General features: G+C 64.2%; 61 protein-coding genes and 1 pseudogene (2 of these 62 cut by a window edge). 31 read left to right on the top strand and 31 right to left on the bottom strand.

Annotated features, from left to right (window positions below; all coding sequences use genetic code 11):
* Positions 1 to 121 carry the 5' end (the start) of a hypothetical protein gene (locus MSTE_RS02910; RefSeq protein WP_096498847.1) on the bottom strand. 638 nt of this gene lie to the left of the window's left edge, so 121 of the gene's 759 nt are visible here — the first part of the coding sequence; its start codon is at positions 119 to 121; its stop codon lies off the left edge, out of view.
* A 221-nt stretch (positions 122 to 342) separates the two neighbouring features.
* Between MSTE_RS02910 and MSTE_RS02905 the strand changes: the two genes are divergently transcribed.
* A complete protein-coding gene (locus MSTE_RS02905; RefSeq protein WP_096498845.1) occupies positions 343 to 1,041 on the top strand; it encodes an Rv3717 family N-acetylmuramoyl-L-alanine amidase in 699 nt (232 codons plus the stop codon).
* Between the two features lie 11 nt (positions 1,042 to 1,052).
* On the opposite strand, the gene MSTE_RS02900 is transcribed toward MSTE_RS02905, so the two are convergent.
* The 6 genes from MSTE_RS02900 to MSTE_RS02875 are packed head-to-tail and all read right to left on the bottom strand — an operon-like array spanning position 1,053 to position 7,095.
* Positions 1,053 to 2,207: a lipid-transfer protein gene (locus MSTE_RS02900; protein WP_193442071.1), complete on the bottom strand. Its 1,155-nt coding sequence runs from the start codon at positions 2,205 to 2,207 to the stop codon at positions 1,053 to 1,055.
* 2 nt (positions 2,208 to 2,209) lie between these two features.
* On the bottom strand, positions 2,210 to 2,629 hold the full coding sequence (locus MSTE_RS02895; RefSeq protein ID WP_162291353.1) for a MaoC family dehydratase: 420 nt from the start codon (positions 2,627 to 2,629) through the stop codon (positions 2,210 to 2,212).
* Positions 2,599 to 3,549, bottom strand: a complete 951-nt coding sequence (locus MSTE_RS02890) for a bifunctional MaoC family dehydratase N-terminal/OB-fold nucleic acid binding domain-containing protein (protein ID WP_096498839.1) — start codon at positions 3,547 to 3,549, stop codon at positions 2,599 to 2,601. The genes MSTE_RS02895 and MSTE_RS02890 overlap by 31 nt, the downstream gene beginning before the upstream one ends.
* Positions 3,550 to 3,577: 28 nt before the next feature.
* Positions 3,578 to 4,741 (bottom strand): acyl-CoA dehydrogenase FadE29, encoded by a 1,164-nt coding sequence (gene fadE29, locus MSTE_RS02885; protein WP_096498837.1) that lies wholly within the window; start codon positions 4,739 to 4,741, stop codon positions 3,578 to 3,580.
* Positions 4,742 to 4,750: 9 nt separating this feature from the next.
* Positions 4,751 to 5,812: an acyl-CoA dehydrogenase family protein gene (locus MSTE_RS02880; protein ID WP_096498835.1), complete on the bottom strand. Its 1,062-nt coding sequence runs from the start codon at positions 5,810 to 5,812 to the stop codon at positions 4,751 to 4,753.
* Between the two features lie 23 nt (positions 5,813 to 5,835).
* A complete protein-coding gene (locus tag MSTE_RS02875; RefSeq protein WP_096498833.1) occupies positions 5,836 to 7,095 on the bottom strand; it encodes a cytochrome P450 in 1,260 nt (419 codons plus the stop codon).
* A 216-nt stretch (positions 7,096 to 7,311) separates the two neighbouring features.
* On the opposite strand from MSTE_RS02875, the gene MSTE_RS02870 reads away from it, so the two are divergent.
* On the top strand, positions 7,312 to 8,472 hold the full coding sequence (locus MSTE_RS02870; protein ID WP_096498831.1) for a steroid 3-ketoacyl-CoA thiolase: 1,161 nt from the start codon (positions 7,312 to 7,314) through the stop codon (positions 8,470 to 8,472).
* Between the two features lie 47 nt (positions 8,473 to 8,519).
* Here the strand turns inward: MSTE_RS02870 and MSTE_RS02865 are convergent, their stop codons facing one another.
* Positions 8,520 to 9,764, bottom strand: a complete 1,245-nt coding sequence (locus MSTE_RS02865; protein ID WP_096498829.1) for a cytochrome P450 — start codon at positions 9,762 to 9,764, stop codon at positions 8,520 to 8,522.
* 115 nt (positions 9,765 to 9,879) lie between these two features.
* Positions 9,880 to 10,266, bottom strand: coding sequence for a hypothetical protein (locus MSTE_RS02860; RefSeq protein ID WP_096498827.1), 387 nt, complete (start codon positions 10,264 to 10,266; stop codon positions 9,880 to 9,882).
* Between the two features lie 17 nt (positions 10,267 to 10,283).
* Here MSTE_RS02860 and MSTE_RS02855 point away from each other — a divergent pair, with 17 nt between their 5' ends.
* Complete coding sequence (locus MSTE_RS02855; protein ID WP_096498825.1) at positions 10,284 to 10,784, top strand: nitroreductase family deazaflavin-dependent oxidoreductase; 501 nt, start codon at positions 10,284 to 10,286, stop codon at positions 10,782 to 10,784.
* A 33-nt stretch (positions 10,785 to 10,817) separates the two neighbouring features.
* Here the strand turns inward: MSTE_RS02855 and MSTE_RS02850 are convergent, their stop codons facing one another.
* Together MSTE_RS02850 and MSTE_RS02845 are read right to left on the bottom strand one after the other, a co-directional pair.
* Entirely contained in the window at positions 10,818 to 11,729 is a 912-nt protein-coding gene (locus MSTE_RS02850) for an SDR family oxidoreductase (protein WP_096498823.1), read from the bottom strand.
* 3 nt (positions 11,730 to 11,732) lie between these two features.
* Positions 11,733 to 12,548: an SDR family oxidoreductase gene (locus MSTE_RS02845; RefSeq protein ID WP_096498821.1), complete on the bottom strand. Its 816-nt coding sequence runs from the start codon at positions 12,546 to 12,548 to the stop codon at positions 11,733 to 11,735.
* Between the two features lie 94 nt (positions 12,549 to 12,642).
* Between MSTE_RS02845 and MSTE_RS02840 the strand changes: the two genes are divergently transcribed.
* The 4 genes from MSTE_RS02840 to ipdC are packed head-to-tail and all read left to right on the top strand — an operon-like array spanning position 12,643 to position 16,113.
* The gene (locus MSTE_RS02840) at positions 12,643 to 13,413 is read left to right on the top strand and encodes an enoyl-CoA hydratase family protein (RefSeq protein WP_096498819.1); all 771 of its coding nucleotides are present in this window, start codon (positions 12,643 to 12,645) and stop codon (positions 13,411 to 13,413) included.
* Positions 13,413 to 14,294 carry a CoA transferase subunit A gene (locus tag MSTE_RS02835; protein WP_096498817.1) on the top strand — a complete coding sequence of 294 codons (882 nt, stop codon included), beginning with the start codon at positions 13,413 to 13,415 and terminating at the stop codon, positions 14,292 to 14,294. Before MSTE_RS02840 ends, MSTE_RS02835 begins: the two co-directional genes overlap by 1 nt.
* Positions 14,291 to 15,040, top strand: coding sequence for a CoA-transferase subunit beta (locus MSTE_RS02830; RefSeq protein ID WP_096498815.1), 750 nt, complete (start codon positions 14,291 to 14,293; stop codon positions 15,038 to 15,040). The genes MSTE_RS02835 and MSTE_RS02830 overlap by 4 nt, the downstream gene beginning before the upstream one ends.
* Complete coding sequence (ipdC, locus tag MSTE_RS02825) at positions 15,037 to 16,113, top strand: (3aS,4S,5R,7aS)-5-hydroxy-7a-methyl-1-oxo-octahydro-1H-indene-4-carboxyl-CoA dehydrogenase (protein ID WP_096498813.1); 1,077 nt, start codon at positions 15,037 to 15,039, stop codon at positions 16,111 to 16,113. Before MSTE_RS02830 ends, ipdC begins: the two co-directional genes overlap by 4 nt.
* 16 nt (positions 16,114 to 16,129) lie before the next feature.
* Here the strand turns inward: ipdC and MSTE_RS02820 are convergent, their stop codons facing one another.
* The gene (locus tag MSTE_RS02820) at positions 16,130 to 17,029 is read right to left on the bottom strand and encodes an endonuclease domain-containing protein (protein WP_096498811.1); all 900 of its coding nucleotides are present in this window, start codon (positions 17,027 to 17,029) and stop codon (positions 16,130 to 16,132) included.
* A gap of 147 nt (positions 17,030 to 17,176) precedes the next feature.
* Here MSTE_RS02820 and MSTE_RS02815 point away from each other — a divergent pair, with 147 nt between their 5' ends.
* Positions 17,177 to 17,515, top strand: coding sequence for a hypothetical protein (locus tag MSTE_RS02815; protein ID WP_096498809.1), 339 nt, complete (start codon positions 17,177 to 17,179; stop codon positions 17,513 to 17,515).
* Here MSTE_RS02815 and MSTE_RS02810 read toward each other — a convergent pair.
* From MSTE_RS02810 to ipdE1, 5 genes are all read right to left on the bottom strand, one after another.
* Positions 17,512 to 17,841: a hypothetical protein gene (locus MSTE_RS02810; protein WP_408645848.1), complete on the bottom strand. Its 330-nt coding sequence runs from the start codon at positions 17,839 to 17,841 to the stop codon at positions 17,512 to 17,514. The two genes, MSTE_RS02815 and MSTE_RS02810, sit on opposite strands and share 4 nt — an antisense overlap.
* A 26-nt stretch (positions 17,842 to 17,867) precedes the next feature.
* Complete coding sequence (fadA6, locus tag MSTE_RS02805; RefSeq protein WP_046252440.1) at positions 17,868 to 19,016, bottom strand: steroid 3-ketoacyl-CoA thiolase FadA6; 1,149 nt, start codon at positions 19,014 to 19,016, stop codon at positions 17,868 to 17,870.
* A 23-nt stretch (positions 19,017 to 19,039) separates the two neighbouring features.
* On the bottom strand, positions 19,040 to 19,663 hold the full coding sequence (locus MSTE_RS02800; RefSeq protein WP_162269711.1) for a TetR/AcrR family transcriptional regulator: 624 nt from the start codon (positions 19,661 to 19,663) through the stop codon (positions 19,040 to 19,042).
* 61 nt (positions 19,664 to 19,724) lie between these two features.
* Positions 19,725 to 20,513 (bottom strand): (5R,7aS)-5-hydroxy-7a-methyl-1-oxo-2,3,5,6,7,7a-hexahydro-1H-indene-carboxyl-CoA reductase, encoded by a 789-nt coding sequence (gene ipdF / locus MSTE_RS02795; protein ID WP_096498807.1) that lies wholly within the window; start codon positions 20,511 to 20,513, stop codon positions 19,725 to 19,727.
* Positions 20,514 to 21,656, bottom strand: coding sequence for an acyl-CoA dehydrogenase IpdE1 (gene ipdE1 / locus MSTE_RS02790; protein ID WP_096505357.1), 1,143 nt, complete (start codon positions 21,654 to 21,656; stop codon positions 20,514 to 20,516).
* Positions 21,657 to 21,755: 99 nt separating this feature from the next.
* On the opposite strand from ipdE1, the gene MSTE_RS02785 reads away from it, so the two are divergent.
* Genes MSTE_RS02785 through MSTE_RS02765 form a run of 5 tightly spaced genes read left to right on the top strand, consistent with a single transcriptional unit; the run spans position 21,756 to position 26,775 of the window.
* Positions 21,756 to 23,327: a FadD3 family acyl-CoA ligase gene (locus tag MSTE_RS02785; protein WP_096498805.1), complete on the top strand. Its 1,572-nt coding sequence runs from the start codon at positions 21,756 to 21,758 to the stop codon at positions 23,325 to 23,327.
* Entirely contained in the window at positions 23,327 to 24,478 is a 1,152-nt protein-coding gene (locus MSTE_RS02780) for an acyl-CoA dehydrogenase family protein (RefSeq protein WP_096498803.1), read from the top strand. Before MSTE_RS02785 ends, MSTE_RS02780 begins: the two co-directional genes overlap by 1 nt.
* Positions 24,475 to 25,428 carry an acyl-CoA dehydrogenase family protein gene (locus MSTE_RS02775; protein WP_096498801.1) on the top strand — a complete coding sequence of 318 codons (954 nt, stop codon included), beginning with the start codon at positions 24,475 to 24,477 and terminating at the stop codon, positions 25,426 to 25,428. Before MSTE_RS02780 ends, MSTE_RS02775 begins: the two co-directional genes overlap by 4 nt.
* Entirely contained in the window at positions 25,425 to 26,378 is a 954-nt protein-coding gene (gene ipdE2, locus MSTE_RS02770) for an acyl-CoA dehydrogenase IpdE2 (protein WP_096498799.1), read from the top strand. The genes MSTE_RS02775 and ipdE2 overlap by 4 nt, the downstream gene beginning before the upstream one ends.
* Positions 26,379 to 26,400: 22 nt before the next feature.
* Positions 26,401 to 26,775, top strand: coding sequence for a DoxX family protein (locus MSTE_RS02765; RefSeq protein WP_096498797.1), 375 nt, complete (start codon positions 26,401 to 26,403; stop codon positions 26,773 to 26,775).
* A gap of 27 nt (positions 26,776 to 26,802) precedes the next feature.
* Here the strand turns inward: MSTE_RS02765 and arr are convergent, their stop codons facing one another.
* Positions 26,803 to 27,228, bottom strand: coding sequence for an NAD(+)--rifampin ADP-ribosyltransferase (arr, locus tag MSTE_RS02760; protein ID WP_096498795.1), 426 nt, complete (start codon positions 27,226 to 27,228; stop codon positions 26,803 to 26,805).
* A gap of 144 nt (positions 27,229 to 27,372) precedes the next feature.
* Between arr and MSTE_RS02755 the strand changes: the two genes are divergently transcribed.
* The 3 genes from MSTE_RS02755 (at position 27,373) to MSTE_RS02745 (ending at position 30,223) form a co-directional block, all read left to right on the top strand.
* Positions 27,373 to 28,647, top strand: a complete 1,275-nt coding sequence (locus MSTE_RS02755) for a hypothetical protein (protein ID WP_096498793.1) — start codon at positions 27,373 to 27,375, stop codon at positions 28,645 to 28,647.
* A 67-nt stretch (positions 28,648 to 28,714) separates the two neighbouring features.
* On the top strand, positions 28,715 to 29,098 hold the full coding sequence (locus tag MSTE_RS02750; protein WP_096498791.1) for a hypothetical protein: 384 nt from the start codon (positions 28,715 to 28,717) through the stop codon (positions 29,096 to 29,098).
* A 12-nt stretch (positions 29,099 to 29,110) separates the two neighbouring features.
* Positions 29,111 to 30,223 carry an agmatine deiminase family protein gene (locus tag MSTE_RS02745; protein WP_096498789.1) on the top strand — a complete coding sequence of 371 codons (1,113 nt, stop codon included), beginning with the start codon at positions 29,111 to 29,113 and terminating at the stop codon, positions 30,221 to 30,223.
* Between the two features lie 7 nt (positions 30,224 to 30,230).
* Here the strand turns inward: MSTE_RS02745 and fmdA are convergent, their stop codons facing one another.
* The 5 genes from fmdA to hsaA all read right to left on the bottom strand — a co-directional run bounded on the left by fmdA (position 30,231) and on the right by hsaA (position 34,557).
* Positions 30,231 to 31,487 (bottom strand): formamidase, encoded by a 1,257-nt coding sequence (gene fmdA, locus MSTE_RS02740; protein ID WP_096498787.1) that lies wholly within the window; start codon positions 31,485 to 31,487, stop codon positions 30,231 to 30,233.
* A 14-nt stretch (positions 31,488 to 31,501) separates the two neighbouring features.
* The gene (locus tag MSTE_RS02735; RefSeq protein ID WP_096498785.1) at positions 31,502 to 31,783 is read right to left on the bottom strand and encodes a zinc ribbon domain-containing protein; all 282 of its coding nucleotides are present in this window, start codon (positions 31,781 to 31,783) and stop codon (positions 31,502 to 31,504) included.
* A gap of 85 nt (positions 31,784 to 31,868) precedes the next feature.
* A complete protein-coding gene (hsaB, locus tag MSTE_RS02730; RefSeq protein WP_096498783.1) occupies positions 31,869 to 32,435 on the bottom strand; it encodes a 3-hydroxy-9,10-secoandrosta-1,3,5(10)-triene-9,17-dione monooxygenase reductase subunit in 567 nt (188 codons plus the stop codon).
* Positions 32,432 to 33,343: an iron-dependent extradiol dioxygenase HsaC gene (hsaC, locus tag MSTE_RS02725; protein WP_030095769.1), complete on the bottom strand. Its 912-nt coding sequence runs from the start codon at positions 33,341 to 33,343 to the stop codon at positions 32,432 to 32,434. The genes hsaB and hsaC overlap by 4 nt, the downstream gene beginning before the upstream one ends.
* 26 nt (positions 33,344 to 33,369) lie before the next feature.
* Positions 33,370 to 34,557: a 3-hydroxy-9,10-secoandrosta-1,3,5(10)-triene-9,17-dione monooxygenase oxygenase subunit gene (hsaA, locus tag MSTE_RS02720; RefSeq protein WP_096498781.1), complete on the bottom strand. Its 1,188-nt coding sequence runs from the start codon at positions 34,555 to 34,557 to the stop codon at positions 33,370 to 33,372.
* Between the two features lie 301 nt (positions 34,558 to 34,858).
* Between hsaA and MSTE_RS02715 the strand changes: the two genes are divergently transcribed.
* From MSTE_RS02715 to MSTE_RS02705, 3 genes and pseudogenes are all read left to right on the top strand, one after another.
* The gene (locus MSTE_RS02715; protein WP_096498779.1) at positions 34,859 to 35,914 is read left to right on the top strand and encodes a ferredoxin--NADP reductase; all 1,056 of its coding nucleotides are present in this window, start codon (positions 34,859 to 34,861) and stop codon (positions 35,912 to 35,914) included.
* Between the two features lie 64 nt (positions 35,915 to 35,978).
* Complete coding sequence (locus MSTE_RS02710) at positions 35,979 to 36,518, top strand: hypothetical protein (RefSeq protein ID WP_231896975.1); 540 nt, start codon at positions 35,979 to 35,981, stop codon at positions 36,516 to 36,518.
* A gap of 170 nt (positions 36,519 to 36,688) precedes the next feature.
* Positions 36,689 to 36,961: pseudogene (locus tag MSTE_RS02705) on the top strand (hypothetical protein); the annotation flags it as partial.
* A gap of 3 nt (positions 36,962 to 36,964) precedes the next feature.
* On the opposite strand, the gene MSTE_RS02700 reads toward MSTE_RS02705, so the two are convergent.
* Positions 36,965 to 39,082 (bottom strand): acyl-CoA dehydrogenase, encoded by a 2,118-nt coding sequence (locus tag MSTE_RS02700; protein WP_096498777.1) that lies wholly within the window; start codon positions 39,080 to 39,082, stop codon positions 36,965 to 36,967.
* A 192-nt stretch (positions 39,083 to 39,274) separates the two neighbouring features.
* Between MSTE_RS02700 and kstR the strand changes: the two genes are divergently transcribed.
* The 9 genes from kstR (at position 39,275) to MSTE_RS02655 (ending at position 48,553) form a co-directional block, all read left to right on the top strand.
* Complete coding sequence (kstR, locus tag MSTE_RS02695; RefSeq protein WP_078322572.1) at positions 39,275 to 39,952, top strand: cholesterol catabolism transcriptional regulator KstR; 678 nt, start codon at positions 39,275 to 39,277, stop codon at positions 39,950 to 39,952.
* A gap of 60 nt (positions 39,953 to 40,012) precedes the next feature.
* The gene (gene otsB / locus MSTE_RS02690; protein WP_162291544.1) at positions 40,013 to 42,544 is read left to right on the top strand and encodes a trehalose-phosphatase; all 2,532 of its coding nucleotides are present in this window, start codon (positions 40,013 to 40,015) and stop codon (positions 42,542 to 42,544) included.
* Positions 42,545 to 42,591: 47 nt separating this feature from the next.
* Positions 42,592 to 43,596, top strand: coding sequence for an SDR family NAD(P)-dependent oxidoreductase (locus tag MSTE_RS02685; RefSeq protein WP_096498773.1), 1,005 nt, complete (start codon positions 42,592 to 42,594; stop codon positions 43,594 to 43,596).
* Complete coding sequence (locus MSTE_RS02680) at positions 43,593 to 44,387, top strand: SDR family NAD(P)-dependent oxidoreductase (protein WP_096498771.1); 795 nt, start codon at positions 43,593 to 43,595, stop codon at positions 44,385 to 44,387. The genes MSTE_RS02685 and MSTE_RS02680 overlap by 4 nt, the downstream gene beginning before the upstream one ends.
* 73 nt (positions 44,388 to 44,460) lie before the next feature.
* A complete protein-coding gene (locus tag MSTE_RS02675) occupies positions 44,461 to 45,342 on the top strand; it encodes a metal ABC transporter solute-binding protein, Zn/Mn family (protein ID WP_096498769.1) in 882 nt (293 codons plus the stop codon).
* A gap of 4 nt (positions 45,343 to 45,346) precedes the next feature.
* A complete protein-coding gene (locus MSTE_RS02670; protein ID WP_096498766.1) occupies positions 45,347 to 46,132 on the top strand; it encodes a metal ABC transporter ATP-binding protein in 786 nt (261 codons plus the stop codon).
* Positions 46,125 to 46,955, top strand: a complete 831-nt coding sequence (locus MSTE_RS02665) for a metal ABC transporter permease (protein ID WP_096498764.1) — start codon at positions 46,125 to 46,127, stop codon at positions 46,953 to 46,955. Before MSTE_RS02670 ends, MSTE_RS02665 begins: the two co-directional genes overlap by 8 nt.
* 18 nt (positions 46,956 to 46,973) lie before the next feature.
* Complete coding sequence (locus MSTE_RS02660; RefSeq protein WP_096498762.1) at positions 46,974 to 47,690, top strand: LamB/YcsF family protein; 717 nt, start codon at positions 46,974 to 46,976, stop codon at positions 47,688 to 47,690.
* Positions 47,691 to 47,743: 53 nt separating this feature from the next.
* Entirely contained in the window at positions 47,744 to 48,553 is an 810-nt protein-coding gene (locus tag MSTE_RS02655; protein ID WP_157997615.1) for an SDR family NAD(P)-dependent oxidoreductase, read from the top strand.
* Between the two features lie 8 nt (positions 48,554 to 48,561).
* Here the strand turns inward: MSTE_RS02655 and MSTE_RS02650 are convergent, their stop codons facing one another.
* The 6 genes from MSTE_RS02650 to MSTE_RS02625 form a co-directional block, all read right to left on the bottom strand.
* Positions 48,562 to 49,560 (bottom strand): glycerophosphodiester phosphodiesterase family protein, encoded by a 999-nt coding sequence (locus tag MSTE_RS02650; protein WP_096498758.1) that lies wholly within the window; start codon positions 49,558 to 49,560, stop codon positions 48,562 to 48,564.
* Between the two features lie 92 nt (positions 49,561 to 49,652).
* Complete coding sequence (gene rlmB / locus MSTE_RS02645; RefSeq protein ID WP_096498756.1) at positions 49,653 to 50,600, bottom strand: 23S rRNA (guanosine(2251)-2'-O)-methyltransferase RlmB; 948 nt, start codon at positions 50,598 to 50,600, stop codon at positions 49,653 to 49,655.
* A 2-nt stretch (positions 50,601 to 50,602) separates the two neighbouring features.
* Entirely contained in the window at positions 50,603 to 52,012 is a 1,410-nt protein-coding gene (gene cysS / locus MSTE_RS02640; protein ID WP_096498754.1) for a cysteine--tRNA ligase, read from the bottom strand.
* A gap of 11 nt (positions 52,013 to 52,023) precedes the next feature.
* Complete coding sequence (gene ispF / locus MSTE_RS02635) at positions 52,024 to 52,500, bottom strand: 2-C-methyl-D-erythritol 2,4-cyclodiphosphate synthase (protein ID WP_096498752.1); 477 nt, start codon at positions 52,498 to 52,500, stop codon at positions 52,024 to 52,026.
* Positions 52,497 to 53,213: a 2-C-methyl-D-erythritol 4-phosphate cytidylyltransferase gene (gene ispD / locus MSTE_RS02630; protein ID WP_096498750.1), complete on the bottom strand. Its 717-nt coding sequence runs from the start codon at positions 53,211 to 53,213 to the stop codon at positions 52,497 to 52,499. Before ispD ends, ispF begins: the two co-directional genes overlap by 4 nt.
* On the bottom strand, positions 53,161 to 53,649 hold the full coding sequence (locus MSTE_RS02625; protein ID WP_005064991.1) for a CarD family transcriptional regulator: 489 nt from the start codon (positions 53,647 to 53,649) through the stop codon (positions 53,161 to 53,163). The genes ispD and MSTE_RS02625 overlap by 53 nt, the downstream gene beginning before the upstream one ends.
* A 379-nt stretch (positions 53,650 to 54,028) precedes the next feature.
* On the opposite strand from MSTE_RS02625, the gene MSTE_RS02620 reads away from it, so the two are divergent.
* The 3 genes from MSTE_RS02620 to MSTE_RS02610 all read left to right on the top strand — a co-directional run bounded on the left by MSTE_RS02620 (position 54,029) and on the right by MSTE_RS02610 (position 55,721).
* Complete coding sequence (locus MSTE_RS02620; protein WP_096505353.1) at positions 54,029 to 54,742, top strand: hypothetical protein; 714 nt, start codon at positions 54,029 to 54,031, stop codon at positions 54,740 to 54,742.
* Between the two features lie 76 nt (positions 54,743 to 54,818).
* On the top strand, positions 54,819 to 55,274 hold the full coding sequence (locus MSTE_RS02615; protein WP_096498748.1) for an MmpS family transport accessory protein: 456 nt from the start codon (positions 54,819 to 54,821) through the stop codon (positions 55,272 to 55,274).
* Between the two features lie 81 nt (positions 55,275 to 55,355).
* Positions 55,356 to 55,721 (top strand): MmpS family transport accessory protein, encoded by a 366-nt coding sequence (locus MSTE_RS02610; RefSeq protein ID WP_096498746.1) that lies wholly within the window; start codon positions 55,356 to 55,358, stop codon positions 55,719 to 55,721.
* On the opposite strand, the gene MSTE_RS02605 is transcribed toward MSTE_RS02610, so the two are convergent.
* Positions 55,718 to 55,855, bottom strand: the final stretch of a protein-coding gene (locus MSTE_RS02605) for an acyl-CoA desaturase (protein ID WP_231897059.1). It continues 954 nt past the right edge of the window; the window shows 138 of its 1,092 coding nt (coding positions 955-1,092); its start codon lies off the right edge, out of view; the stop codon is at positions 55,718 to 55,720. The two genes, MSTE_RS02610 and MSTE_RS02605, sit on opposite strands and share 4 nt — an antisense overlap.

Here is a 55,855-nt window from a genome sequence, read left to right as displayed (position 1 = left end):
CCAGGCCGAGGTTCAGACCCAATCCCTCGAGCCACCGACGCGGCGGCCGGAAGGTTTCGGCGACATCCTTGCGCAGGCGGATCAATGCGCCTGTCGCAGTGGCGGCCTTTGATTGAGTCACCGGGCAAGCATCGCCGCCGTTTCTGTCAGAAAGCTGTGACTGCGATACGGTCTCGTCTCGGTCACAGTTCAACCGAACGACATGTCGGGTTCTCAAATCCCAGGTTCGGGGCCTACCTTTCCGGCGTGCAGACCACCCCGTGCGGTCCCGCCAAGCGGTCCCGCTGCCTCTCGCGACGCGACGTCCTCAAGTACGCCTCGAGCGTGCCCGTCCTACTCAGCATGCCGGCCGTGCTGTCCACCACGGCCCTGGCCCACGCGGACTCTCCCATAGCGGGAAAGATCGTCTTCCTCGACCCCGGGCACAACGGCGCCAACGACGGCTCGATCACCCGACAGGTCAGTGACGGCCGGGGACGCACCAAGGAATGCCAGACCAGCGGCACCGCAACCGATTCAGGTTTTCCCGAACACACCTTCAACTGGAATGTGGTGTTGCACATCCGCCAGGCCCTCACCGTGGCCGGTGTTCGCACCGCGCTGTCCCGCGGCAATGACAATGCGCTCGGGCCGTGCATCGACGAGCGCGCTGCTACCGGAAACTCCTTCAGGCCCAACGCCATCGTCAGCATTCACGCCGATGGCGGCCCCCGGGATGGCCGGGGATTCCACGTCAACTACTCGAACCCGCCGATCAACGAAGCGCAAGGGGGCCCCTCGTTGCGCTTGGCCAGCACCATGCGCGATCAGCTCAAGGCCTCGGGATTCCAGCCGTCGACCTACCGTGGAAACGATGGTCTATATGGACGTTCCGACCTGGCCGGGCTGAACCTGGCCCAGTACCCGGCGATCCTCATCGAGTGCGGAAACATGAAGAACAGCGACGACGCCGCGATGCTGTCCAGCGCAGACGGCCAGGCGCGCCTGGCGGCCGCGATCGCGATCGCGATCGCGCAAGGCATCGCCAGGTTTCTGAGCTGAGTCGACTTCGACTATCCCAGGATGAGGCCGGATGTCGGCACACCGGTGCCCGCTGTGACGAGCACGTGCTCGACATTCGGCACCTGGTTCACCGACGTCCCTCGTAGCTGGCGCACGCCCTCGGCGATACCGTTCATACCGTGGATGTAGGCCTCGCCGAGCTGACCACCGTGCGTGTTGATCGGCAGCTTTCCGCCCAGCTCGATGGCGCCGTTGGCGATGAAGTCCTTGGCCTCGCCCTTACCGCAGAAGCCGAGTTCTTCGAGCTGCAGCAAGGTGTACGGCGTGAAATGGTCGTACAGGATCGCGGTCTGAATATCGTTGGGCGTCAAACCGGACTGATCCCAGAGCTGCCGACCGACGAGTCCCATCTCGGGTAGTCCCAATTCGTCCCGGTAGTACGAGTACATGGTGAACTGGTCGTCGCCGGACCCCTGCGCGGCTGCCTCGATCACCACCGGCCGGTTCTTGAGATCCTTGGCCCTCTCAGGTGTCGTCACGACAATCGCCACCCCGCCGTCGCTCTCCTGGCAACAGTCGAGCAGTCGCACCGGATCGGCGATCATCCGTGAATTCTGATGGTCCTCAATGGTGATCGGCTTGCCATAGAAGAATGCCTTCGGATTGGTGGCCGCATGCTTGCGATCCGCCACCGACACCGCACCGAAATCTGCACTTGTGGCACCGTATTCGTGCATATACCGGCGCGCGATCATCGCCACCGAGGCTGCCGGCGTACTCAGCCCGTGCGGGTACGACCAGCTGTACTCGACGCCTCGTGAGTCGGCGGTCGAACTCAGTCCCGTCATCACCTGACCGAACCTGAACTCCGAGCGCTCATTAAAGGCCCGGTACGCAACGACCACCTCTGCGACACCGGCGGCGACCGCCAATGCGGCCTGCTGCACCGTCGCCGCGGCCGCGCCGCCGCCATAACCGATCTGGCTGAAGAACTTCAGCTCGCCGATGCCTGTCGAACGCGCGACCGCGGTCTCCAGGTTCGAGTCCATGGTGAAGGTCACCAGGCCGTCGACTTCGTCGGGAGACAAACCGGCATCCGTCAACGCATCGAGCACCGCCTCGGCCGCCAACCTCAGCTCGGATCGGCCCGACTTCTTCGAGAAGTCGGTGGCACCGATACCGGCAATAGCGGCCTTACCCGACAAGCTCACGCGCTCGCTCCGATCGTCAGCTTGACCTTGGCGGTGACATGCGCACCAAGGCTGTTGTTGCCCACCACATCCACTTCCACGACACCGTCGTCGACGGCGGTCACCTCGCCGGAGAACACCGTGGTGTCGTAGGCGTACCACGGCACACCCAAACGCAGCGAAATCGATGTCACACGAGCCGAAGGTCCGGCCCAGTCGGTGACGAATCGCTCGACCAGACCGGTGTCGGACAGGATGTTGATGAAGATGTCCTTGGACCCCTTCGCCTGCGCCAGGTCACGGTCATGATGCACGTCCTGGAAGTCACGCGTGGCCAGCGCGGTCGACACGATGAACGTCGGAGTGCCTTCGAGTTTCAGCTCAGGTAGCTTCTCGCCAACGGTGGTCACTTCGCCTCCCAGGCGTACAGGGTCCATGCCGGGCTCTCTCCCTCTGCGGGGAAGTCCAGATACGTCACCTGAACCGGCAGCCCGATCTGAACATCGTCGGGCGACACCCCTCGAAGCTCGCCCAGCATCCGAACACCCTCGTCAAGCTCCACCAGCGCGATCACGAAAGGCAGTGTGCGACCAGGCACCTGAGGTGCGTGATGCACCACGTAGCTGAACACCGTGCCGCGCCCGCTGGCCACCTGATACTCGATCGGAGCGTCTTTGTCCTGCCACACAGCGGGAACGGGTGGATGCTGCAGCGCCCCGTCGGGCCGCTTCTGCAGCCGCAGCTCATGGGCCGCGACGCCCTCCCAGAAGTACGCGCTATCCCTCGACCAGGATGGACGCATCAGTTTCGAAGGATCGAGATCATCCGGCACGTCGGCCGACTTCTTGGCGCCCGGCCGGAACTTCATGATGCGCCAGTTCATTTCATTGACGAGCTCATCGCCCACATGCCATTCGGCGTGGATGTTGATGAACCAGCTCTCGCCGAGCGCGGTCTGCTTCGGCCCGAAGACCTCGGTCACCTCATTGGTGGTGGTGACCTGCTCGCCCAGCTGCAGATAGCGGTGATAGATCTGCTCGTAGTTGGTGGCGACCACCGACTGGTAACCCGCCGAATCGAGCAGCTCCATCACCCGGCCCAGCGGGTCATCTCCCGAGCGCTCGCCGTACAACCCGGCCATGGTCCACACCTGCGCCATCGCGGGTGGTGCGACGATACCGGGATGCCCGGCCGCCTTTGCCGCATCCTCGTCGACGTAGATCGGGTTGCGGTCCCCCATCGCCTCAACCCAGTTGTTGATCATGGCCTGGTTCACCGGATCCCGTGCCAGGCGGGGCGCGCTGGGGCCGGCGGCCTTGATCTCGGCGAAACCGTCCTGAATATCCACGACGCTCATGATTGTCCGTTCTTCGCGCAAGCCTTCATCACCGCGGCACCCTGGGAGTACCCAGACCAGCCGTCGCGACCATCTCGCGCATCACCTCGTTCACACCGCCACCGAAGGTAATCACCAGGTGGCGCTTGGTCTGTGCATCCAGCCATTCAAGGGTCTCGGCGGTGTTCGCGTCGGCGGGATCCCCGTAGCGGCCCACGACACCCTCGCTCAACCGGCCGAGCTTCTGAATCCATTCGGTAGCAAGGATCTTCGTTGCGGCGGCATCGGCCATGCTGATGTCATCGCCCGATGAGGCCACCTGCCAGTTGAGCAGCTCGTTGAGTCGCCACACGGCCTTCATCTCGCCCAGAACCCGGCGCACGTCCTCATGCGCCAGCGGCGCCACACCGTCGTGCCCCGGCTTGGCGGCCCACTCGTAGACGCGGTCGTACATACCCGCGATCCGCCCGGACGGGCCGAGCGAAACCCGCTCGTGGTTCAGCTGGGTGGTGATGAGCTTCCATCCCAAGTTCTCTTCGCCCACCAGCATGTCCACCGGAACCCGCACGTCCGAGTAGTAGGTCGCATTGGTGTGGTGCGCACCGTCATTGGTGATGATCGGCGTCCACGAGTAGCCCGGATCCTTGGTATCGACGATAAGAATCGAGATTCCCTTGTGTTTGGGCGCATCGGAGTCTGTCCTGCAGGCCAGCCAGATGTACTGGGCCTGGTGGGCACCGGTGGTGAAGATCTTCTGTCCGTTGACGATGTAGTGGTCGCCATCGCGTACCGCGGTGGTGCGCAACGAGGCCAAGTCGGTCCCGGCTTCCGGCTCGGTATACCCGATGGCGAAATGTATTTCACCTGCGAGGATTCCAGGCAGGAACTTCTTCTTCTGCACTTCGGTGCCGTACTTCTGCAGGGTGGGACCGACGGTCTGCAGCGTCACCAAGGGCATCGGCACGTCGGCACGTATGACCTCGTTCATGAAGATCTGCTGTTCCAGCGGGCCGAATCCGTGGCCGCCGTACTCTGTGGGCCAGCCGACACCGAGCCAGCCATCCTGCCCCATCCGCCGAACCACGGCCTCGTAGGACGAGCCGTGGCGGTCGACCATCATCTCGCGCGTCTCATCGGCGGTGACCAGATTCGAAAAGTACTGTCGCAAATCGCTTTGCAACTTCGCCTGTTCCGGCGTGAGGTCTATCAGCATCACTGGCTCCTAAACCTGCGCCGCGGCGAGAACGTCGAGGCGCTCTGAGGACCCGCCCACCAGACGACTCAGGTCCTTGATGGTCGAGTAGTAGCGGTTCATCGGGTACGTGATGTCGACGCCCAGACCACCGTGCAGGTGATGGCAGATCTGCATGACTCGCTGCGCTTCCGCGGCCATCCAGAACGCAACGACATCCAGATCCTCCGTCGCGTCACGCCCGGCGGACAGGCGCCAGACCGCAGACGTGATACCGAGATTCAGCGTGCGCGAGACCACATACACATCTGCCAGCTGCTGCGAAACCGCCTGGAAGGCGGCCAGCGGCTTGCCGAACTGCACTCGGTTGGACACGTGATCGGCGGTCAGACGTAGGGCGCCCGAAACCAATCCGTCCGCGTAGGAACCGATGGCTGCCACGGCGAGCTGGTTCACCCGCTCAACGGGTCCGCCCAACACATCCGAATCGGGTACCGACGCATCGGCGAAGGTCACCGCGTATTCGGCGGCCTTACTGGCCGTCGGTGTCCGGGTGATCGTCACTCCCGGGGTGTTGGGTGCCACCACAACGACGCCGTTGTCGGTGGTGACAAGTATCCAATTTGCCTCGGCCGCATGTAGAACGCCGATCTTGCGGCCGTTCAACACCAACGAGGAACCGTCGCGCACGGCGGATACCGAGGGCGTCGAAGGCAGCGCGGACCCCGGCTCATCGAGAGCCGCGGTGAGGATCGTGCCGGAGCCGACGCCGTCGAGGAATCTGTCCTGTTGCTCGACACAGGCCAGCTCCACCAGGGGAACAACGCCGAACCCGAGCGTCGCCAGCGTCGGCGTCAATGCGCCGTGCTTTCCGAGCACCCGCAACGCCACCGACACCTCGGCCAGGCCCAGTCCGTCGCCGCCCAGCCGTTCAGGCAGCGCGAGACTCAGGACCCCGTTGGCAGCCAGCGACTGCCACAATCCGTCGTCATATCCGACCTCCGGCACCACACCGATGAACTCCCGATCGGCAAGCACCGCTTCGACCACGTCGGAGACAGCCTGCTGCTCCTCCGCGAAAGCGAAATCCATAGCGTGCGTATCCTTTTGAATGACTAGTGCAGAACCGGGCAACCGCTGGCGCCGTTGAAATCAACCTGCCAGTGCTTGATGCCGTTGAGCCAGCCGGACTGCAGTCGCTTCGGATCACCGGCCGGAGCCAGGTTCGGCATGTGGTCGGCGATGGCGTTGAACATCAGGTTGATGGTCAGCCGGGCCAAGTTCGCGCCGATGCAGAAATGCGCACCGCTGCCACCGAATCCCATGTGCGGATTGGGGTTGCGCATGACATTGAAGCTGAACGGATCGTCGAAGACTTCTTCATCGAAGTTGGCCGAGCGGTACATCATGACCACGCGCTGACCCTTCTTGATCTGCACACCACCAAGCTCGGTGTCCTCCAGCGCAGTCCGCTGGAAAGACGTCACAGGCGTTGCCCAACGGACAATCTCGTCGGCCGCCGTCTCCGGACGCTCCTTCTTGTACAACTCCCACTGCTCAGGGAACTGAGTGAAGGCCATCATGCCCTGGGTGATCGAGTTGCGTGAGGTCTCGTTGCCGGCCACCGCGAGCATGATCACGAAGAAGCCGAACTCGTCGTCGGAGAGCTTGCCCTCGCCCTCGACCTCGGCGTTGATCAGGGTGGTCACGATGTCCTCGCCGGGATTCTCGGACTTCTGCTTCGCCATCTCCATCGAGTAGGCGAGGATCTCCATCGACGATGCCGCCGGGTCGATATGCGAGAACTCGGGGTCGTCGTACGAGGTCATTTCGTTGGACCAGTTGAACAGCTTGCCCCGGTCCTCGATGGGCACCCCGAGGAGACCGGCAATGGCCTGCAACGGCAGCTCGCAGGACACCTGTTCCACGAAGTCACCCGTGCCGCTGGCCGCCGCAGCCTTCGCGATCTGCTGAGCACGCTCGTTCAGCTCGTCGCGCAGTCGGCCGATCGCCCGGGGCGTGAAACCACGGGAGATGATCTTGCGCAGCCGGGTGTGGTGCGGGGCGTCCATGTTGAGCATGACGTAGCGCTGCAGCTCGATGGCCTCGCGGGTGATGTCGTCCTGGAACCGCGGGATGGCGGTGTTTTCCCAGCTGGAGAAGACATCGCTGCGAAGCGACACCTCCTTGACGTCCTTGTGCTTGGAGACGACCCAATACCCGCCGTCATTGAAGCCGCCGACGCCGTCGGGCTGCTCCTGCCACCAAATCGGAGCCGTCTTCCGTAGCTCCTTGAGCTCCTCGATCGGGAGCCGTTCTGCGTAGATCTCCGGGTCGGTGAAGTCGAAACCGGCGGGAAGGCTGGGGTGCACCACGTTGAACTCCTATGGCCTTTCAGGGCGTCATTCAGGGACGATCTGGTTAGAGCATCTAGTGAGAGCTTAGTGAGATACGACACTCTCTAGCCCCATTGAAGCACACGATCAGCGCAGACAAAACGTGGTGGATGGGGGAGAACACGTTCTCATTGCTTCCAGACTGGAACGTGTTCTACCGTGAAGTCAACGTTCAGAGCGCAAAGGAGCAGCTCCATGGGTAATCCGGTCATCGTCGAAGCGACGCGCAGCGCCATCGGCAAACGTGGTGGATGGCTCGCGGGCCTGCATCCAGCCGAGCTGCTCGGCAGCATCCAGAAGTCGGTGATCGCCCGCGTAGGTCTGGACCCGAACGAGGTCGAACAAGTCATCGGTGGCTGCGTGACCCAATTCGGCGAGCAGGGCGGCCACATCACTCGGCAGGCATGGCTGCACGCCGGCCTGCCCGAGGCCGCCGGTGCCACCACCATCGACTGCCAGTGCGGCAGCGCGCAGCAGGCCAACCACCTCATCGCCGGCCTGATCTACTCCGGTGCCATCGACACCGGCATCGCCTGCGGTATCGAATCGATGAGCCGGGTGCCACTGGGCGCCAACGTCGGCGGCACCGGCATCCCGCGCCCCGCCTCCTGGGATATCGATATGCCCAACCAGTTCGAGGCAGCAGAGCGGATTGCCAAGCGCCGCGGCATTACTCGTGCCGATGTCGACGGCCTTGGAGTGCGTTCGCAGGCACTGGCCAAGCAGGCATGGGCCGAAGGACGATTCGATCGCGAGATCACCGCGCTCGATGCGCCGCAGGTGGACAAGGAGGGCAACCCCACCGGCGAGACCCTGACGGTCAGCCGCGACCAGGGCCTGCGCGATACCACCCTGGAATCACTCGGAAACCTCAAACCCGTTATGCCGGAGGGTATTCACACCGCCGGCACGTCCTCGCAGATTTCCGACGGTGCCGCGGCGGTACTACTCATGGACGAGGACAAGGCCCGCTCATTGGGCCTGACGCCACGCGCGCGCATCGTGTCGCAGGCGCTCGTCGGCGCTGAGCCCTACTACCACCTGGACGGCCCGGTGCAGTCGACGCAGCGCGTGCTGGACCGTGCGGGCATGAAGATCGGCGATATCGACGTCGTTGAAATCAACGAGGCCTTCGCCTCGGTGGTGCTGTCCTGGGCAGCGGTGCACAAGCCGGACTTCGACCGGGTCAACGTCAATGGCGGCGCCATCGCGCTGGGGCACCCCGTCGGCAGCACCGGCAGCCGCCTAATCACCACGGCACTGCACGAACTCGAACGTACCGACAAGTCAACAGCTTTGATCACCATGTGTGCTGGTGGCGCGCTGTCCACCGGCACCATCATCGAACGGATCTAGTACCTTCGCGAAGGCCCCCGGCACCTCGGTGTCCGGGGGTCTTTTCGTCAGCTGGCCCGCCCGAACCCTGCCGGGCAGAAATCAACCTCCCAGTGCTTGACCCCGTTGAGCCATCCGGACCGCAGCCTGTCGGGCTCGCCCGCCGACGCAATGTCGGGCATGTGGTCGGCGATCGCGTTGAACATCAGGTTGATGGTCATGCGGGCCAGGTTGGCGCCAACGCAGTGATGCTCGCCGCTTCCCCCGAATCCCACATGCGGGTTGGGATTTCGCATGATGTCGAAGGTGAACGGGTTCTCGAAGACTTCTTCATCGAAGTTGGCCGAGCGGTACATCATGACCACACGCTGCCCCTTCTTGATCCGCACACCACCAAGCTCGGTGTCCTCCAGCGCAGTCCGCTGAAAGGACGTAACGGGCGTTGCCCAACGGACAATCTCGTCGGCGGCGGACTCGGGGCGTTCCCTCTTGTACAACTCCCACTGCTCCGGGAACTGAGTGAAGGCGTGCATGCCGTGCGTGATGGAGTTGCGGGTCGTTTCATTACCCGCCACCGCCAAAAGCATGACGAAAAACCCGAACTCGTCATCGGATAGTTTCTGGCCGTCGATATCGGCATTCACCAGATCAGTGCAGATATCGGGACCGGGCTCCGCGGCCTTGCGGGCCGCAACTCCCATGGCGTACATCAGCAACTCGGTGCTGGCGATCGCGCTGTCATCCTCACCGTCGTCCGAACCGACCAGCCTGTTCGACCAATCGAAGAGCCGCTCGCGCTCATCCAATGGCGTACCCATCAACCCGGCGATGGCTTGCAACGGAAGCTCGCAGGCCACCTGCTCAACAAAGTCTCCGTGCTGTGTCTGTGCCGCCGCCCTCGCAATGCCTTGCGCCCGGGCGTTGAGATCGTCACGGAGTCGGTTCACCGCCCGCGGCGTGAATCCTCGGCTGATGATGTGCCGCAACCTACTGTGCCGCGGCGGGTCCATATTGAGCATGATCAAACGCGTCGCATCGATCCGCTCGCGTGGAGTCGTCGGCGAGTAGCGAGGTATCGCGGTGTTCTGCTCGCTGGAGAACACATCACATCGAAGCGAGATCTCTTTGACGTCTTTATGTTTGGACACCACCCAGAAACCGTCATCATCGAATCCGGCGACCCCACGCTCGGTGCGGTTCCACCAAATCGGTTGGGTATGCCGCAGTTCGGCGAGCTCACCCTCCGGGATCCCGTGCACAAAAAGGTCGGGATCCGTGAAATCAATATTCACGGGAAGGTTGGGATGTACCACGCTGTACCTCCTGGCCTGTGACGCATTTCACTAATGGCTCTAGTGGCAGTGAAGCACAGAAAACGCCCTCGGGACAAGGGGGCGCGGAGGAAAAACCCCAGATCTAGAACGCGTTCTAGATACGTGAGAGCTTTGGGACGAAGATCGCCCGGATGTGGTGGATCCGCGGATCAGCCGCCGGAATCTTGAACGTCTCGTCCACTTTTGCCACGACGCGCCACCCGGTCACCTTTGCCTTGGTCTCGATGACGAAACTCGCGACGACGTCGTCCCCCTCGATGCGGAACTGTCGATTGGACGCGGCGGCAATCAGGCGGAACTGCGGGCCATTGTTCAGGCTGCGCCGCAAGTGATCTCCGGAGAACCCGGTCTTGACACCCTGCTCGATCCGCACACATTCCGGGGCGAACGGCACCGCGTCTGCCTCATGGGTGACGAGGGCTTCGATGTAGGCATTTGCGGCGGCAATACGCACTTCGTCTGAGGCTCCAGGTGTTGACACCCTCGTAGCATAGGGCCATGTCTGATGGTCTTGCCGCGAGCGGCTCATCCGCGAATGCACCCGCCCAATTGAACTCCGAGTTGGCCGGAAAGTTGATCAAGTGGATGACCACTGCCAACGTCTGGCTGTATCAGCGGACCGACGGCCGCCTCGGCGGAAAGTGGCGTGTGGGTGCGGCTTTCCCCTGGGGCATTCCGGTACTGCTGATCACCACCATCGGCCGCAAGACCGGGCAGAAGCGGCTGAGCGCGCTGCTCTTCCTGCCCGACGGCGACAAGATCGTCCTAGTGGCGTCGCAGGGCGGGCGTGACACCAATCCGGCGTGGTACCTCAACCTGAAGGCGAATTCTGAAGTCAGCGTTCAGATAAAAGGCAATATCCGAACGATGACGGCCCGCACCGCGACTGACGAGGAACGTGCGTACTACTGGCCCAAGCTGGTCGAGCTATACGCCGACTTCGACAAGTACCAGTCGTACACAACCCGCAAGATCCCCGTCGTCATCCTGGAGCCCTAGCTCCCCATCGACACGCCGTGTCGGCGGAAGCGGCTAACCCTGTGAGCCGTAGACCGGAACCGGCGTGCGAGCCTTATCGAGCAGGTCGGTGACAACGGGACCCAATTCACTTGGGTCCCAACGAGCACCCTTGTCTACCTGCGGACCGTGCGCCCAGCCCTCGGCGACGCGAATGATGCCGGCTTCGACCTCGAACACCTTTCCGGTGACCGCGCGCGACTCCGGGCTGCCCAGCCACACCACCAGCGGTGAGACATTCTCGGGAGCCATCGCGTCGAATGCACCGTCCTCGGGCTTGGCCATGGTCTCGGCGAAGACTGCCTCGGTCATCCGGGTACGCGCGGCCGGAGCGATGGCGTTGACGGTGATGCCGTAGCGGCCCATCTCCGCAGCGGCCTGCAGCGTCAAGGTGGCGATACCGGCCTTGGCGGCGGCGTAATTCCCTTGCCCGACACTGCCTTGCAGGCCGGCAGCGGAGCTGGTGTTGATAATGCGGGCGTCCACCGCATTGCCGGCCTTGAACTCATCACGCCAGTACGCGGCGGCATGACGCAGCGGTGCGAAGTGCCCCTTGAGATGCACGCGAATCACCGCGTCCCACTCCTCCTCGCCCATGTTGGCGAGCATCCGGTCACGCAGGAAACCAGCGTTGTTCACCAGAACATCCAGACGTCCAAAGGAATTGACGGCCGTGTCGATCAGGTTCTTGGCACCGTTCCAGTCCGCGACGTCATCACCGTTGGTGACGGCCTCGCCACCGGCGGCTTTGATCTCCTCGACCACTTCCTGGGCGGGGCTGGTGCCCGCCGATCCATCCAGGCCCACACCGATGTCATTGACGACTACACGGGCGCCTTCGGCCGCGAACGCCAGCGCGTGCGCACGTCCGATGCCCCGGCCCGCACCGGTGATGATGACGACCCGACCGTCGAGCAAACCTGGCATGTTCTATTCCTTTTCGCCGTTCTCATTGCTGTTGACATTGGCGGCGTCGAGGAACGCGGGACGCTCCCCTCCGCCATGAACCGTGAGGACCGAACCGGTCACGTACGAGGACAGTGGTGAGGCAAGAAACGCTGCCGTCCAACCAATCTCGTCCGGATTCGCAAGGCGGCCCAGCGGCACCGTCGCGCCGACGGACGCAATCCCGTCTTCATCGCCATAATGCATTTCCGAGAGCTCGGTGCGGATCATTCCGGCGGCCAGCGCATTCACCCGCACCTTGGGCGCCCATTCCACAGCCAGGCTCCGGGTCAGGCTCTCGAGCCCGGCCTTGGCGGCGCCATATGCGGCAGTACCCGGCGAGGGTCGGCTTGCGCTCACGCTGGTGATGTTGACGATGGTGCCGCCCTCGTCCTGCCGCTGCATCACGGCGTTGGCGCGCTGCGAGACGAGCAGGGCCGAGAGCAGATTCAGTTCGATGATCTTGCGATGGAAGTTGTGGCTCGCGTCGGCGGCCAGCGCGAAGGGCGCACCACCGGCGTTGTTCACGACAGCATCCAGGCGCCCATGCCCGGACACGATGGCGCTGATGAGCGCGTCCACCGACTCTTCGTCGCGGACATCGCAGGGATGAAATTCGTAAGGGGGGCTCTGGGATGAGCCGCTTGCGCGAAGACCATCGGGTGCGGGGCGGCGTGCGCAGGTAATCACCGTCGCACCGAGCTCGTCGAACACCCGACTGATCCCGGCACCGACACCGCGGACACCTCCGGTGACCAGCACGACGCGGCCCGCGAGGCCGAGTTCGTAAGGGGTTCGCACGTCGCTCCTTGCTGTATTCCTGCTGTTTGTCCTGCGCTTTCGAGCCATGGTAGCGTACCAAGCAAGTGCTTGTTTCGGTACCTTGAGGAGTCTCATGGGCATCATCACCGCGACGGTTGAACCGGGCATCGTGACCGTCACCGTCGACTATCCGAAGGTCAACGCCATCCCCTCGCGCGGATGGTTTGAGCTGGCCGACGCCATCCTGGCGGCGGGCAATGACCCGTCCACCCACGTCGTGATCCTGCGAGCCGAGGGCCGCGGGTTCAACGCGGGCGCCGACATCAAGGAAATGCAGCGCACCCAGGCAGAAGGACAGGGCTTCACCGCCTTGATCGACACCAACCGAGGCTGCTTCGAAGCCTTCAGCGCGGTCTACCGCTGCAAGGTGCCCGTCATCGCCGCCGTCAACGGCTTCTGCCTCGGCGGTGGAATCGGCTTGGTGGGTAACGCCGACGTGATCGTCGCCTCCGATGATGCGGTGTTCAGCGTGCCCGAGGTGGACCGTGGCGCACTCGGCACCGCCACTCATCTGCAGCGATTGGTCCCCCAGCATGTGATGCGCCGGATGTTCTACACAGCAGCCAAGATCGACGCAAAAACGTTGCACCACTACGGATCCATTCACGAGGTGGTGCCACGGGAGGAACTCGACGAGGCCGCGCTGCGCGTCGCGCGTGACATCGCCGCCAAGGACACCCGCGTCATCCGCGCCGCCAAGGAAGCCATCAACGTCATAGATCCGCAGGACGTCGAATCCAGCTATCGCATGGAACAGGGCTTCACATTCGAGCTCAACCTGGCCGGTGTCGCCGACGAGCACCGTGACGCATTCGTCGAGACCGGAAAGCCGAAGGGAAACTAATGGCAGACAAGACAAGCACTCTCGACGAGGTCGTCTCCGAACTGCGCAGCGGCATGACCATCGGTCTCGGCGGCTGGGGTTCGCGCCGCAAGCCGATGGCCTTCGTGCGCGCGATCTTGCGTTCGGATATCACGGATTTGACGGTCGTCACCTACGGCGGACCGGACTTGGGCCTGCTGTGTTCGGCGGGCAAGGTCAAAAAGGCCTACTACGGCTTCGTGTCCCTGGATTCGCCGCCGTTCTATGACCCGTGGTTCGCAAAAGCGCGCACCACCGGTGCCATCGAGTCCCGCGAGATGGATGAAGGCATGGTCAAGTGCGGCCTGGAGGCCGCCGCCGCCCGCCTACCATTCCTGCCCATCCGGGCCGGGCTGGGCTCGGACGTCATGAATTTCTGGGGCGACGAGCTCAAGACCGTCACATCCCCGTATGCGGACTCGTCGGGAAACGCGGAAACCCTGGTCGCAATGCCCGCACTGAATCTGGACGCCGCATTCGTGCACCTGAACCTGGGTGACTCCACCGGCAATGCCGCCTACACCGGTGTGGACCCGTACTTCGACGACCTCTACTGCCTGGCCGCCGAGCGCCGCTACCTCTCTGTGGAGAAGATCGTGTCCACCGAGGAACTGGTCAAAACCGTTCCCCTGCAGTCACTCCTGCTGAACCGCATGATGGTGGACAAGGTGGTGGAAGCTCCCGGTGGCGCGCACTTCACCATCGGCGCCGCCGACTACGGCCGCGACGAGAAGTTCCAGCGGCACTACGCCGAGGCCGCCGGGAATCCGGAGACCTGGCAGACCTTCGTCGACACCTACCTGTCCGGTTCCGAAGAGGACTACCAGGCAGCCGTTAAGCGGTTTAAGGAGCAGCAGGCATGAGCGAGGCAACCCGCGCCGAGGTATGCGCCGTAGCGTGCGCCGAGTTGTTCAGGGACGCAGGCGAGATCATGGCCTCCGCGATGTCGACCATGTCCACCGTCGGTGCCCGACTGGCTCGCCTGACCTTCTCCCCCGATCTGGTGCTCTCCGACGGAGAGGCCGTCCTGATGGCCGAGACACCGGCAATCGGCGGCACCTCTCCGATCGAGGGGTGGATGCCCTTCCGCAAGGTGTTCGACGTGGTGGCCTCCGGCCGTCGACATGTCGTCATGGGCGCCAACCAGATTGACCGCTACGGCAATCAGAACCTCTCGGCGTTCGGGCCGCTGCAGCACCCCACCCGGCAGATGTTCGGTGTGCGCGGCGCACCGGGCAACACCATCAACCACGCCACGTCGTATTGGGTGGGCAACCATTCGGCGCGAGTGTTCGGGAACTCTGTCGACATCGTCTCGGGCGTCGGTTACGACAAGGTCGACCCGGCGAACCCGGCGTACAAGTACCTCAACGTGTTCCGGGTGATTTCCAACCTGGGTGTGTTCGACTTCAACGGCCCCAACCACGAGATGCAGGCGCTGTCACTGCACCCCGGCGTCTCGGCCGAGGAGGTTGCGTCAAACACCAGCTTCGAGGTGCACGGGCTGAACGACGCCGGTGAGACCCGTCTGCCCACCGATGAAGAGCTTCGGATCATTCGCGAGGTGATTGATCCGAAGTCATTCCGGGACAAGGAAGTCAAGCAATGAGTGCACCGGTCCTCAAGACAGCACTGACTGAGCTGGTCGGCATCGACCATCCCGTCGTCCAGACCGGTATGGGCTGGGTGGCCGGTCCTCGCCTGGTGGCCGCCACCTCCAACGCCGGCGGTCTGGGCATCCTCGCCTCGGCGACCATGACGCTGGAGGAATTGGTCGCGGCGGTCGCGAAGACGAAGTCACTCACCGACAAGCCCTTCGGTGTGAACATCCGCGCGGACGCCGGTGATGCCACCGAGCGTATCGATCTGCTGATCCGCGAGAAGGTCAAGGTGGCCTCGTTCGCGCTGGCACCCAAGCAGGATCTGATCGCCAAGCTGAAAGACAATGGCGTGGTGGTCGTTCCGTCTATCGGCGCAGCCAAGCATGCCAAGAAGGTCGCCGCCTGGGGTGCCGACGCAGTGATCGTGCAGGGCGGTGAGGGCGGCGGGCACACCGGACCTGTCGCGACCACGCTGCTGCTGCCCTCGGTGCTCGATGCCGTCAAGGACACCGCAATGCCGGTCATCGCCGCCGGTGGATTCTTCGACGGGCGTGGCCTCGCCGCAGCGCTGTCCTACGGCGCGACCGGTGTCGCCATGGGCACCCGATTCCTGCTGACCTCCGATAGCACCGTGCCTGATGCGGTCAAGGAGCGCTACCTGGCCTCGGCCCTCGATGGCACCGTGGTGTCGACCCGGGTCGACGGCATGCCGCACCGGGTGTTGCGCACCGAGCTGGTCGAGAAGCTCGAAAGCGGTTCGCGGGTGCGTGGATTCAGCGCCGCGATCCGGAACGCGGCCAAGTTCAAGAAGATGTCGGGAATGACGTGGCGGTCCATGGTCACGGACGGCCTGGCGATGCGCCACGGCAAGGAGCTCACCTGGTCTCAGGTGCTCATGGCCGCGAACACCCCGATGCTGCTGAAGGCCGGTCTGGTCGAGGGCAACACCGGTGCCGGTGTTCTCGCCTCCGGTCAGGTCGCGGGCATCCTCGATGACCTGCCCAGCTGCCAGGACCTGATCGACGCGATCGTGACGGAAGCGGTTGCCCAGCTGAAGAGTGCGAACGCGGCCATCCTCTAACCGCCGAGTGGGAATCTCACGAGGCAAAACGACCGAAATCCCTCGCCAGATTCCCACTCGACATCGCCGTTCGAAACGCCTCATCGACCCGGGCTACGATCGTGCCCGCTCGATGCCGCAGCATCTCGGATGTCACCCGAATGATGTTCCAGCCCTCTGCGGAGAGTCCGGCTGACCGATCGACATCGCGGGACCGCTGGTGCGGATCCGTCCAGTGCTGTGCGCCGTCGAATTCGACTCCGACCTTGACGTCCTCCCAGCCCATGTCGATCCTCGCGACGAATTCTCCGTCGCGCGTGTAGACCCGGATCTGAGTCTGCGGCTTAGGGAATCCCGCCCTTACGAGAAGCAGCCGCGTGCGGGTTTCTTGAGGTGACTCTGCTCCGCCGTCGACCAACTCCAGCGCCCTGCCGAGCGCCACAAGTCCTCTGGCTCCGGGATGCATATCCGAGATCTGAAGAATCTCTGAGGGACTGACTCCCGTAGCTGCGATCAGAGCGTCCAAGCGTTCAACGGCGGTGTGCGGCGGCAACCAGCGTCCAAGGTCGAAGGCCGTGCGTGCCGCCGAGGTGACCGCGAGGCCGTCAACACGAGCAACCTCGCCTGCCAGCAATGACTCTCGGTGAACCCTCAACCCCTTCGGCGCCTTATGGTTTCGATAGATCAATTCCGCTGCGCCCGAACCATCTACCCACTTCGAGCCGAGAAGCGCCGATGCGGACAGGCCCGCGACCACCCCGCCTCGCCGCGACCACAACCATGCGGCCCGTGCACGCTGTATGGCCGTCACATTCGATCCGCGTGGAACGTACACGGATGGGTAGAGCTGTTCGTATCGACGACGGATTTCGTGCTCAGTCACAGCTCCAGAAGCAATAGCCTCACCAGAACGAAACGGCCATGGAACCTCCCCCATAGCGGGAGCATGCCACTCACCACTGACAAATCTGAGTGGGAATCTCACGAGGCAAATCGCCCGAAATCCCTCGCCAGGTTCCCATTCGGCAGGAATGGGCAAGGATAGGGACAGCGGATTCACAGAATGCGGGAGAATCCTGGAGATATGAGACATCGAACGTTCAGCTTCTCGACGGCTGCGTGTTGTTTGGCCACAGCCGCCGCCTTCGTGCTGGCACCGATCGCCGCTGCCGATCCCGACGAACCGTTGGTGCCGGAGCAACCCATCCACGCACCCTCGCAAGGTGCCATGGAGCTACCGACCGACCGCGGTCCACACCACGTGTTGTTGCAGGACCAGAACAAGGGCGGCGCCGACCCGGACGTGCCGTACGGAACCGACCCCTACGTCCCGGACCATGCCAACGACATCGGTGGCGCCGACCCGGATACCCCGCTGGGCACCGACCCGGACGTCCCGTTCGGCACCTGGGCCGGAAACTAGTCGCCCGGTAGAGCAGGCCCCGGTAGAGGTGGCGGCGTCTGCTCCGGCGCCCACGCATCGGACGGCTGCGACCGAATGAAGTCCGCCGCCCCTGGGGTATCGAACATGCCTGTGTTGTCCCGCTTGCTCAACCAATCCCAGGCCTGACCCATCCACATCGGGTCTTGTGGCAGGTCAGACATCTGCGGGTTGAAGGGCAGACTGCCGCCGGGCAATCCAGGAATGCTGCAAACCTCGGGCGGACACGGTTCGGCAGATGCCGGCGCACTGCTTGCGATGACGCCGAGCGCCGCTGCGGCCGTGCCGATCAGGATTCCTGCACGCATCAGTTCAGGCTACGCCCGCGCTGCGCTCAGAGGCGCTCGATGATGGTGACGTTGGCGGTGCCGCCGCCCTCACACATCGTCTGCAGACCGTACTTGCCGCCGGTGCGCTCCAGCTCGTTGAGCATGGTGGCGAACAACTTGGCGCCGGTGGCTCCCAGCGGGTGACCCAGCGCGATTGCGCCGCCGTTGGGGTTGACCTTCTTCAGGTCGACATCCAGCTCCTTGGCCCATGCCAACACCACGGGGGCGAAGGCCTCGTTGATCTCGACAACGTCGATATCGTCCATCGTCAGACCGGTCTTGGCGAGCGCGTACTTGGTAGCGGGGATGGGGCCGGTCAACATGAACACCGGGTCGTCGCCGCGGGCGCTGATGTGATGAATGCGTGCGCGTGGCTTCAGCCCGTGCGCCTTCACCGCGCTTTCCGAGGCGACCAGCGTCGCGCTACCACCGTCGGAGATCTGGCTGGCCAGAGCGGCCGTGAGACGGCCACCCTCGACGAGGGTCTTGAGCCCCGCCATCTTCTCCAGCGTGCTCTCACGCGGACCCTCGTCGACGCGGAAGTCGCCGACCGGGACGATCTCGTTGTCGAAGTGTCCGTTGCGGATCGCGGCGAAAGCCCGCTCATGGCTGGAGAGCGCGAACTGCTCCATCTCCTCGCGGCTGATGTCCCACTTCTCGGCGATCATCTCCGCGCCGCGGAACTGGGAGATTTCCTGATCGCCATAGCGGTGCAGCCAGCCCTCGGATTCTGCCGTGGGCGAAGTGAATCCATACTCCTTGCCGACGAGCATCGCGGCCGAGATCGGAATCTGGCTCATGTTCTGGAAGCCACCGGCCACCACCAGGTCGGCGGTTCCGGACATAACAGCCTGCGCGGCAAAGGAAATGGCCTGCTGGCTCGATCCGCACTGACGGTCTACGGTGCAGCCCGGCACCTCTTCCGGATACCCACCGGCCAGCCACGCGAGGCGTCCGGCATTGCCCGCCTGCCCACCGATGGCGTCCAGGACGCCCATGATCACGTCATCGATGGCGTCGGGGTCGACGTCGACGCGATCGAAGAGCCCCTTGAAGGTGGCCGCACCCAGATCCAGCGGGTGCACCGTGGACAGTGAGCCATTGCGCTTACCGACCGCGGTACGCACAGCGTCAATGATGTACGCCTCAGACATGGTGAATCTCCTTATTTCCCAGACTAATCGACGGTAATCCCGCCGAGGACTATCGAAAGGTACTGTTCGGCGACTTCCTGCGCCGTGCGCGAACCGCCTGGACGGAACCAGCGCACCGACACCCATGTTGCGTCGCGAATGAACCGGTACACCACTGCCACATCAAGATCGGGGCGGAAGTAGCCCTGGGCGATGCCGTCGCGCAGCACTTCGAGCCACAACTCGCGCTGCTCGGTGTTGAGTTCGTTCAGATATGCGAACCGCTCCTGTGACAGCAGCCGGGGTGCTTCCGCCTGGTAGATGGCGACCTGCGCATGCTTGGTTTCGATCGCGTCGAATGAGGCCAGGAACAGGCCCTTAAGTGTGTCGACGGGGTTCAGGTTGGCCGCGGCAATCTCGCGATACCGGGCGAAGAGTCCCTCGAGGAAGTCCCGCAGCAGTTCGTCGACGATCGCCTCTTTGGAATCGAAGTGGTGATAGAGACTGCCCGACAGGATTCCGGCGGCATCGGCGATGTCGCGCACCGTGGTGGCGCGCAGACCGCGTTCTGCGAACATGGCGGCGGCAAGGCTCAGCAGTTCGTCACGTCGCGACGGCTGCGACGAGCCACTTGCACGAAGAGCGTCCGACTCTCGCACTTCTGCCACCTTGTCCACCTCCCTACTGTATCAACCAAGCGCTTGTTTGGTCACCGCTTAATGGCGCATGTCACGCGCGCTGGCTGGACACCGAGATGACCTCGCCGGTCAGGTAGCTCGAGTAATCGCTGGCAAGGAAGGCAATGGTGGAGGCAATCTCCCACGGCTCGGCGGCGCGACCGAATGCCTCATCGGAGGACAGCTTGTCCAGCAGATCCGAAGACGTCACCTTGTCGAGGAACTTATGCCGGGCAATGCTCGGGGCGACCGCGTTGATGCGTACGCCATACTCGACGGCCTCGATGGCGCTGCATCGCGTCAGAGCCATGACGCCAGCCTTGGCGGCGGCGTAATGCGATTGTCCGTACTGCGCGCGCCAGCCCAGCACGCTCGCGTTGTTGACGATGACACCACCGTGACCGGCCTCGCGGAAGTACCGCAGGGCCGCACGGGTCGCGCGGAACGTGGAGGTCAGGGTGACATCGAGAACCCGGCCCCACTGCTCATCGGTCATATCGGCGACGGGAGTCTCACCGCCTAGCCCGGCGTTGTTCACCAGCACATCGATACGGCCCAGTGCGGCAACGGATTCGACGATGAGCGCGTCGACGGCCTCGGTGGACGTGACATCACACACCACCGCGGCCACCTTGCCCAACCCGAGCGCCGCCAGCTCGTCGCGTGTCTCGGTGAGGCGACGCTCGTGATAATCGGAAACGACCACGTCGGCACCCTCGGCCAGAGCACGGCGCGCGGTCGACGAGCCGATCCCGGTTCCGGCGGCCGCGGTCACGACGACGGCCTTGTCCTTCAGAAGACCGTGTCCGTCAATCTCTTTCGGTGCCTGGGACAAGCTCACTTAGCGCGCCTCTCTGGGTAGTCCGAGCACCCGCTCGGAAATGATGTTGCGTTGGATCTCATTGGAGCCACCGTAAATCGTGTCGGCACGGGAGAAGAGGAACAGACGCTGCCATTCGTCCATCTCTCCGTCATCGGTCAACAGGGTCGACTTTCCGATGATCTCCATCGCCAGCTCGCCCAGGTCACGATGCCAGTTGGCCCACAACAGCTTTGACACATTGTCCTGGCCGGGGCGCTCCTCGTCCATGGTGGCCAGCGCGTAGGCGCGCATGGTGCGGAGCCCGACATAAGCCTGGGCCAGGCGCTCGCGGATCGCGGGGTCGTCCGCCGAGCCGTTGGACTTGGCGAGCTCGGCTAGCCTCGAAAGCTCACGGGCATAGGTGATCTGGTTGCCCAACGTCGAGACACCACGCTCGAAGGTCAGGGTGCCCATGGCGACCCGCCAGCCATCACCGGGCTCACCGACCACCAGATCGGCGGCGGTGCGCGCACTGTCGAAGAACACCTCGTTGAACTCCGAGGTGCCGGTCAGCTGGATGATCGGGCGGATCTCGACACCTGGCTGCTCAAGGGGCACAAGAAGATACGACAGGCCTTTGTGCCGTGCCGATCCGGGTTCGGTACGCGCGACCACGAAACACCACTGCGATTGCAGCGCCAGCGAGGTCCACACCTTCTGCCCGTTGATCACCCACTCGTCACCGTCACGCACCGCGGTGGTGGACACGTTCGCCAGGTCCGACCCTGCACCGGGTTCCGAATATCCCTGACACCACAGCTCGGTGACATCGCGGATGGCCGGAAGGAAGCGCTGCTGCTGTTCGGGGGTGCCGTAGGCGATGAGCGTCGGTCCTAGCAGCTCCTCGCCCAGGTGATTGACCTTGTGCGGCGCCTCGGCGCGGGCGTACTCCTCATAGAAGATGACGCGTTGACTCACGGTGGCTCCGCGACCGCCGTGCTCGACGGGCCAGCCCAGGCAGGTCCAGCCCGCGGCAGCCAGGAGACGGTTCCAGGCGAGGCGCTCTTCGAAGGCCACGTGCTCGCTACCCGGACCGCCCAGGCCCTTCAGCTCGGCGAATTCGCCGACAAGGTTCTCGGCCAGCCATTCCCGGATCTCGGCACGCACCTGATCGTCGGATATCTCCGACAACGGACGCTCGGAAGCCGCTTGGAACTCACCCACACCTGTAGGCTAACCTACCAAGCACTTGCTTGTTATTGGAAGGTGGGTCGGACGCGTATGGAGTCGGCGCAACAGACACCCGAACTCACCATCCCGGCAGCGTTGGACCAGGCAGCAGCCCGTTTCGGCAGTCGCGACGCCCTTTACGCGGACGGCTCCTGGCTGACCTTCTCAGAACTTCGCACCCGCGCGCGGCGCTTCGCCGCGGCCCTGATCGCACTCGGCGTCGAGCACGGCGAGCGCGTAGCCATCTGGTCCCCCAATTCATGGCACTGGCCCATCGCCTGCCTGGGTGCGCAGTACGCGGGGGCCGCCGTCGTCCCGATGAACACCCGCTACACAGTCGATGAGGCGACCGACATTCTGCAGCGCAGCCAGGCCCGTGTGCTGGTGTCTGTCGGGGTCTTCCTCGGTTCAGAACGCATCACCCAGCTAGACGCCGCAACCCTCCCCGACCTGCGGCACATCGTGCGGGTCGCGGTGGAAGTCGGCGACCGGTCCAACTGGAACGAGTTCGTGGCGCACGGAGACGACGTCACCGACGAGGACATCGACGCCCGGCGGGACACAGTGGATTCCGAGGACATCAGCGACATCCTTTTCACCTCCGGCACCACCGGACGTAGCAAGGGCGTGCTGTGCATGCATCGTCAACCGCTGGCCGCCTCCTTGGCCTGGGCCACCTACGGCGAATTCACCGAAAACGACCGCTACCTCTGCGTCAATCCGTTCTTCCACAACTTCGGGTACAAGGCGGGAATCCTGGCCTGTCTGCAGACCGGGGCGGCACTCATGCCGCAGCTGACCTTCGACCCCGAAAAGGCCATGGCCGCGGTCCAGGAGCACCAGATCACCGTGCTGCCCGGCGCGCCGACCATCTTCCAGATGCTGCTCGACCATCCGGCACGTAAGAACTACGACCTGACCTCGCTGCGCTACTCCGTCACGGGTGCGGCCGTCGTCCCGGTGGTACTCATCGAACGCATGCAATCCGAGCTGGATTTCGATCTGGTGCTTACCGCCTACGGCCTCACCGAGACTCAGGGTTTCGCCACGATCTGCCGCTCCGACGACGACGCGGTCACCGTCGCGACCACCTGTGGACGTCCGATGATCGGCTACGAGCTGCGGATCGACGGCGCACAGAAACCCGGCGACGAGGGCGAAGTGCTGCTGCGCAGCGCCAATGTCATGAAGGGCTATCTCGACGATCCACAGGCCACCGCCGAGACCGTCGACTCGGATGGTTGGTTGCACACCGGTGATATCGGAAAGCTCGACGAGCGGGGCAATCTCACCATCACCGACCGCCTCAAGGACATGTACATCTGCGGCGGATTCAACGTGTATCCCGCCGAGATCGAGCAGGTGCTGATGCGCCTGGACGGTGTGGCCGACGCCGCCGTGATCGGCGTCCCCGACGCACGCCTCGGCGAGGTCGGCAAGGCGTACATCGTGCGCAGGCCCGATGCATCTCTGGACTCGCAGGCAGTAATCGATTACTGCGCACAGCATGTGGCGAACTTCAAGAAACCGCGGTTCGTCGAGTTTCTCGACGAACTTCCCCGCAACCTGGGCGGCAAGGTGGTCAAGCCCACCCTGCGTGCCATGCATGAGGAGTCTGCGTAATGGACCTATTGCTCGACGACGAGACCGAGGCATTCCGGACGGAGGTGCGCGAGTTCCTCGCCGCCAACGTCCCGAACCCACCGCTGCCCTCCTACGATTCGCCGGAAGGGGCAGTGGCACACCGCCAATGGGAGCGCACCCTCTACGACGCGGGATTTTCCGCGGTGTCCTGGCCCCGGGAGTACGGCGGCCGCGACGTCACCCTGCTGCAGTGGGTGATCTTCGAAGAGGAGTACTTCAAGGCGGGAGCCCCGGCACGCATCAGCCAGAACGGCATGTTCCTGCTGGGCCCGACGTTGTTCGCGCACGGCAGCAAGGACCAACTGGATCGCATCCTGCCCAAAATGGCCAACGGCGAGGAGATATGGGCGCAGGCATGGTCTGAGCCGGAATCCGGTAGCGACCTGGCCTCGCTGCGCTCCCCTGCCCGCAAGGTCGACGGAGGCTGGCGCCTATCCGGACAGAAGATCTGGAGCTCGCGAGCACCCTTCGCGGACAGGGCATTCGGACTGTTCCGCTCCGACCCGGCGGCCCAGCGCCACCAGGGATTGACCTATTTCATGTTCGACCTCAAGGCCGAGGGCGTCACGGTGCGCCCGATTCCGCAGCTCGACGGCGACCCCGGCTTCGCCGAGATCTTCCTGGATGACGTATTTGTGCCCGACGAGGACGTCATCGGCGGAGTGCACGACGGCTGGCGCGTGGCCATGAGCACCTCGAGCAATGAGCGTGGCATGTCGCTGCGCAGCCCCGGCCGTTTTCTGGCCACCGCCGATCGGCTGGTGGACTTGTGGAAATCGTTTCCGGACAATGGGTTCGCTTCCGAACACGTGGCGGATGCCTGGATCGCGGCACAGGCCTACCGGCTGCATACCTTCGGCACCGTGACCCGGCTGGCGGGTGGCGGCGAGCTGGGTGCCGAGTCCTCGATCACCAAGGTGTTCTGGTCCGAATTGGATGTCGCCCTGCACGAGACGGCCTTCGAGCTACGCGGCGCAGACGGCGAGCTGACCGGACCGTGGACCGACGGGTACCTGTTCTCCCTCGGCGGCCCGATCTACGCGGGTACCAATGAGATTCAGCGCAACATCATCGCCGAACGCATCCTTGGCCTGCCCAAGGAAAGTGCTCGCACGGGAGGTGTCAAGTGAGGTTCGATCTGGATACTCAGCAGCGGGATTTCGCGGCCAGCATCGATGCCGCTCTGTCGGCGGCCGACGTTCCCGGCGCAGCGCGCGCGTGGGCCACGGGCAATCACGAACCCGGGTTGGCCGTGTGGTCAACGCTGGCCGACCTCGGTGTCACGGCCCTCGCGGTGTCCGAGAAATACGACGGCATCGGGGCACACCCCGTCGATCTGGTTGTCGCCCTTGAGGGCTTGGGCAAGTGGGCGGTACCCGGACCCGTTGTCGAATCACTCGTGGTGGCGCCGGTCTTGTTGGCTGAGGACGAGCGGTCCGCACAACTTGCCTCTGGAGAACTCATCGCCACGGTCGCCGCAGCACCCATCGCTCCGCGCGCGCTCGATGCGGATGTCGCCGGTCTGGTGCTCATCGCCGATGACATCGGATTCCGTGAGGGGCAAGCCGGCGCACAGCATGAGTCGATCGATGCCACCCGTCGGGTATTCGACGTGGCGCCGACTGACGGTGGTGTCTCCATGGACACCAGCCGTGCCATCGACTTTGGCGTGCTTGCCATTTCAGCACAGCTGGTCGGCGCCGGACAGGCCCTGCTGGACCGTGCCGTGGAGTACGCCAAGCAGCGTTCCCAGTTCGGCCGGCCGATCGGCTCTTACCAAGCCGTGAAGCACAAACTGGCCGATGTACACATCGCGCTGGAGCTGGCGCGCCCGTTGGTGTACGGCGCCGCACTGTCCCTCGCCGACGAATCCGCCACCGCTGCTCGCGATGTGAGCGCCGCGAAGGTCGCCGCCGGCAAGGCCGCCTACCTTGCCGCGCGCTCTTCCCTGCAGACCCATGGCGCCATCGGCTTCACCGCCGAATACGACCTGTCGCTGTGGATCCTCAAGGTGCGGGCGCTGACGTCGGCGTGGGGCACACCGGAATGGCATCGCGCGCGCGTACTGGAGGCACTGTGAGCACTTCCTCAAACGCAGAACGGCAGATGCTGCGTGACACCGTCCGTTCCTTGGTGACCAAACGGGCCGACTCCGCAGCGGTGCGCAAGGCGATGGAATCCGAGCGAGGCTACGACGAGAACCTCTGGACCGTGCTGTGTGAACAGGTCGGAGCAGCGGCGTTGCTGGTTCCGGAGGAATTGGGGGGTGCCGGGGGCGAGCTCGCGGACGCGGCCGTCGTGGTGGAAGAGCTCGGCCGTGGGCTGGTGCCCAGCCCACTGATAGGCACCCTGTGGGCGGAGCTGGCACTCCTCGAGACCGGCTACCGGGGTGAACTACTGGAGTCGATGGCGGCCGGTGAATCGATCGGCGCGGTGGCCTTCGACCCGGGATATGTCGTCAACGGTGCTATCGCCGATGTGGTGCTCACCCTGGACGGCGACGAAGTGCACCGGGCGGAGAACCTCACCGCCACCGCGCTGTCCACGATGGACCCCACCCGCCGACTCGCCGCAGTAGCGGTCAGCGGAAGCGAACCGATCGGCACAGCCCCAGGACTGATCGACAAGGCCGGGCTACTGCTGGCCGCCGAGCAGGTGGGCGCAGCGGCACGCGCCCTGGAACTCACTGTCGAATACACCAAGACCCGGGTGCAGTTCGGCCGTGCGATCGGCAGCTTCCAGGCCCTCAAGCACCGGATGGCCGACCTGTATGTGCTGGTGGAGTCCGCGCGCTCCATCGTGTACCAGTCCATTCAAGACCTCACCGCCGAGGCTGCGACCGTGGCGAGAATCAAAGCCAGCGAGGCACTCTCGGCAGTCGCCGCGGACTCGATCCAGTTGCACGGCGGTATCGCCATCACCTGGGAGCACGACGCCCACCTGTATTTCAAGCGCGCACACGGCAGCGCGCTGCTGCTGGGAACACCACGTCAGCTACTCCCAAGCCTGGAGAGCGCCGCGGGACTGTAGGTTCCCGGCCTACACTCCGGGCATGCAGACCAAAGCCAGCCCCTGGCCCGCCTACCGGCTCGCCGCCGTGCTCCTCGGCGTCGGCGTCGTACATTTCGTCGCGCCCAAACCCTTCGACGACATCGTCCCGGACCAACTGCCTGGTGAAGCCCGGTTCTACACGTATGCCTCGGGTGTTGCCGAGCTCGGAACCGGTGCGCTGCTGCTGGCCCCGAAAACACGCAGGCTCGGCGGTACTCTCGCGGCGCTCCTGTTCATCGCCGTCTTCCCCGCGAACATCAACATGGCGCGGCAGTGGTGGGACAAGCCGCTACCACTGAAGCTCGGCGCCATCGCACGGTTACCGTTGCAGATCCCGATGATCACCGAGGCACTCAAGGTGCGACGTACGGCGTAGTTCGTCGTTGGTCTTGTCTGGTCGTGTTCAGTCATAGATGACGGCGTTTCCCGTGCGCTGAAGGTTGGCCAGCCCCGCCCGGAAGTTTTCCATGAACTCGGGCGGGGGCCCTTCCCAGTCCTCGACCTCACCAACGATGCGCACGGGTTCCCGGGTGCGGTACGAGTGGGTTGGATTCCCGGGGAACTTCTTGTCCGTCACGTTCGGATCATCTTCCAGAGTGCCCTCCGGTTCCACGATGTAGACATGGCCCCTGCCCTCCCCTTTGGCCATGATGGCCGCCAGCCCCGCGCCAACCAATGTCCTCGTCACGTAGACGTGGTTCATGATGCGCCCCTCCTCGTAGTTCGACAGATGCCCGGGGGTCAACAGATCGCCTATCTCGAGGTCGGCCTTGGTGCCATGGAAATACGCGCCCGACGCGTGCGCCTCGAAAAAGTTCGGCATCGTCATACCGGTTCCCATCAGTCGAAATTCGTGGTCGCAGGATTGTGCGCCATGGTGGGGGCCTTGCCGCAAGCCCCCCTTCGTGACATATTTTGAAAGGGGACAAGCCAAAAGGTTGACCCCACAACCGCTCAGTGGTCGGCTTGATTCATGTCGCTGCTGATATCGGACCGCGAACGCGAAGCGCTGGCGCAGGTCACCACATTCCCGCTGCTGGCAGCGATCACCGGGCGCCGGTCCCGACGCTTCCCTCTCGGCGGACGCATTCCTGACGGTCCGCTCGCCTACACCAGCAGTCATCCTGTCAGGCCGATATCGGAAGTCGAACGGGCACTGATCCTTTCGGTGGTGGGTGGTGTGACCGGATGGCACTATGGCATCACCTATCACCCCGGATACGCTCCTGCATTCCCGAACTACTCCGGCAGTGCGACTGGACGCACCTTTCCCTCCGCCGCCGGATTTCACACCAGTCAGCTCTTCTTCACCGATGACACCGGGATCTACCTGCTGCCGACGCGTGACGAGCCTCCTCGTGAGTTCTCGTCCATCGAGGACTGGATCACCCACACCGCAGACTCCTATGTGCGGATTTCGGACAAGCGTCTGGAACTGCCGCGGGAGGAGCCGTACATGGAGGGCCACAACACCTGGATCGGGAATCACCCAGGCAGCCTGCTGGCCTTCCCAGTGGCCGATCTGGCAGAACACCTGATCGCGAACCTGTCTTTCTTCGCCGCAAATGGCTACGTGGTCTACGACGACGTCAACAACCGGAGCATCCCGGGCACCGAAAAGTTCGGCAGTTTAAGGAATTACGACGATCCCATTCCGTTGTCCTTTGTGGAGCAATACACGCTCACCGAGGCCAGCGCCGAACTAGCCACCGCAACCCACAACGGGGTGCTCCTCCTTCAAGCGCTCGGGCTGGGCGGCTGGATGTTCGACGGGCTCGATCGGCTTTCGGTGCTCGGCGGCTCCGGCGACCCACGTGCGCCCGGTATCGGGTTCCGCTCCGACAACGACGATCGGTGGCCATTTCCGAACGCCACCGGTCTGGACGGATTCTTCGAAACCCTCAGTCCCCCACATGTGCCGACAGTCGCGGCGGGCGTCCAGAAGTACATCGAGCGCAAGTACGGCCCCGGCGGGCCCTTCCACCCCGACACTCCCGGCGCCTGGGCAGATTCGCGCAAGGTGCGCGCGGCCGCGCTACCGGCCGAGGCGATCCAGGAGATCGTTACGACGGAGGCCGCGTACGTCTACGACACCTTCGGAAAGATTCCCGGCACCGTCCCCACGGTCCATGTCTTGATGTACTTGCAGGCCCAGAACATCGATCTGGGCTTCTACGACACGCACTTCGGTCCGGGCGCCTACCTATCGACGCATGCCGAACACACCGGACGTTGGTACGGCGAGTAATTGCCAAAACTCTTAACTCCCTGCGTATCACTGGAAACGCATTTGCCGACTCGGGTACGTTGGGCGGATGGGGACAACCGCGCACTTCACGCTGCGCTATGACCGTTGGTATCTACCGATCGCCACGGCGATGGGGCTGGGACCACGTCGCACCATCATCCGAATCTCCGACGGTGCACTGACCGTCAAGCACGGGTGGGCCTTTGCCATCACGATTCCGCTGACGAGCATCCGCTCGGCAGTCGTTCGTCCCGAGAGGCCCCTGGCATGGGGTGTGCACCCCAGCGGTACCGGCTGGCTCGTCAACGGTTCACGTGAGGGCATTGTCGACATTCAGTACGCGCCACCGATCAAACCGAAGGCACCGATGTCGTTCGGCCCGGTCGGCGGTCTGCAGCTCAGCGTCACTGACCCGGACGGGCTTGTTTCGGCACTGAACCGCCGGGGGTAGCACAATCTGGATATGCGCCGACGACACCTGCTCCAACTCGGAACGGCAGTGGCAGCGGGCCTCACGCTGACTTCCTGCGCGGACACCACCGACGAGCCTCGAGATAATGGCGAGGTGAGCGACGGCGAGACCTGGCGCATGCCCGACGAGGGCGAACCACACCTACGAACCTGGATGGCCTTCGGCGCCAGTGACGAGATCTGGGGTCGGCGACTGAACCGCAAGGTCCAGCAGAATCTGGGTGCGATCGCCCAGACCATCGCACAGTTCGAACCGGTGTCGATGCTGGTGCGACCGCACGAGCTCGAACTGGCGCGCCAATTGGCCGGACCCGATGTGGAATTGGTTCCCGCACCGCTGAATGACCTGTGGATCCGTGACAGCGGGCCGGTATTCGTCCGCAACGACACCGGCAAGGCAGCCGTCGATTTCAACTTCAACGGATGGGGCAACAAACAGAAGCACGACGCCGACGCCAAGGTCGCCGCCGAGGTCGCCAAGCGCGCTGGAGTTCGGGTGCTTCACACCGATCTCGTGCTCGAGGGCGGCGGTATCGAGGTTGATGGGGAGGGTACCGCGATCATCACCGAGAGTTGCGTCCTCAACAACAACCGCAACCGGGGACGCTCAACAAAGGATGTCGAGGCAGAGCTGGCGCGCCTACTTGGCCTGCACAAGATCATTTGGCTACCGGGCATCGCGGGCATGGACATCACCGATGGTCACACCGATTTCTACGCCCGATTCGCCGGGCCGGGCGTCGTCGTCGCCGGGCTGGATAACGACCCTGACTCGTTCGACTACGACGTGACACGCCGGCATCTCGACATCCTCGAAAAGGCGACGGATGCGGCCGGGCGCCCACTGCGCGTGGAAGTACTCGAGGCACCCGAGCAGGGGCGCGATGACTTCGAATCAGAGGATTTCGCAGCGGGTTACATCAACTTCTATGTGTGCAACGGCGGCGTCATCGCACCCGGATTCGGAGACCCGGACGCCGACGCGGCGGCCAGATCCACTCTGGAAGCCGTCTTTCCCGGGCGCAGGGTGGTTCAGCTTGACATCGACGGTATCGCCGCGGGCGGTGGCGGCATTCACTGCGCCACCCAGCAGGAACCGCGATAGGCCGCCCTCAGCCCACCACCGAACGCGGTGTGCCGGGCCCGGGATCGATCTGCACCGGACCCGATGCGGACGGCGTCACCGGAAAATCGAAGATTGCAGTCGGAATATAAACAGTGGCACAGGAATTCGGGATATCGACGACACCGGACAGTCGGCCCTCAATGGGCGCTGCGCCCAGCAAAAGATAGGCCTGCTCCGGGCTGTAGCCGAACTTGGTCAGGTAATCGATGGCGTGCAGGCAGGCCCGCTGATACGCCAAATGCGAATCCAGATAGCGCTGTTCGTCGTCGAGAGTGACCGAGGTCCCCGAGAAGGCCAGCCATTGCGAGTACTGCGGGTCGGTGTTACCGGGCATGAAGATCGCGTTCTCCGACACCCCGTAGGTGTCCATCCCGCCCTTGAGCACATCGACATGCAGATCGATGAAGCCACCCATCTCAATGGCTCCACAGAACGTGATCTCGCCGTCTCCCTGCGAGAAATGCAGGTCGCCCACCGACAGCTTGCCGCCCGGCACGAACACGGGATAGAACACCCGGCTGCCCTTGGTCAGATTCTTGATGTCCTGATTGCCGCCGTTCTCCCGGGGCGGCGCGGTCCTGGCCGCCTCCGCCGCCGCCCTATCAAAGGTGTCGCCGGTAAGCCCACCAAGTACCGCATCCCGGGGTTCCGGCGGAAGAGCCAATGCGGGAACACGATAGGGGTCAGTAGCGATCAACGCGCCCTCGCGAGCATTCCAACGCGCCAGCAATTCCGCCGACGGCGCCGTCCCCATCAACCCGGGGTGCACAATCCCGGTGAAGCTGACACCAGGAATGTGTCGCGAGGTTGCGGTTTGACCCGAGAAATCCCAAATCGCCTTGTACGCATCGGGAAACTGCTCGGTGAGGAATCCACCACCGTTGGTCGTCGGAAAGATGCCGGTGTAACCCCACCCCTGCCCGGCCAGTGGCCCGGAGTCTTCCTGAGGAATCGGGCCCACATCGAGAATGTCGACGATCAGCAGGTCCCCCGGCTGCGCACCCTCTACCGAGAACGGCCCCGACAGTGCGTGCACAGTGGTCAGTGGCGCGTCACGGATGTCGTCGGCGGAGTCGTCGTTGTGGATCGCACCGTCGAACCATTCGCGGCAATGCACCCGGAATGAAGTACCGGGTTTGACGACGACGGCCGGCGGAATATCGGGGTGCCACCGGTTATGCCCGACGATCTGTTGTTCGGTGAACTTCTTGCTCGAATCCAACGGGAACAACACTTCGGGCATGGCAATCCTTCCGGTCAGGGGCGAGGCAACTTGCGATGCAACGGATTTGATGTCACGCGAATCGACCGGCGCGCGGTGGGCAGCGCAGACACCACGGACGGCTCACTGGCACTGCGCTGGGTGTCGTCGAGCAGACGCATGCGAGACGAGGCGCCCCGGCTCATCCCGGCGATGCCGAAAACCCGGCGTGCCGACTCAGGGCAGCCGGGGCAGGGCACGATATCGGGCGCGGTCGCCAACGGAAAATTGCGCGACGTACTGCCACAGCTCGTGCAGCGATACTCGTACAACGCCATGACCCGCCCTCACCGAGGTAGCACCTGGATCTGAGACGTTACGCCGGATCGGCCAGGCCTGCAGGGGAAATCGATGGCAGGCCGGTTACAACCAGGTGTCCTCGGTGGTGGCGGTGAGGAACGCCTCCAGGTCATTGCGCCAATCGGCGGGCGTGGTCTTGTCGGGTTCGATGCCGGTGTACTGCCCTCGGTAAAACAGCAGCGGCCTGGTGGCCGTCGGGTTCTCGGGGATCTCACTCAATTCGTTGACCGACCCGAACACCACCCAATGGTCTCCGCCATCGTGGACGGTGGCCACCTCGCAGTCGATGTGCGCCAGCGCCCCGTCGATGATCGGTGACCCGAGACCCGATGGATGCCAATCTATTCCAGCGAACTTGTCCGGCTCTCGTGAGCCGAACCGCGCCGAGACCTCACGCTGATCCTCGGCCAGCACGTTTACGCAGAACTTGCCGGATGCCTCGATGGCGGCCCAGGACCGCGACTGCTTTGTCGGGCAGAACAGCACCAGTGGCGGCTCCAGCGAGAGCGCCGCGAACGACTGGCAAGCAAACCCCACCGGCTCACGATCGTGCGTCGTGGTGATGATGGTGACGCCGGTGCAGAACTGCCCCAGCACATTCCGGAACGCCCGCGGGTCAATAGCGGTCACTGGTTCAGCTTCGCACCGATGGTGAAGTCGTGGCCCCACAGACTGACCGCGGTGCTCTCCCGCGCAACCCAGGACTCGTCTTCGACCTGGCGACCCTCGCAACCAAATTCGATGTCGAATCCACCCGGTGTCTTCATGTAGAAGGACAGCATCAAGTCGTTGACATGCCGCCCCAAGCTGGCCGACATCGGCACCTTGCGACGCAGCGCACGGTCCAGGCACAGGCCCACATCGTCGGAGTTCTCCACCTCGACCATGAGGTGCACGATCCCGCTCGGGGTCGGCATCGGCAAGAACGCCAGGCTGTGGTGACGCGGGTTGCAGCCGAAGAAGCGCAGCCAGGCCGGCTCGCCGTCGGCGGGACGCCCCAGCATCTGCGGTGGAAGCCGCATGGAGTCACGCAGCTTGAACCCCAGTACATCTCGGTAGAAATGCAGCGACTCGGCGTCGTTCTTGGTCGACAGCACCACGTGACCCAGGCCCTGCTCTTCGGTGACGAACTTGTGCCCGTACGGGCTCACCACCCGGCGATGTTCCAGGGCAACGCCGTGGAAGACCTCTTGGATGTTGCCCGACGGATCCTCGAAGATGATCAGCTCATCGACACGGCGCTCGGCCTTCTCCTGTGCGGTGCCCTCCTTGTAGGGAGTGCCGTTGGCTTCCAACGCCTCCCGGACCTGTTGCAGTCCGGCGGCATTGGCGGCCTCCCACCCGGTGACCGACAGCCGATCGTGTTGGCCGGGGAAGATCACCAGACGGGCGGGGAAGTCGTCCATGCGCAGGTACAGCGCACCGTCAACCGTGCCCTTGCCCTCGACCATGCCGAGGATCTTGAGCCCGTACTCACGCCAGGCCGCCATGTCGGTGGCCTCGATGCGCATGTATCCCAGTGAGCGGATGGCGTCCATTCTCGGATTCCTCCTAATACCCGGCGTTAAACCATTGTGTCGGTGGCGGGCAGCTCGAAGGCGTGGTTACCCCAGATTTGGTATGCCCGCTCGGCGTCGTTGGCGGCGTGCACACGACCGGCGTGGGCATCACGCCAGAATCGCTGGACCGGTGCGTCATTGGACAGCGCGGTAGCACCGGAGTTCTCGAACAGCAGGTCGATCGAGGCGATCGCTCGGCCGGTGGCACGCACCTGGTCCCGGCGGGCCGCCGCGCGCAACTCGAACGGAACCTCCTGGCCCGCCGAGATGAGCGTGTACTCATCGCCCACATTCCCGATCAACTGGCGCCACCCGGCGTCGATATCGCTGGCGGCCTCGGCCACCCGCACCTTGGTGAACGGATCATCCTTGGCCTTCTCACCGGCGTACGCCGCGCGCACACGCTTGCCCTGTGCCTCGACGTGGGCGTCGTAGGCACCGTAGGCCATACCCATGATCGGCGCGGTAATGGTGGTGGGATGCATGGTGCCCCAAGGCATCTTGTACACAGGTGCTGTGTTGGTCTCGTAGCCGCCGGCGGTCTGGTCGTTCATCTTCTTGTACGACAGGAACCGGTGCGACGGCACGAACACGTCCTTGACGACCACGGTGTTGCTGCCGGTGCCACGCAGACCCACAACGTTCCACACGTCGTCGATCCGGTACTCGGTACGCGGGATCAGGAAGCTGCCGAAGTCGACCGGACGGCCGTCCTTGATCACGGGACCACCGAGGAACGCCCAGGTGGCGTGGTCACACCCCGAGGACCAGTTCCACGCACCGTTGACCAGGTACCCGCCGTCGACGACAACGCCGGCACCCATCGGCGCGTACGAGGAGGACACGCGCACGTTCGTGTCGTCGCCCCACACCTCTTCCTGCGCCTTCTGGTCGAACAGGGCCAGGTGCCAGTTGTGCACACCGATGATCGAGGAGACCCAACCGGTGGAGCCGCAGGCGCTGCCCAAACGACGCACCGCCTCGTAGAAGGTGGTGGGAGCGGTCTCGTATCCACCCCACTGCGAGGGCTGCAGCAGCTTGAAGAAGCCGATCTCCTGCAGTTCGGCGACCGTGGCGTCAGGCAGACGCCGCAGGTCCTCGGTCTCCTGCGCGCGCTTGCGCAGGATCGGCAGCAGGTCGTCAATTCCTGCGAGAACCGCCTGAATCTCGTCCCGCTGTTCGGTCGTCGTCACTGCATTTCCTCCACTGCTGTAGTTAGCATCAGTCGGCACAAACTAGGGCTAGTAGTTCGCGACACCCGCTGTACACCCACGGTGGTAGCGCGTGTTCCCTGCTGAGACTAGAACACGTTTCGATCTGTGTCGACACCGCCTCGCCTACCCCAGGAAGGCGGGCTCATCTGGAACGAAGCGACGACGGTGTTGTAGGGCCAAAGGTCAATTCTGTAACCTGTTCTAGTTCCACGAAGCTGTTGGCTTTTCACGCAAGCGGCTCATCGCCCCCGGGCGACGTACAACTGACGGAGGAAATCACGTGACGGACGTTCCGCTGGGGAAACACGTCCTCGAGGTTCGCATCGCCGAGGTGATCGACGAGACTGCCGACTCCCGGTCCCTGGTCTTCGATATCCCCGAGGACGCGGCCGACAAATTCGCGTACACACCCGGTCAGTACCTCACGCTGCGCATTCCCTCCGACCGCACCGGATCGGTGGCACGCTGCTACTCGCTGTCCAGCTCACCGCATATCGACGAGCGGTTGACGGTCACGGTCAAACGCACCGTGGATGGGTACGGGTCCAATTGGCTCTGCGATAACGCGCATGCCGGCATGCACATGCACGTCCTGGCGCCCTCCGGAGTGTTCGTCCCCAAAGAACTCGATCGCGACTTCCTGCTGCTGGCCGCCGGTAGCGGAATCACCCCGATGATGGCGATCTGCAAGTCCGCGCTCTCACAGGGCAGCGGCAAGGTAGTGCTCATCTACGCCAACCGCGACGAGCGGTCGGTGATCTTCGGTGCGGCACTTCGCGAGCTGACGGCGCAATATCCGGATCGGTTGACGGTCATCCATTGGCTCGAATCGGTGCAGGGGCTGCCCTCACAACAAACCCTGGCCACTCTGGCCGCCCCGTTCGCCGCCGGACACGAGGCCTTCATCTGTGGCCCCGGGCCGTTCATGGATGCCTCGGAGGCCGCGCTGAAGGGCAACGGCATGCCCGAGGATCGCGTGCATGTCGAGGTTTTCCGTTCCCTGGAGAGCGACCCGTTCGCCGAGGTGGTGCTGGCCGAGCCCTCCGACGACGACGAACCGCCGGCCACGGCCACCGTCGAACTCGACGGCGAGACCCACACGGTCAGCTGGCCACGGAGCACCGTCCTGCTCGACGTCCTACTCGCAAAGGGCCTGGACGCACCGTTTTCCTGCCGCGAGGGGCACTGCATGACCTGCGCCTGCATCTTGAAGGACGGCAAGGTCCGCATGCTCGTCAACGACGCGCTGTCGCAGAACGACCTCGATGACGGGTACATCCTGGCGTGCCAGGCGGTTCCCGAGACCGACGATGTCAACGTCACCTTTGATGAGTGAACGCCGGGTTCAGAAAAAAGATCTCGACGACGCGGCACCACCGGGCCGATACGATTCCCCCATCATGAGCTCCCTGAAATCGGCGCTGGCCGCCGCATCACTGGTGGTCACTTCCCTGGTCTTCCCAGGCACGGCCACCGCCGAGGTCAAAACCACCGACGTCAGCACGCCCGTCGACGAGGGGCGTCAGCTCGAGGTGCACGCCACCGCCGACTGCCGCAGGGCCGAACGGCAGTGTTACTACACTGCGAGCTTCAACCTTCGGACCCCCAACGGGATTGAGGGATTCGGGGGAGATCTGTGGGCCAAGCAGACCACCGAACTGCGCACCTCGGACCGGATGAACTATCTCTGGGTGCAATGGGCCGACAATCCGAACACCGTGGAGCACAACGGCGGTAGCACATGGCTGCTCACCACCGTCTACTTCGGTGGAGGTGACGTCGACCACTTCCGGATCACCGGCACCACCCAGCCGACCGATTGGGCGACCGGGCAACCCAAGCTCGACGCCGACTACATCGTGTGCAGCCACGTGGAGGCCAGTATCGGTGGCCGGAGCGTAATCTCGCCCGACGCCTGCGCACAGGCCCGCTTCAGCTAGCCGTCACCCAGCCGGATCCCGAGCACCCGCGCCGACCATGTGTGTGCCGCCCACGTCTATGCGACAACAATTGGTCAGGCCGGTAGTTGTCGCATAAACGCGGGCACCAGACGTGTGTTGCTTAAGACGCCAGTCCGACGATGTCGGCGCCCCATGACATGGTGCTGAGCATGCACGCTCGGACCCGCTCGCTACGCACCGATTTGCGCTATCTGCTCGTCCTGCATATCCATCGCCACGGGCTCACCACCGTATCCGAGATGGTCACCATGTTGGCGGACAAGGGTTTTGACGTAGATGGTCGTCCGTCAAAGACGATCTCCGATGCACTGCGCACCGACGTCAAACTCGACCGAGTTCGTCGACGCGGCCGTGGCCTCTACGGTCCGGGGGTGCTCCCGCGCAGCACCCAACACCGCATGCGCACCCGAGCTGACTGCTGGCTGTCAACGCGGCAGACCGAGCAAGCGCTCCCCTGCCACGCTGAGCAGGATCTGCGTGGTGCCCCCGGCAATCGACAGGCATCGGTCCCGCATGAACAGCCACATCTCGTGTGACTCCACCGCTCCATGAGAGTCCACATAGTCGAGGATGTGCTCCGACAGCCCCTGACGATGCCGCACTCCGACGAGCTTGCGCACGCTCGAGGCCGCACCCGGATCCTGACCACCGATGGCGCGCAGCGCGGTGCGCAGATCCAGCAGCGCACCCGTCTGCGCTGAGCACACGAATACACCAAGCGTATCCAGTTGTGCCCCATCTAATTCTGCGTCCCCGATGAGCGTCAGCAGCGACTCCATAGCCTCGTCGAGCGTGCCGCCCCCGGCCATGGCCACCCGTTCATTGGCCAGTGTGGTGCGGGCTAGACGCCATCCATCGTCGACCGATCCGACCACATTCTCGTCCGGAACGACCACACCATCCAGGAAGACCTCGTTAAACATCTCCTCACCGGTGATCTCGCGCAGCGGCCGCACGGTGATCCCCGGGGTCTTCATGTCGAGCAGGAAGTACGTAATGCCCTTGTGCTTGGGAACATCGGGGTTGGTCCGCGCCAGGCAGATCGCCCAGTCCGCGATCTGGGCCTTGGAATTCCACACCTTCTGCCCGTCGAGCTTCCACCCGCCGTCGACTCGAGTTGCCTTGGTACGCAACGCCGCAAGATCGCTACCGGCACCGGGCTCGGAGAACAGCTGGCACCATTCGATCTCACCGCGCAGGGTGGGAGCGACGAATTGCGCTATCTGCTCTGGAGTTCCGTGCTCAAGAATGGTCGGAGCCGCCCACCACCCGATGACGAGGTCGGGACGGGTCACTCCCGCGGCGTGCAGCTCCTGGTCGATGAGCAGCTGCTGCGCAGCACCCGCGCCCAGCCCGTACGGCGCGGGCCAGTGTGGGGCCAGGAAACCCGTCTCGGCCAGCCGAACCTGGCGCTCATCCTTTGGTGCCGAAGCGATTTCCACGGCGGTGGCAGCGACCTCATCCCGCTGGGTCTCCACCTCACCGAGGTCGATGGTCAGTGAGCGACGGGTTCCCTCGAGCGTCAACGCGGCGGCCTTACGCCGCCATACCGCCGGCTTGCCCAGGAAGGACTGAAGTGCGTAGGCGCGCCGCAGGTACAGGTGCGCGTCATGCTCCCAGGTGAACCCGATGCCGCCAAGAATCTGAATGCAGTCCTTGGTGTTGACCACCGCGGCATCGACCGCCACGGCCGCCGCAACCGCGGCCGCAAGCGAAAGTTGCTGGAAATCACCACTATTGGCTACCACATCCTGCGCGCAGCCGGCGGCATCCCAGACTGCGACATCCGCCTGCTCGACCCGGCACAGCATTTCCGCACACATGTGTTTGATGGCCTGAAAGCTGCCGATCTGCTTACCGAACTGCTCACGCACCTTCGCGTACTCGACGGCGGTCTGTAGCGCCCAGCGCGCCACGCCCACCGCCTCGGCCGCGAGGGTCACCGTCACCAGATCGGCGACCACGGCGGCCGGCAGACTCACCGGATGCGCCTCGGCGCCGTTCAGGGCGATCGCGGCCCACGGACGCGAGAAATCGGTCGCCTTCTTCACATCCACCGCGACACCAGCACCCACGCAGTCGACCAACACCCAACCGTCGGGCCCCGGGGCAAGCAGCACTCCATCGACGGTGCCGCCCAGCACCGCGGGCAACACGCCCGAAGCCAACCCGTCGGCGACGGTCAGGCTCCCGGTGAGGGCCACGCCCGCCGTGCGCTCGCCGGACGCCAGCGCCGCCACCAATTCGGCCGGCCCGTCGGCCGCGAGTACCACGGCGGCCAACGCACTGGTGGCAATCGGACCCGGCACCAAGGACGCCGCGGCCTCGTCCACCATGGCGATCATGTCGTCGAATCCGGCCCCCGAACCGCCCGCGGCTTCGGGCACCGCGACGCCGAATATGCCCAGCTCAGCCAGCCCGGCATAGGCCGGGCCCCACCCGTGGGGGTCGGATTCCATCTTGCGGACCGACTCGATGACAGCCGCACTCTTGGCCCACTGACGGACCGCGTCCCGGGCGGCTTCCTGGACATCGGACGACACAGATTCTCCTCGGCTTGATTCGGGTACACGAGACTAGAACGTGTTCTAATATCGTGATTGGGTTCAGTGTAGTAGGAACGCATTCAGGCTGTACAGAGCGCTACCGGAGGGCCAGGGAGACCTGAAACGGCCGACGGTCATCCGTATAGTCGTGCGCTGAACCAGAACGTGAGCACAGGGAGTACAGACGCCATGGCAACGCCTCGGACATCTAACGCATCGGAAGCCGTGCAGTCGGATAACGGTGATACCGACGCCGCGAATCAGCCTGCCGCCGTCTCAGCACTGTCCGATGACGATCTCGGTTCGACCGCGCAGCGCGAACGCCGCAAGCGCATCCTGGACGCCACCTTGGCCATCGCGTCCAAGGGCGGCTACGAGGCGGTGCAGATGCGCACCGTCGCCGAACGGGCAGACGTCGCCGTGGGCACGCTGTATCGGTACTTCCCCTCCAAGGTGCATCTTCTCGTGTCCGCGTTGGAGCGCGAGTTCGAGCAGATCGACGCCAGATCAGATCGCAATACTGTCAGCGGCGGCACCGCCTACGAACGCCTGCACACGGCGATCACCCGGCTGAATCGCAACATGCAGCGCAACCCCCTGCTCACCGAGGCGATGACCCGCGCGTTGGTCTTCGCAGACGCTTCCGCCGCCGGTGAGGTTGATCACGTAGGCCGCCTGATGGACGGTATTTTCGCCCGCGCGATGGCCGGTGACGACGACCCTTCCGACGCGCAGTTCCATATCGCCCGCGTCATCTCGGATGTCTGGACCTCCAACATGATTGCCTGGCTGACGCGTCGAGCGTCGGCAACCGATGTGAGCCACCGTCTCGATCGCACCGTCAGATTGCTGCTTGGCATTACCTGAGCAGCAACGCTTGGCCTAGCCAGCCCGCTGTAGGTAGCGGACGTAGACTCGGGACCCGTGGTGAGTGCCCAAGATCTGCCTGTCGAATTGCGCCGGGCTCTTTCCGAAGTCGCCCGTACTCCTCGGCTGTTGGTGGCCTCCGATTACGACGGAACCATCGCCCCGCTGGTCAACAACCCCGATGACGCACGCCCACACCCCGAGTCGACCACGGCGTTGCGGGCTTTGGCGGGACTGCCGTCGACAACCTCGGCGCTGATCTCCGGGCGCGCGCTGCGTGATCTGGCGACCCTGTCGCGGCTGCCCTCCGAGGTACATCTGGTCGGTAGCCACGGATCTGAGTTCGATGCCGGATTCGTACACGCCATCGATGGAGACGCCAAGGCGCTGTTGAAGACCATCGCCAACAAACTCTCGGCCATCGCCGCCGAATACGCCGGAGTAGCCATCGAGCTGAAACCGGCGAGCGTCGCACTGCACGTGCGCAACGCCTCGGACGAGGACGGCGATGCCGCGCTGTCCCAAGCACTTACCGTGGCCAACGGGTGGGGCGCGCAGGTCACCGAGGGCAAGAAGGTTCTCGAATTCGCGGTCATACCCACTGACAAGGGACAGGCGCTCGACATCTTGCGCCATCAGGAAGGCGCGACCGCGGCGGTCTTCTTCGGCGACGATGTCACCGATGAGAAGGCCTTCAAGCGGCTACATGGCCCTGACGTGGGCGTCAAGGTGGGCGATGGAGAGACCCTCGCCGGATATCGCATCCCGGACACCGAATCAGTCGGCACCGCACTGGCTTTCCTGCTTGAAGAACGTCGCACCTGGCTGCTCGGCGGCCACGCCACCCCCATCGAGCGTCTCACCATGCTCGCCAACTCGCGCACCCTCGCGCTGGTGACCCCTACCGGTGACATCACCTGGATGTGTCATCCGGAACCCGACTCGGCAGCGGTCTTCGCTCACCTTCTCGGCGGGGACGAGGCCGGACACTTCACCATCGGCCCCGCACGGTCCGCGCTGCCACTCGGCCAGAAGTACATCGACAGCACCATGACTGTTGAAACACGTTGGGCCAGTCTGCAGGTCACCGACTACCTGGCTCACGATGAAATCCCCGGACGTACCGATCTGATTAGGGTTGTCACCGGCGAGGCCGATGCGGTGGTCACTTTCGCCCCACGCCCCGAGTTCGGCCAGACACCCGTACAGCTGGTGGCCGACGAGGGCGGCCTGCGGGTGCTGGGCACCAACGATCCGATTGTGCTGCGGGCCCCCGGCGTCACCTGGAGCATCTCCGCCGACGAACAGACCGCGACCGCGACGATCAGCCGTTCCAACCGGCCAATTGCCCTCGAATTGCGCTGCGGTACAGAGGATTTAGGGCCAAATCCCGTCCCCGAACCCGAGCTGCGGCGCCGCGCCGAGTCGTATTGGCGCGACTGGGCTCAGACCCTGACGCTCCCCGAGCGCAAGCCCGGACTGATGAAGCGCTCGGCGCTGACGCTGCGCGGCCTGGTGCATGCCGAATCCGGCGCCATCCTCGCCGCCGCCACCACGTCGTTGCCGGAAGACATTGGCGGTATTCGCAACTGGGACTATCGGTACTGCTGGCTGCGCGACGCCTCGATGACCGCATCGGCACTGGTGGCGTTGGGATCGCTGGGCGAGGCCGAGGGCCTGCTGGGCTGGCTGCACCGAGTACTGGAGCACCTACCCGGTCCGGATCGCCTGCACCCGCTGTACACCTTGTCCGGAACGGTGCTGCCGCCCGAAGCGGTGATCGACTCGCTGCCCGGATACGCGGGCTCGCGCCCGGTCCGCGTCGGCAACGCCGCCAACTCACAAGTACAGCTGGATGTCTTCGGACCCGTGGTGGAACTGATCCACGATCTGACTCACGCCCGTAAGCGTCTCGGACACGCCGAACCGCTGACCGATGCCGACTGGAACTTGGTATCGGACATGGTTCTTGCCGTCGAACGCCGGTGGTACGAACCCGACCACGGAATCTGGGAGATCCGCGGCAATCCGCGCCACCACGTCTACTCCAAGGTGATGTGCTGGGTGACCGTGGACCGCGCGGTGAAACTCGCCGAAGAGTTCCAGCGCGAGACTCCCGCGGGCTGGGCCGGACTACGTGACGAGATCGCCGCCGAGGTCATCGAGAAGGGCTGGAACGGCTCGGTCAAGTCCTTCACGGCCGCCTACGACGGCACAGATCTGGATGCCGCCACCCTGTACATCGGACTGTCCGGGCTGATCGAGCCCACCGATCCCCGGTTCACCGCGACAGTGATCGCCACCGAGGCCGAATTGCGCAGTGGTGCAACGGTTTACCGATACCACCGCGATGACGGGCTGCCCGGCGGAGAGGGCGGCTTCCACCTGTGTGCCGCCTGGCTCGTCGAGGCCTATCTGCTCATCGGTGCGCGATCGCAGGCCGAGCTGCTGTTCGACCAGCTGGTCAAGGCCACCGGCCCCACCGGCCTGTTGTCCGAGGAGTACGACCCGGTGGCGGAACGTTCGCTGGGCAATCACCCGCAGGCGTACAGCCACATCGGTCTGCTGCGCTGCGCCGCCTTGCTGTCCTAACCGGCCATTTCGCCGCGCCACCGGCGGCGCGGGCATAGCGTTCAGCCATGAACCCCATGCAACGTCTCAGCTCTCTGGCGTCGCAGCAGTTCGGCAAGGTCAACAAGGCCCTGACAACGCCGACCGGACAGCTCACACCGCACGCCATCGCCAAGCTCGTCACACCGAGCCGAAGTCTGCGCTCGTCGGTCCGCAACAAGATCGTCATGATCACCGGCGGCTCGTCTGGCATCGGCCAGGCCGCAGCGCTACAGATCGGCGAGGCCGGCGGAACGGTGCTGCTGGTCGCCCGCTCCGAGGACAAATTGCAGGAGACTGCCGCGCAGGTTCGTGGCGTCGGCGGCACCGCCCACGTGTTCCCGTGCGATCTGTCCGATATGGACGCCATCGATCGGATGGTGAAAGACGTGCTTGCCGACCACGGCAGGGTGGACATTCTGATCAACAACGCCGGTCGATCGATCCGGCGCTCGCTGGCCCTGTCGTACGACCGGCCACACGATTTCGAGCGCACCATGCAATTGAATTACTTTGCGCCCCTACATCTCATCCTCGGCTTCATGCCGGGCATGCGTGAGCGCAAGTTCGGCCACGTCATCAACATCTCGTCCATCGGGGTGCAGACAAAGGTGCCACGATTCGGCGCGTACATCGCATCCAAAGCCGCGTTGGACACGGTCTCCGATGCGTTCCAGGCCGAGACGTCGGACGAGGGACTGCGTTTCACCACCATTCACATGCCATTGGTGCGGACCCCGATGATCGCGCCGACGACGCTGTACCAGAAGTTTCCTGCCCTGTCCCCTGACGAAGCAGGTGAGGTGATCGCGAAGGCGATCATCGAACGGCCGCGACGGGTCGCTTCGGCATTCGGTCGCATCGCCTCCTTCGCAGATTCACTCACACCCGAAATCATGGATGCGGTGCGCAATCAGGGGTACAAGATGTTCCCGGATTCCGATGCCGCCAAGGGGGTCACGAACCTCAAGCCCGAAGAAGTGGACAGCGGGCAACAGATCTTCATCGACGCCACACCAGGGGTGCACTGGTGAGCCTGCCCAAGCCGGGGGCGACCGAACCCGTCGTCATCACCGGGGCGTCTTCGGGGATAGGCACCGAGCTGGCGTATGGGCTGGCCAAGCGCGGATACTCGTTGACCCTGGTGGCGCGCCGCAAGGACAGGATGGACAAGCTCGCCGACATCCTGTCCGCACGCCACCACATCGAAGTCGAGGTGCAGGCACTAGACCTTGCCACCGAGTCCGGCCGTGCCGAGCTACGCGAGTGGATTGCCGCCAATCGCATTGCGGGATTGTGCAATTCTGCGGGATTCGGCACCAGCGGGGTCTTCCATGAGCTGCCGTTGGATCGCGAGCGCGAAGAGATCGAGGTCAACGTCATCACGCTGGTCGAGCTGACCCATGCCGCGGTGGCAGGCATGGTCGATCGGGGGGCCGGGGCGGTGCTGAACATTGCCTCGGTCGCCGCGTTCCAGCCGATTCCGTACATGGCGACCTATGCCGCGACCAAGGCCTACGTGCAGTCCTTCTCCGAAGCCGTGCACGAGGAGCTGCGGGGCACCGGTGTGTCCTGCACGGTGCTGTGCCCTGGACCGGTGCCGACGGAGTGGGCCGAGATCGCGAGTGCGGAGCGATTCAGCGTGCCGGGTGTACAGGTCTCTGCGAAGCAGGTGGCCGCGGCGGCAATCAAGGGCATGCAGCAGGGCGCACGCAGCGTGGTCCCGGGAGCGGTACCCCAGGCGATGACCGTGGCCGGGCGATACACACCACGATCACTGCTGCTACCCGCACTGCGTGTGGTCACCAAGCTCAGCGAACGCTGACACGTTTTGCACTCTCATCACCCATCCCCCATAATGAAAACCGTTTTCATTACTGGAGAGCTGGAGGTCTGCTGTGCACGCTCGCGTGACTGGGTTGGCTTTAGCGGTTACGACCGTCGGAACGCTCGCGCTCTCCGGCTGCGGCCAAGCCGCCCAACGGTCCGGTGAACCCACCGTGGTGGCCTCCACGGATGCCTGGGCCTCGGTGGCCCAGGCCGTCGCCGGCGACCACGCCAAGGTGAGCGCATTGGTCAGCGGCGCCAACACCGACCCGCATTCCTTCGAGGTAACCCCCGCGGCTGCGGCGCAGGTCCAGGACGCCACTCTGGTGGTGTACAACGGCGACGGCTACGACCCGTTCATCGACAAACTGCTCAAAGACGGCCAGCCTCGGGTCAACGCCTACCAGCTTCTGCCCGCGGACTCCGCCGACAAGAATGAGCATGTGTTCTACAGCCTGAGCACCGCCAAAAAGGTGGCCGATCAGGTTGCAGACGAACTCGCCAAGGCAGACCCGGACGATGCCGATACCTACCGAGCGAATGCCAAAACATTTGGGCAGCAGCTTGACTCCATCTCAGATCTGCAGCACGGCATCGCCGAGAAGGACCACGGCAAGGGAATCCTCGCGACCGAACCGGTGGCCAGCCACCTGGTCTCTCATTGCGAACTGGTCGACCGCACGCCCCACGACTTCGCCGAAGCCGCCGAGCAGGGCCAAGACCCCTCCCCCGCCGATGTCGCCACCGCGTTGGACCTGATTAACACCAAACAGGTTGCGGCGCTGCTCTTCAACTCCCAAACGGCCGGACCGGTCACCAACCAGCTCAAGCAAGCCGCCGAATCTCACGGCGTCCCGGTGGTGACGGTGACCGAAACCCTGCCGGACGGCACCGACTACATCACCTGGCAGCGACGCACCACCGAGCAGCTCGCGACCGCCCTGAGATACTGACCGAATGAGTACCGCGACGCTGTGCAATGCATCGCTCAATCGCGGCGGACGCACCCTGTGGCAGGATCTGGATCTCACGGTCGAACCCGGTGAATTCATCGCGGTATTGGGCCCCAACGGTTCCGGGAAGACCTCGCTGCTGCGCCTGCTGCTGGGTCAGGTGCCACTCACCCGAGGCACCATGAGCGTCACCGGCGAACTCGGGTACGTCCCCCAGCACCGGCTCGCCGACAACGCGCTTATTCTGCGTGCAGAGGATCTTGTCGGACTCGGAATCGACGGGCATCGTTGGGGTTTGGCGGCGTTCAACGGCGCCCGCCGCGCACGCCACCGCGAGGCGATCAAACTCGCACTGGATCAGGTCGACGCGACCCACCTGGCCACCAAGGCAGTCTCGTCGCTGTCCGGAGGTGAGCTACAGCGGGTACGCATCGCGCAGGCACTGGCGGGCGATCCCGCGCTACTCCTCTGCGACGAGCCGCTGTTGAACCTGGATCCGGCCAGTGCACAACAGATTTGCGCCCTGATCGACAAACGGCGCAGGAGCGCACAAACGGCGGTGCTGTTCGTGACGCACGAGATCAATCCGATCGTGCCGTATGTCGACCGAATCCTGTACCTGGTGGACGGACGCTTCCAGATCGGCGCCGTCGACGAGGTGATGACGACGGAGACGTTGTCACGGCTGTACCGCGCGCAGATCGATGTGGTGAAGGTACGTGATCAGTACGTGGTGGTGGGCGAAAACCAGCAGCTCACGTCAGAGTGCGCCGAGCACGCCCATGAGTAACTTCTTCAATCTCTCACTCACCGCCGATCTACTCGGGCGCGACTTCGTGCAGCAGGCGATCCTCGCGGCCGCTCTGCTGGGATTGCTGGCCGGGCTCATCGGCCCCTTCGTGATCATGCGCCAGATGTCTTTCGCCGTCCACGGCTCCAGTGAGCTGTCACTGACCGGCGCCGCGGCGGCGCTGCTGGCCGGTGCCAATGTCGGAACCGGCGCACTCCTCGGGAGCGTCGTCGCGGCAATCCTTTTCGGGATCCTCGGGCAGCGAACCAAGGATCGCGACTCTTCAATCGGTGTCGTCATGGCCTTTGGACTGGGGCTGGCAGTGCTTTTCATCCACCTGTACCCGGGACGCACCGGCACCAACTTCGCACTTCTGACCGGACAGATCGTCGGCGTCGGATACAACGGGCTGCTGATGCTCGTCGTAGTGAGCCTCGTGGTGGGCACCGTGCTGGCCGTCACCTATCGGCCGATGCTGTTCGCCACCGTCGACCCCGACGTGGCCGAGGCGCGCGGAGTGCCGGTCCGCACCTTGGGCATCGTGTTCGCGGCCCTCGTAGGCCTCACCGCGGCACAGGGTGTGCAGATCGTCGGCGCGCTGCTGGTGATGTCGCTGCTCATCACACCCGCGGCGGCCGCCGCTCGCATCACCTCGTCCCCGGCGCGCGCCATCGGCCTGTCGATCCTGTTCGCAGAGATCGCCGCGGTCGGTGGCATCGTGCTGTCATTGGCACCAGGGGTACCGATCTCGGTCTTTGTCACCATGATCGCGGTATCGATCTACCTGCTCTGCCGGGTCATCGGGCGGTATCGGCAGGCCTGAGCGGGCTAGGCTCGCACAGTGACGCGCATCGACCTGAATGCCGACCTGGGTGAAGGTTTCGGTGCCTGGCGCCTGGGCGACGACGAGGCCATGCTCGATGTGGTCACGAGCGCAAACCTCGCCTGTGGCTTCCATGCGGGCGATCCTGCGACATTGCATCGCACCTGCCGTGCCGCTGCCGCTCGGGGTATCAGCATCGGCGCGCAGGTCGGCTACCGCGATCTCGCGGGCTTTGGGCGCCGGTTCATCGATATCGCCGCAGACGATCTCTACGCCGACGTGGTGTACCAGATCGGCGCATTGGATGCGTTGGCCCGCACGGTCGGATCTTCGGTTACCTATGTGAAACCGCATGGCGCGCTGTACAACACAATTGTCCATCATGAAGTGCAAGCGGATGCGGTTGCGCGTGCGGTGCACGACGTGAACGCCGAATTTCCCGTGTTGACACTGCCGCACAGTGTATTCGGGGACCGTGCGCGCGAATTGGGGTTGCGGGTAGTGACCGAGGCCTTCGCCGACCGGGCCTACCGAGAGGACGGCACACTGGTACCACGCAGCGAACCGGGGGCGGTATTACACGACCCCGCTGCGGTCGCGGCGCGCATTCCCGCCCTCAGCAAAACCGCCGAATCGATATGTGTACACGGCGATTCCCCGGGCGCCGTGACAATCGCGCGGGCTGTGCGCGCGGCGCTGACAGGCAACGGAATCGAGCTGTCCCCGTTCGTCTAACGGTGGCGGCCAAACCGCCGCTGAAAAAGGGCCTTCGGTGCGATTATGAGGTCATGAGCGTCTTCTCGGCTCAGTACGGGGCCTATGCACTCGTCACCGGAGCCTCGGCGGGGATCGGCGAGGAGTTCGCCCGTCAGCTGGCGCAGCGCGGGCTGAACCTGGTGCTGGTTGCGCGTCGGGCCGAGAAACTCCAGGCCCTGGCGTCGACGCTCGCCGAATCGGCCGATATCGACGTGAAGGTCGTCGCCCTTGATCTGGTTTCCGAGAACGCTGTCGCCGAGTTGGAGAAGGCCACCGAGGCGCTGGAGATCGGGCTGGTGGTACTGAATGCGGGCGTGCTCGTCATCGGACCGTTCCTTGACCAATCACGTGATACCCAGACCAACCTGGTGCTGCTCAACGCGCTGCGCCCAATGCAGCTGACCCATCACTTCTGCAGCAGCCTGGTGCGCAGGCGCCGGGGCGGGATCATCCTCGTAGCCTCACTGGCCGGGCAACATCCCGTGCCGTATGAGGCAACCTACGCGGCGTCGAAGGCATTCGTCAGTTCCTTCGGCCAGTCCCTGCACACCGAGCTCGCCGGAACGGGCGTCGATGTCACCGTGCTGGCTCCGGGCATGGTCGACACGCCCATGATTCGAGACTCCGCAGTCGATGTGACAAACACCCAGCTATCGGTCACCGGTCCAGAACCGGTCGTCCGGGCGGCGCTGGATGGACTCGGAAAGAAGTCTCTTGTGATTCCCGGGGCCACAAACAAATTGGCGGACATAGCGTTCCGCGTGCTGCCACGTTCAGTCGCTGTCCGGCTCGGCGGCAGGATCATGCGCCAAATACTCACCGAGCCAGGACAGGCCCGCTGATCCATCGCCTAGCGGTGATAGGCCGGCGGCAGCGGCAAGCCCTTCTCTGCCAACACCTTCCGTAGGATCGTCGGGTAGTCGCTGATTATTCCGTCGGCACCCGCGTCGATCTGCGCCTTCATGGTCTCGGCGTCGTTGATGGTCCACGGAATGACCTTGAGCCCCAAAGCATGTGCCTTGTCGACAAACTTCTTGTCGGCGACCAGCGTGAAACCCGGGTCGCCCACCTTGCCTCCATAGGGCACGGTGTATCCCGGCGACAAGATGGTCGCACCTATCTGCTTGGCTCCGTCAATCGGATCCTTGACGGCCGCGGGGTCCACTCCACCGAGCCAGGGTGAGCCTGGGTACCAAGTAGTTTCGTCCCAGAGTGCGACCAGTGGGACATCCGGTTCGGCCCTCTTGGTCATCGGCAACGTGCGCCAATCGAAACTCTGAATCTCCACCTTGTCGACCTTGCCCGCCGCCCGAATCGCCTCGAGGATGACGTCGACAAACACCTGCGGCTCCGCCGATTTCTGAGGTTCGGCGGCCTCCACCTTCGTCTCTATGTTGTACCGCACATCGGCGTGATAGGAATCCGCGAGGGCGAAAACCTCTGGAAGCAAAGCAATCCTATCGTTCTTCACCACCTCTGCCTGCGGAAAATCCTTGAGCAGCTTGCCGCAATCCAGGGTGCGCAACTGATCGGAAGTCAGGTCCTTCACCAGCTTTCCGACATAGGGGAACTCTGAATCGCCGGGTGTCACCGGGGCGGTATCTGAGCATTTCGCGGAATCGATCACCGGATCGTGCCAGACCATGGGTTTGTGATCCTTGGAGATGACGATGTCGAGCTCGAGAGTGCTCACCCCGAGTTCCAGTGCTTTCGCGAAGGCGCGCAATGACTCTTCGGTGGTTTCCCCGCGCCCGCCCCGGTGCGCCTGCAGATCAAAAGACTTCTCGTCCTTATTGCCACAGGATGTCAGTGCCAGGGTAACTGCGAGAACGGCGGCCATGCGCTTCATGGCGATGAGGCTATGCCACTCTCACCGGGAAGGCACTCGCGTACACCTAACAGCCATCTTCCGTACACAGATGCCTTTACGGCGCCCTGCAATCAGCGTCGCTGGCGCGCGATCTCCGCGAGCACCACACCGGCGGCAACCGAGGCGTTCAACGATTCAACGGGCCCGGCCATGGGGATCGATACCACCGCATCGCAAGTCTTACGGACCAGCTGAGACAGACCCTTGCCCTCTGATCCGACGACCACGGCGATATCGCCCGCGCCGTCGAGATCATCGAGCTCGGTATCTCCGCCGGCATCAAGCCCCACAATGGTGAGACCCTTGTCCTGCCAATCCTTGAGTGTGCGTGTCAGATTCGTGGCACGCGCGACCGGAAGGCGCGCCGCCGCCCCGGCACTGGTGCGCCAGGCAACGGCGGTGACCGATGCACTTCGGCGCTGCGGAATGACGACGCCGTGCCCCCCGAAGGCCGCCACGGAGCGCACGATGGCGCCCAGATTGCGCGGGTCCGAGATGTTGTCCAGTGCCACCAACAGTGCAGGCTGCGCCTCCGCGCGGGCACGGGCCAGCAGGTCGTCGGGATGGGCGTAACGATACGGCGGGACCTGCAGCGCAAGCCCCTGGTGCAACCCGTTGGTGCTCATGCGGTCCAGGTCGGGCCGCGGCACTTCCAGGATCGCGATACCGGCGTCGGCAGCAAGCGACACGGATTCGGTGAGTCGCTCGTCGTTATCGGCGCCGACGGCCACATACAACGCCGTTGCCGGCACACCCGTGCGCAGGCATTCGAGCACCGGATTGCGCCCCAGCACCATCTCGGACTCATCGCCCTGCTTCAGTCGACGCTGCTTGGCGTCACTCACCTTCCGTTGAACAGCAGCACGTTTGGCAGCTGGATGCTTCGTCCGCTGTTCGGCCGGAGGTGTTGCGCCCTTGCCCTCCAGGCCGCGTCGGCGTACACCGCCAGAGCCGACGGTGGGCCCCTTCTTGGTGCCGGGCTTACGTACCGCGCCGCGGCGCTGAGAATTTCCTGCCATTGCTACTCTTCGTCACTACTCGTAAGGGACCACTGAGGGCCGTCTGCGGTGTCGGTAATCTCCAGGCCCGCCCGCTTGAGCCGGTCCCGGATCTCGTCTGCGAGTGCCCAATCCTTCTCTGCCCGAGCGGTTCCCCGCCGCTCCAGCTCGGCCGTCACCAGCACGTCGACGGCATTCAATGCGGCGGACGTCTCGTCACGCGTCTCCCAGCGCTCATTGAGCGGGTCACAACCGAGGATCGACATCATGGCGCGAACGCTCGACGCCGCCGATAGCGCGCCCTCATGGTCACCGGCATCTAATGCCCGGTTTCCGTCCGCGCGCGTGGAATGCACCTCTGCCAGCGCGATCGGCACCGACAGATCGTCATCCAGAGCCGCCGCGAAGCCCGGGGTCCAGGTACCTACCGGCACGTCGCCCACCCGAACCCGCACGCGGTGCAGGAAGTCTTCGATACCGCAGTAAGCCTTGACCGCGTCCGCGAGCGCGGTCTCGGAGTATTCGAGCATGGAACGGTAGTGCGCGCTACCGAGGTAGTAGCGCAGCTCGACGGCCCGAACTCGTTGCAGCACAGCCGGAATGGACAAGACATTGCCCAGCGACTTGCTCATCTTCTCGCCACCCATGGTGACCCAGCCGTTGTGCAGCCAGTAGCGTGCGAATCCGTCACCGGCAGCACGGCTCTGCGCGATCTCGTTCTCGTGATGCGGGAAGATCAGATCCATCCCGCCCGCGTGAATGTCGAACTCCGGGCCCAGGTATGACTCGCACATCGCCACGCACTCGGTGTGCCAGCCGGGCCGGCCGGGTCCCCACGGAGTCGGCCACGACGGCTCACCGGGCTTGGCGCCCTTCCACAGGGTGAAGTCCCGCGGATCACGCTTACCGGTCGCCACGCCCTCGCCCTGGTGCACATCGTCGATCTTGTGCCCGGACAGTTGCCCATACTCCGGATAGCTCAGCACATCGAAGTAGACGTCGCCGCCACTGGCGTAGGCGTGCCCGGTGTCGATGAGTCGCTCGATCAGCTCGACCATCTGGGTGATATGGCCCGTCGCACGTGGGGACACCGAGGGAGGCAGCACTCCGAGCGCGTCGTACGCCTCGTCGAAAGCGCGCTCATAGGTGGCCGCCCACTCCCACCAAGGCCGGCCCGCATCGGCCGCCTTGTTCAGGATCTTGTCGTCGATATCGGTGACATTGCGAACGAACAGGACGTCATAGGCGCGGGCGGTGAGCCAGCGACGCAGCACATCGAAAGCCACGCCGCTGCGGACGTGCCCAATATGGGGCAGACCCTGCACGGTTGCTCCGCACAGGTAGATGGATACGGACCCTGGCTGCAAAGGCACGAAGTCACGCACGGCACCCACGCGGGTGTCGTACAGCCGAAGCGGAGCGTGACCGGTCACGACCAGCGAGCTTACAGCGCTGTGACGAGCGCCGTTGCCACCGCGGCCAAGCCCTCGCCGCGTCCGGTCAGACCCAGCCCGTCGGTTGTGGTCGCCGAAACCGAAACCGGCGCTCCGAGGAGGCCGGACAGTAGCTCCTGAGCCTCGGCCCGGCGCGGCCCGATCTTCGGGCGGTTCCCGATGACCTGAACTGCGGCATTACCGATCTGGAAACCACTGTCGTGCAGCAGCTCCCGCACGTGGGCCAGCATCTTCGCCCCGCTGACACCCGACCATTCGGGCTGGCCGGTTCCGAACACTGCACCCACATCGCCCAGTCCAGCGGCCGATAGCAGAGCATCACACAGAGCGTGAGCGGCGACGTCACCGTCCGAATGTCCCTCGCAGCCATCCGCATCGGGGAACAAAAGCCCCAGCAACCAGCATTGCTTGCCCACCTCTATCGGATGTACATCGGTGCCGATGCCCACCCGGGGCAATGCGCTCATGGGGCTACCTCCCTACTCAGAATCGCCTCCGCCAGCGTCATGTCCAGCGCCGTGGTGATCTTGAAAGCCAACCGGTCACCGTCCACCACATGCACGCTCTCGCCCATCTGCTCGACGAGCGCGGCATCATCGGTGGCGATATCTCCCGCGGCCGCGTATGCGCGCCTCAGCAGATCGGCGGCGAACCCCTGCGGAGTCTGCACAGCGCGCAGGCCGGCCCGGTCGGGTGTGCCGCTCACATCGCCGGCCTCGTTGACCGATTTGATGGTGTCCGCGACGGCTGTCGCCGGGATAACCGCGCGACGGCCGCCCTTGAGCTCCGCCACGATGCGGGCGATCATGTCCGGAGGGGTCAACGGACGCGCGGCATCGTGAACAAGAATCCAGTCGGCCGCGTTCACGGCGGCCAGCCCGGCGCGCACCGAATCGGTGCGTTCGGCGCCACCCGGCACAATCGTGGCCGCCGGACCTAGAAGGGCCGCAGCCTTTTCCAACTGCTCCGCGCCGACCACGACAACTACCTCGTCGACGGCCCCGGAAGACAACAGACCATCGACACAACGTTCGAGCATTGTCCGGCCACCGACAGTGACGAAGGCTTTCGGAATATCCGCACCCAGCCGCACACCGAGACCGGCGGCCGGGACAATCGCCGCCGTCCTACGAGGCAGCTGCGAGCACCTCGTCGAGAATGGTGTCGGCCTTGGCGGCATTGGTGTTCTCGGCAAGCGCCAGCTCACCGACCAAGATCTGACGAGCCTTGGCCAGCATCCGCTTCTCGCCCGCGGACAGGCCACGCTCCTGCTCACGACGCCACAGGTCACGCACAACCTCGGCGACCTTCTTCACGTCGCCGGAAGCCAGCTTTTCCTGGTTGGCCTTGAATCGACGGGACCAGTTGGTCGGCTCTTCGGTGTGCGGTGCGCGCAACACCTGGAAGACCGTGTCCAGACCCTCGCGGCCCACCACGTCACGGACGCCGACGTACTCGGCATTCTCTGCAGGCACACGAACAGTCAAATCGCCCTGGGCAACCTTCAGGACGAGATACTCTTTCTGCTCGCCTTTGATGGTTCGGGTCTCGATCGCTTCGATCAGCGCTGCACCGTGATGTGGATACACAACGGTGTCTCCGACCTTAAATATCATCTTGTTTCGTGCCCCTTTCGATACCCAATTCTATCACGGCGTATCTCGGCGTGCGCACCAACGGTGCAGGTCAGGGGCATTGCAGGTGAACCCTCGGGGTTGACACGGTGACGTTTTCGTGCATCCAGCACCCCCTGGCGGTCGCGCCCGCGGACCCATAAACCAGCCCTCACAAGCGGTAATCCAGGTCACATCGGTTCCCCGATGCCAGACTGGGACACCGGATCCGGATGGATGCGGACCGTCTTAGCGCGAGCGACTCATCCCGAGTGCCCCGCTGTTTTCGTCGTCACGCGGCACCTACTACTGTCTATAGGACATATCGGCCGCAGGTGGATTTCGGACTATCCGGAGCCGCTTTCGAATCAGGGAGATGCCTGTGTTTCGCACTCGGTCCCAGCGCAGCACCGCTCGCGTGATGACACTTCTTGGCGCCGCGGTTCTCGCGACTGCCCTCACCGGCTGCGGCTCGGGGCAGATCTCGCAGACAGCGAACCAGTCGTCGGCGATCAATGGCGGCAGCGCCAACCTCGGCAAGCTCGCGTTGCGCAACATCCACCTCGTCGGCACCCCGGACCCGGTGAAGCAGCGTGCCGGACAGAAGGCCGAGCTGGTTCTGGTCATCGCGAATGAATCGGCGGATGTCAACGACAAGCTCACCGCGGTTTCCTCTCCGGACGACATCGGCAAGGTGACCCTGAGCGGCGATACCGACATCCCGGCGACCGGCCGTCTGTTCGTCGGAGCCGCCGAAGGCCAGGAGCCCGCCTCCGAGGCCAAGGGGCCCGAGGCCGCCGGCTCAGAAGGCAGCAACGGGGAGCACGGTGCCACCGTCTCCACCGAACCGGGAGCCGCCACGACAGAGGTCAAGGCACCAGAGCCCAAGCCGCAGGCCGCCTCTGATCCGACGATCAAGCACGGCAAGGCTCAGCTACAGCTGACGAAGGATCTGGCCGACGGCCTCACGTACCGATTCACCTTCACGTTCGAGAAGGCCGGAGACGTCACCGTCGCGGTGCCGATCGACGCCGGTCCGAGTGCACCTCGCCAGCACACCGCCAATGAGGAAGGCCACGGGGGCGGCGGACACTAACACAGTCGCACAGCGAGGGCCCGGAACGGCGATCCGCCGTCTCGGGCCCTCGCTTTTTTCGTGCTAGCTTGCGCCCATGAAACGGCTCTTCACCTGCATGGCGGCGGTGGCCACGATGGGCGCGACGCTGACCGCGCCTGCCGCACACGCGGCGCCCAAAACGGTGACCTACCGAGTCTGGGCAGAGTACGGCCCGCTGGTCGCGGCAACCATCGGCTACAACGAAGCCGATGGTTCCCGGCACGGTGCGATGAATCCGCAGTTGCCGTGGGGCAAGGACATCACCTGGACCGATGACACCAAGCATCCCGTCATCAACGTCACCGGATACAACACCGGGGACGGCCCCCGGATCTTCTGTCAGATCCTCATCGACGGCCAGGTGGTCGACGAGGACGACCGAGTAGAACTGGCCACCTGCAGCTACGCCACCGACGGCATACCCCGCGAGCATTGCCAACGCGGTAACTCCGGTTCCATTGTCGGCATCTTCTCGAAGGTCGAAGGAGACCCGTGCAGTCGCGCTCAGTGACGTCGACGGTGTGACGAATCGGCCCATTGCCCGCGGTCGTCGTGATAACTTCCGGCCCAAAGCCTGAACCGGGAGGACACCGTGAAGCGAACCCTGGCAGCGGTAACCGCGGCAACCGCAGTCGTTGGCCTAGCCCTCCCTGGGACCGCACAGGCCGCACCCCCCAAGGTGACCTACCTGGTGTGGGCAGCCGGTAAGACACCCGAAGCCGGCACCATCAGCTACGGCGGCTACAACGGAACGCCGCAGTCCGTCAGCGACGTCAAGCTGCCATGGTCGGTGACGGTGGCCTGGCCGTACCAGGACACCGTCAAGCAGGTGACGGCGATCTGGGGCTCGGGACACATTTACTGCCGGATTCTCGTGGACGGGCAGACCGTCCTGTCCAACGACGGCGAGAAGACCGTGAACTGCCAGGACCGCATCGTCCCGCTGCCCCCTGATTAGCGCGCCTGGAACCGGCGCCTGACCATCCGCACCGGGAACGCGATGATGTCTGCCATCGTCGCAATCGGCGACTTCTCAAAGAAGTTGTCCGGGAACGAAAGCTTGAACACCTTTTTGTAGACACTTCCCAGCTG

The organism is [Mycobacterium] stephanolepidis (assembly GCF_002356335.1).
Classification (GTDB): Bacteria; Actinomycetota; Actinomycetes; order Mycobacteriales; family Mycobacteriaceae; genus Mycobacterium; species Mycobacterium stephanolepidis.
This window is presented reverse-complemented; position numbering and strand designations above follow the sequence as displayed.

Excerpts from the sequence above, each read along its gene's own strand:
- fadA6 (WP_046252440.1), bottom strand. The coding sequence starts at position 19,016 with ATGTCTGAGGCGTACATCATTGACGCTGTGCGTACCGCGGTCGGTAAG.
- MSTE_RS02820 (WP_096498811.1), bottom strand. The coding sequence starts at position 17,029 with ATGGGGGAGGTTCCATGGCCGTTTCGTTCTGGTGAGGCTATTGCTTCT.
- MSTE_RS02650 (WP_096498758.1), bottom strand. The coding sequence starts at position 49,560 with ATGAAGCGCATGGCCGCCGTTCTCGCAGTTACCCTGGCACTGACATCC.
- MSTE_RS02785 (WP_096498805.1), top strand. The coding sequence starts at position 21,756 with ATGGAGTCGGCGCAACAGACACCCGAACTCACCATCCCGGCAGCGTTG.
- MSTE_RS02815 (WP_096498809.1), top strand. The coding sequence starts at position 17,177 with ATGAGACATCGAACGTTCAGCTTCTCGACGGCTGCGTGTTGTTTGGCC.
- MSTE_RS02850 (WP_096498823.1), bottom strand. The coding sequence starts at position 11,729 with ATGCCAGGTTTGCTCGACGGTCGGGTCGTCATCATCACCGGTGCGGGC.
- MSTE_RS02615 (WP_096498748.1), top strand. The coding sequence starts at position 54,819 with ATGAAACGGCTCTTCACCTGCATGGCGGCGGTGGCCACGATGGGCGCG.
- MSTE_RS02710 (WP_231896975.1), top strand. The coding sequence starts at position 35,979 with ATGAGCTCCCTGAAATCGGCGCTGGCCGCCGCATCACTGGTGGTCACT.
- MSTE_RS02735 (WP_096498785.1), bottom strand. The coding sequence starts at position 31,783 with ATGGCGTTGTACGAGTATCGCTGCACGAGCTGTGGCAGTACGTCGCGC.
- MSTE_RS02780 (WP_096498803.1), top strand. The coding sequence starts at position 23,327 with ATGGACCTATTGCTCGACGACGAGACCGAGGCATTCCGGACGGAGGTG.
- MSTE_RS02835 (WP_096498817.1), top strand. The coding sequence starts at position 13,413 with ATGGCAGACAAGACAAGCACTCTCGACGAGGTCGTCTCCGAACTGCGC.
- MSTE_RS02810 (WP_408645848.1), bottom strand. The coding sequence starts at position 17,841 with ATGCGTGCAGGAATCCTGATCGGCACGGCCGCAGCGGCGCTCGGCGTC.
- MSTE_RS02880 (WP_096498835.1), bottom strand. The coding sequence starts at position 5,812 with ATGGATTTCGCTTTCGCGGAGGAGCAGCAGGCTGTCTCCGACGTGGTC.
- MSTE_RS02765 (WP_096498797.1), top strand. The coding sequence starts at position 26,401 with ATGCAGACCAAAGCCAGCCCCTGGCCCGCCTACCGGCTCGCCGCCGTG.
- MSTE_RS02855 (WP_096498825.1), top strand. The coding sequence starts at position 10,284 with ATGTCTGATGGTCTTGCCGCGAGCGGCTCATCCGCGAATGCACCCGCC.
- MSTE_RS02685 (WP_096498773.1), top strand. The coding sequence starts at position 42,592 with ATGAACCCCATGCAACGTCTCAGCTCTCTGGCGTCGCAGCAGTTCGGC.
- fadE29 (WP_096498837.1), bottom strand. The coding sequence starts at position 4,741 with ATGCTGATAGACCTCACGCCGGAACAGGCGAAGTTGCAAAGCGATTTG.
- arr (WP_096498795.1), bottom strand. The coding sequence starts at position 27,228 with ATGACGATGCCGAACTTTTTCGAGGCGCACGCGTCGGGCGCGTATTTC.
- MSTE_RS02670 (WP_096498766.1), top strand. The coding sequence starts at position 45,347 with ATGAGTACCGCGACGCTGTGCAATGCATCGCTCAATCGCGGCGGACGC.
- MSTE_RS02870 (WP_096498831.1), top strand. The coding sequence starts at position 7,312 with ATGGGTAATCCGGTCATCGTCGAAGCGACGCGCAGCGCCATCGGCAAA.
- MSTE_RS02745 (WP_096498789.1), top strand. The coding sequence starts at position 29,111 with ATGCGCCGACGACACCTGCTCCAACTCGGAACGGCAGTGGCAGCGGGC.
- MSTE_RS02895 (WP_162291353.1), bottom strand. The coding sequence starts at position 2,629 with ATGGACCCTGTACGCCTGGGAGGCGAAGTGACCACCGTTGGCGAGAAG.
- fmdA (WP_096498787.1), bottom strand. The coding sequence starts at position 31,487 with ATGCCCGAAGTGTTGTTCCCGTTGGATTCGAGCAAGAAGTTCACCGAA.
- MSTE_RS02755 (WP_096498793.1), top strand. The coding sequence starts at position 27,373 with ATGTCGCTGCTGATATCGGACCGCGAACGCGAAGCGCTGGCGCAGGTC.
- MSTE_RS02625 (WP_005064991.1), bottom strand. The coding sequence starts at position 53,649 with ATGATATTTAAGGTCGGAGACACCGTTGTGTATCCACATCACGGTGCA.
- MSTE_RS02840 (WP_096498819.1), top strand. The coding sequence starts at position 12,643 with ATGGGCATCATCACCGCGACGGTTGAACCGGGCATCGTGACCGTCACC.
- rlmB (WP_096498756.1), bottom strand. The coding sequence starts at position 50,600 with ATGGCAGGAAATTCTCAGCGCCGCGGCGCGGTACGTAAGCCCGGCACC.
- MSTE_RS02830 (WP_096498815.1), top strand. The coding sequence starts at position 14,291 with ATGAGCGAGGCAACCCGCGCCGAGGTATGCGCCGTAGCGTGCGCCGAG.
- MSTE_RS02905 (WP_096498845.1), top strand. The coding sequence starts at position 343 with ATGCCGGCCGTGCTGTCCACCACGGCCCTGGCCCACGCGGACTCTCCC.
- ispF (WP_096498752.1), bottom strand. The coding sequence starts at position 52,500 with ATGAGCGCATTGCCCCGGGTGGGCATCGGCACCGATGTACATCCGATA.
- hsaC (WP_030095769.1), bottom strand. The coding sequence starts at position 33,343 with ATGGACGCCATCCGCTCACTGGGATACATGCGCATCGAGGCCACCGAC.
- ipdC (WP_096498813.1), top strand. The coding sequence starts at position 15,037 with ATGAGTGCACCGGTCCTCAAGACAGCACTGACTGAGCTGGTCGGCATC.
- MSTE_RS02655 (WP_157997615.1), top strand. The coding sequence starts at position 47,744 with ATGAGCGTCTTCTCGGCTCAGTACGGGGCCTATGCACTCGTCACCGGA.
- ispD (WP_096498750.1), bottom strand. The coding sequence starts at position 53,213 with ATGCCGCCAAGGCCGACACCATTCTCGACGAGGTGCTCGCAGCTGCCT.
- MSTE_RS02890 (WP_096498839.1), bottom strand. The coding sequence starts at position 3,549 with ATGAGCGTCGTGGATATTCAGGACGGTTTCGCCGAGATCAAGGCCGCC.
- MSTE_RS02665 (WP_096498764.1), top strand. The coding sequence starts at position 46,125 with ATGAGTAACTTCTTCAATCTCTCACTCACCGCCGATCTACTCGGGCGC.
- MSTE_RS02750 (WP_096498791.1), top strand. The coding sequence starts at position 28,715 with ATGGGGACAACCGCGCACTTCACGCTGCGCTATGACCGTTGGTATCTA.
- kstR (WP_078322572.1), top strand. The coding sequence starts at position 39,275 with ATGGCAACGCCTCGGACATCTAACGCATCGGAAGCCGTGCAGTCGGAT.